We start from the raw sequence: 57671 nt of genomic DNA, 5'->3' as shown, positions 1-57671 counted from the left end.
AAGGCCAACGAGCAGCCCGTGCTTCCGGGCCTGCGGGTGGACGACGGGGTCTGGCCGGAAGGTGAGCCCCTGGAGCTGAGCGGCCCCGGGCCCTTCGTGATGACGTCCGAGGACGTGTCGGACCGCGAGGAGAACTACATCGTCCCGGGCCTGCGCCTGCAGGCCGTGAACCTCAAGGAGGCGTGGGAGATCGCCTGGTACACCACGCTGGGAGAGTTCAACCTGTCGGAGACGGGCGGCGCGGACTTCGGTGGCCAGCAGGGACGCCACCGCGTGGAGTGGGAGCCGGCGGAGGGCGCGGCGGCCCAGGAGGTGACGTTCTGGGCCGTGGTGCGGGACGGCCGCGGCGGCAGCTCATGGGTGGTGCGCCGGGCTCGCTGGACGCCCTGAGCACCGTTCGGTGACGTAGTCCTCGAGCGCCGTCCTGCCGTGCAGCGTGCTGCCCGGCTCCGGGAAGGTGCCGTCGACGGTGGCCTCCGTCATGCGCGCGTAGGACTCCGCGGCCTCGGGCGAAAACCCCAGGCCGCGGAAGGTCTCCACCCACCGCGCACGGGGCACGGACTCCACCTGGACCGGCCGGCCCAGCGCCTGGGCGCAGGCCGTGGCCACATCAGCCGGTGAATAGCGCCGCGGCCCCTCCACCTGGAAGAGGCCCGGGCGGGCCTCCGACACGGTCAACAAGGCCGCGGCGACCACCGCCAGGTCGCGGGGAGCCACCATGGGGAGGCGGAAGTCGGGCGGGAAGAACGTCTGCACCACGCCCTGCCCCGCCGCGGACTGGAGCGCCATGTCCCAGTTGGTGAAGTAGTAGGCGCCGCGGACGATGCTCACCGGCACCTCCTGGCGCGCCAGGGCCTGCTCCATTTCATGAAGCACGCCCAGGTCCCCGATGTGCTCGCCCGCCTGGGCTCCGAACGTGGAGGCCGCGACGATGCGCTCCAGTTCCACGCCTTCGAGCGCCTCGAGGATGGCCCTCAAGCTGGCCCGCTCCTCGCGGTCCGTATCGGACGTGGGCGGCGCGGGCGGGTTGAGCAGGAAGAGGCGCTGGCCCCTCCGGAACACGGCCCGCAGCGCCTTGACGTCCTTCACGTCCACCGGCGCGACCTCCGCCCCCATCATCCTGAGCGGCTGGAGCTTGTCCTCGCTCCGGGCCACGACCGTGACGGATTCCCCCCGTGCCAGGAGGAGCCGGGACAGTTCGGATCCGATGTGGCCGGTGGCGCCAAGGATGACGTGCATGGAGTTCCCCATGCACGGAGGGTGTGGCCGACGGCGGCCTTCATCCACCTGGACCGGCGTGCCTGCATGGCCCCCCGCCAGTCATCCGTCCGCCGCGCTCAGCGCGGCGCCGCGCTGGCGATGAGGTCGTTGATCATCTGCGGCATCTCCGTCGCCGCGCCGACGTCGAACCTGTCGATGCTCATGAAGAACCCGACCCCGCGAACGGGTGAGAACGCCAGGTAGTTGAACACGCCGCTCGTGGCCCCGGCCTTCTGGAGGATGAACGGCCGGTCGCCCCTGGGCATCATCACGACCCAGCCCAGCCCCATCGCATCCATGTGGCCGGACTCGTCGAGGCCGAGGACGGGGTGCAGCCCGTCACGCTGCACATAGGTGGCGTGATTCAACAATCGCGTCTCCGCGTCGGTTCCACCGGCTTCCAGGTGCCATTGGAGCCACCGGAGCAGGTCCCCGGGGGTCGAGTACAAGCCGCTGGCGCCCCGAGGCGTGGAGTCGTGGGTCGGCTGGCCGTTGCCGTTCGCCATGGGCCACGGCTTGCCGTCAGGCTGGTAGCCGCCAAACAGGTTCTGGGTGCGGTCGTCGGTGCACCCGACCTTCCAGGGCGGCGCGTTGTACGAGGTGTGTCCGAGCTGGAGCGGGGCCAGCACCTCCTGGTTCAACAGCTCGTAGAAGGACGCGGCCCCGGACGGGTTGCACTGTTCGACCATCGCCCGGGACAGGGCGTTGAAGCCCACGTTCGAATAAAGCGCCCCCGTTCCCGGCGGGAACAGGACGGACGGCAGCAGCTCCGGCTCCGGCGCTTCCAGCCCGATGTTCGGTGAGACCTCACGGGGCAGGCCGCTCGTGTGCGTGACGAGGTCGATGAGACGGATGGCCGGATTCTGGGAGACCTGCGTCGTGAAGCGGGCCTGCCCCTTCACGACCATCCTGGCGAGCAGGTGTCCCGTGAAGGCCTTGGTGATGGAGCCGAGCGGCACGAGCGTCCGTGCATCCGGCTCCAGGCAATCCCTACCGCCCCAGCCGAGGACCGAGCTCGCGAAGGATCCATCAGGGCCTCGGACGATGGCGCCCATCACCAGCTTGGGGAGCTGGTACTTGAGCTGAAAGACATCGCCCGCGAACGCCGCGCCCTCCACGAGCGACTGGAGCCGGGCATGGGCCGCCGGGAATGGCGGCATCTTGCTCAACTGGTATTGCCAGATGTCTTCATGCAGCCCGTCGGTGAACGGCTTGGCGTAACCGTACGGGTCATCCAGAGGCGCGGGGGCGGCGCCATCTCCCTGGTAGAGCCCGAAGAGGAGCTGGGGACTCTTGCCATCCGTGCGCATGAAACAGGTGAAGTCCCGGCTCGCGCGCGTCAGCCCCAGATAGACCCCGATCTGCCGCGGCTCCGCCTGGGTCAGCTCCAGCCGTGCGACATCCGCGTAGGTCTTCTCGCCGGGGAGGATCCGGGTCCCCGCCGGGATGAGGCACTCGCCCGGGGCGAACCCCTCGTAGCCAGTCACGAAGAGGGTCTGATTCGCGAGGGTCAGGACACGGATGATGGGATTGGCCAAGGGGGTCTCCTCTTTCACTGGGAGAGTACACGAGCCCTCGGGGCAGGCGTTGCCAGTGAAGCAACATCCACGCGGGCTTCGTAGCCTCCCCGGCTACGGGAGATGTGGAGGCCGGGGCGTGATTCCGCGCGGTTGAACGCGGCCATTTCCTTGCAGCGCTTCCGGGCACTCCCACGGAGGTCCACGCATGAGACGCAACGGACTCATTGCTTCGTTCCGCCTTCCCCATCTCCGCCCCGCACTGGGCACACTGGTTCTCGCGGCGTCACTGTGCACGGCGACCGCCGAAGCCGCGGCCCTCCGGGTCATGCCCCTGGGGCTTGGCTCCGGCACCGTCACGGGCACGGGCATCAACTGCACCAACATCGTCGGCAGCGACTGCGATGAAACCTATAGCGCCAGCGCGTCCGTGACCCTCACCGCCACGCCGTCCGCGGGGTCCTCCTTCCAGGGCTGGAACGTCGACCTGGACGCGGACCTGTTGTCCACGCCGGACTGCACGGGGACGACACCCACCTGCACCCTGTCCATGGGCGTGGCGCGTTCCGTGAAGCCTGTCTTCCGGCTCGCGGCGGGCACCGTCAATCCCATCCCCGTCGTCAACACGAGCGCCATCACGCCCGAGGAGATCGAGGCGTATCTCAACAATCCCGCCAACGCGGCCACGAACACCGTGGCCCGCTTCATCAGCGCGCTGCCGGCTGAGTACAGGGCCAGCCCCATCCTGATGGCGCGTTCAGAGAGCCTCCAGACGGGCACCGCGGAGCACCCGCGCCTGCTGCTCTCCAGCCAGACCGCCCGGTCCGTCTTCTCCATCGGGCCCGCGCCGCATGCGTCCTATCCAGGCTCGCATCCGGACGTCATCGAGTACATGCAGTGGGACGAGGCGACGAAGAACTTCCGCTTCCACGAGATCATCCTCACGACCATCCCCCAGATGGGCTCCATCCCTCCGCGCTCGCGCCACATCGAGAAGGATGATGGGAAGTGCGCGGCCTGCCATTCGACGCGGAACGTGCTGAACCTCACGGGCATCCCCGGCACGACGGGCTTCCCGGTGGGCGTCATCAAGACGAAGAACAAGCCCAACTGGGACCCCTACGACAGCTGGGGCGGGATGCTCCCCTTCAACCGGGATCGCCTCTACCAGGGCTCCGTGGACACCGCCGCGTTCCGCAAGCTCTTCAACCCCTGGACGTGGCGAACGCAGCCCGAGGTCCGCCGGCTCATCGAACAGCTCCGGCTGCAACCGCCCGGACGGCTTTCGGCGGGGAGCCCCCACCTCATCACTCGCTTCCGGGGCGGCCCCAACGACGGGACGCCGCGCTTCAGCTTCGACCTGACGCCCCCGGTGACGACGGAGCCCGTTCCGTCGGGGACCGCCACCATCGCGACGGCGTATGCCTTCAACGCGCTGCCCGGCTCGGGCGCGCTCACGTCCGTTACCCGGGGCGGACAGTCCGTCACGCTGTTCCATGACTCGCTCATCTCCGGGGACGAGGGGCGCGGCGTCCAGCTGTTCGACCTGCTGGGCGGCTTCGATGGCAGCCTCAACCAGCGGCGCATCGCGGACGAGCTCGCCAGCCACCGCTGGGCGACCGGCAGCGTGTACGTCGACCCGCGCCCGGTGGCCCTGGCCATCACCAAGGGCTGCCTCACCATCAACAGCTCGCTGAACACGGTGCAGAGCAGCCCCTCGGGTCTGGCGGTGAACCTGCCCTTCTTCACGTCGCGCAACGGCATGGGCATCAACGCCCTGCGCGACGACACCCTGGCGCGCACGCAGAGCATCCCGCGCCGCAAGGCAGACATCGAGAAGCTCAACCTGAGCCGCGCGGGCGACCCATATCTGATGACCGGGACGACGGTGAACGGCATCATTCCGCAGTACGGCGCGGCGACCAGCGCGTCGACGGACGTGTCGCTGGCCCGGCTGCGGCAGGAGGTGTTCCGCCGGCCCATCGACAACCCGGTCGCGGACTCGACGGTCATGGGCGGCATCCTCGTGGACCGGGAGAAGTACTCCCCCAACACGAACCTGGTGGCCCTGTACCGGTACTTCCTGGAGCCGCTCGGCGTGTCGGTGGACAAGTGGTCCCTGGGCGTGCGCGGACGCTCGCGCGCCTATGGCTTCGCCGACGTGTTCGGCACGTACACCGGCGCGCTCCAGACGGAGCTGGAGGCCAACCTGACGGCGGACCCCATCCCCGGCCTGGCGACGCCCTTCTCCTGCGCCAGCCTGATTCCGGTGGTGAACACGACGCTGGCCTCGCTGCCGCCCGTGGGCGACTACCCGACGTACACGGACGTGCAGCGCATCTTCAACAAGGCCTGCATCGAGTGCCATGGCGGCCTGGACTACCCGCCGTACAAGAACTTCGGCACCTACCTGAACCTGGCCGAGGACCAGAGCGCCCCCGGCGTGAATCCGCTCACGGCGTCGTATGACATTGCCGCGCCCATGGCCACCAGCCAGACGGGGCCGTTGTTCGACCGCATCACCCGCACGTCCGAGGACTGCCCGAACGGGATGATGCCGTGTGGCGGACCGCCGCTGAGCCAGACGGACGTCGAGACCCTCCGGCGGTGGATCATCGGCGGCAATCCCTCCCTCTGGGGCGACCCGCACCTGACGACGATGGACGGCGTGCGCTACGACTTCCAGGGCGCCGGTGAGTACGTGCTCCTGCGCGACCCGGGGCTGGAGCTCCAGGCGCGCCACACGCCCGTGCAGACCGAGCAGCCCGTGGGGCCGGATCCGCACACCGGCCTGACGGCCTGCGCGAGCATCACGACGGCGGTGGCGGTGCGCGTCGGCCCGCATCGCGTCAGCTACCAGATGAACGCGGAGAAGCCGGAGCTGCTGGTGCTGCGCGTCGACGGCAAGCCGGTGTCTCTGGACAAGGAGCTGCTGCTCCCCGCCGGAGGACGCATCACGTCCACGGGGACGACCGGCGGCATCCGGATTGAATCCGCGGGCGGCACGCGCATCACCGTCACCACGGATTGGTGGGCGCACTACGGCCTCTGGTACATGAACATCGACGTGCGGCAGGCGCGCGCCAGGGAGGGCCTGCTGGGCCCCATCGCTCCGGGCAACTGGCTGCCCGTGCTGCCGGACGGCTCGCAGCTGGGGGCGCGTCCCTCGGACCTGGGGGACCGCTACGTCGGCCTGTACGAGAAGTTCGGCGAGTCCTGGCGGGTGACGAAGGACACGTCCCTCTTCGACTACGCCTACGGCTACTCCCCCGAGTCGTACACGCTGCGCGAATGGCCCGGGTACAAGCCGGACAGCTGCCGCATCGAGAAGGCGCCGCCCGGCATCCCGGTGGTGGAGCCGCTGAAGGCCATTCCGCTGGAGGAGGCGGAGGCGCTGTGCAAGGGCGTCTCGAAGGAGCGTCTGCGCGACTGCGCGCAGGACGTGGCCGCGACCGGCGATCCGGTCTTCGCCAAGACGTTCGTCACGACGGAGAAGCTGGGCCGCAACCTCGCGCCCGAGACGCTGGAGCTGGTGACGCCGAAGGAGAACGCCATCACCTCGTCGAGCGTGACCTTCGAGTGGAAGGACGCGTACGACAAGGACGGGGACGCCGTCGTCTACCGGCACTGCGTCTGGAGCGTGAACACCCGCTTCACCTACGCGGCCTGCACGAAGGGCGTTCCCGAGCAGTCCAGGACGGTGAAGCTGGAGGGCGGCAGGGACTACTTCTGGAAGGTCCTCGCCGAGGACGGCCGGGGTGGCACCACGGAGAGCCGCACCTGGCGCGTGACGGTGAAGTAGCCACACGTCGCGGCTGAAGAACGAAGGCCCCGGATTGCTTGCGAGCATCCGGGGCCTTGTCGTGTGACGCCGCTGTTTGCCCGGGCAACACAAGGCGCCTCCTGGCAAGGTCCCTTGCCATGCCCAAGAAGCCCAACACCGCCGCGCTGATGAAGAAGGCGGACGCGTTGCTGGATGAGATGCCGCCCCAGTTGGACCAGGCCATCCTGCTCCTGCGCGAAATCGTGGAGGCGGATCCGGAGCACCTGCTGGCGCTGCACTCGCTCAACTGGGCCCTGGACCCGACGCGGCGCTTGGAACCCCACCGCTGGGAGCGCGAGGTGAAAGCCGAGCACTGGCGCGTTCGCGACCGCGTCCTTGAATTGACCCGAGGGACGAAGCCCGGAGGAAAGCTGTCGACCGGGCAGAAGGCGCGCGCGCTGGCGCTGAGCCAGTGGGCCGACGACCTGTTGCGGCGCAAGCCGACGGACGCGCAGATGCAGCAGGCGGAGGCCGCGCTGGTGGAGGCCGAAGGCCTGCGTGACCTCACGGACCACGCCCGCGCTCGGCGGGGGCTGGAAGCGTGGCACGCGCTGCGGCGGGGCCCTCCGGAGCCGGGCTACCGGAAGCTGCTCGCCCTGGTGGAGGCGGCTCCCGTCCCGCGCGCCCACGACGACGAGGGCAACGAGGATCCGTTCGCCTTCCAGGGCCTGGAAGGTGCCTTCTCCGACGAGGGCTTCCACGCATGGCTCCGGAAGCAGAAGCCCGCGGCGCGTCCCCCAGCCAAGAAGGCCAAGGCCCTGGACAACGGACTCCTGCAGGCGGCGGGGCTCGACGCGGCCCCCTTCTTCGGCCCTGGCTTCGAAGGAGAATGGCGCACGGGCCGGGTGCTGGCCCTGATTGCACTGGGGGCTGACCTGGAGGCCCGGGACAAGGCCCAGGGCGGCGTTCTCCACCTGGCCGCTCGGGTGGAGGACGCATCGCTGGTGAAGGAGCTCCTGCGGCTGGGGGCTCCCGCCGACACGACCGATTCAGCGAAGGCCACGCCCCTCCACGCGGCGGCGGAACACGGCTGCACGACCTGCATCACCCTGCTGGCGAAGGGCGGCGTTCCCGTGGACGCGCTCGACAACTCGGGACGCACGGCGCTCTTCAACGCGCGGCGGGCAGACGTGGCGCAAGCGCTCATCGCCGCGGGCGCCAACCCCAACGCGGGCAAGGGCTGGACGCCGCTGCACCAGCACGCGCGCGTCAAGGAGCGGGGGCCCGTCATCGAGGTCCTGCTCCAGGCCGGGGCGGATGTGAATGGCAAGAACTCGGCGGGACAAACACCCGTGAAGGAGGCGCTGGAGCACGGCAACGCGCACCTCGCCCAGCTCATGGGTGCCAGGGCGCCCTCGGGGAAGAAGGGGGCGCTGGACGTGCAGCCGATGCTGGACGCGCTGGCCCGCGAGCGGAAGGCGTTGCTCAAGGCCTGGTACTACGAGGACAAGGACGTGGACTCCGTCGAGCAGGTGCTGAATCGGCTCGCGCTGGAAGGCGCCACGTCGTGGGACGCGCTCGCGGCGGCGGTGCAAGGCATGCCTCCCTGGACGGCCATGGCCCTGGTGGTGCTCGCCCGGGAAGCGCTCCCGGCCGAAGCGAAGGCGCCTTCCCCCTCCAAGCTCCCACGCTTCGTTCGCGGAGACCTGGTGGTGAAGGGGGACGTGCATGTGGACGGTCCCTTGCTGGTGACAGGGAACCTCACGGTGGGGGGCGTGCTGAGCAACGCAGGGCCTGAAGGCCTGCTCGTGGTGGGCGGCTCGCTGCGCGCCAGCGGCGTGACCACGGATGGGGAGTTGGTCGTGGGCCAGGACCTGGAGGCGCAGGTCGTCTGGGGGCACGGCAACGACGCGACGCTCCGGGTCGGCGGCGTGCTGAAGGCCGAGGCGGTCATCGCGGATGACCACGACGTGCAGGCCAAGGTGAAGGCACCGCATCACTTCGCCGCGGGGGACTTCGACGCCACGGACGCATCACTCAAAAAGCTCTTCGTGCCAAAGGCTTTCGACCGGGCGCGACTGGACCGCGAAAGGCTCTTCAGCGTCCTGAGCAAGGGGGGAAGTGCTTTGCGGAGCCCGGACTGACAGGTGAGCCCGCGGACCAACATCCCGCATTCGGGCTGTTCCGCGGGTCAGTACTCCCGCCCACCACCGGGGCCCACCTTGGGCCCGTTCGGAAAAACCATTCAAGGGGGCGGTGGATGAAACAGATGAAAGCGGCGCTGTTGTTCCTGTCGCTGGGCGCGGGAATGGGCTGCACCAGCACCTACGACCCGTACTACTACGACGACGCCTACTACGATCCGTACTACGGGGCGTATGACGCGGCCTGGTCCTATGCATGGGTCGACCCTGTCTACAGCTATTGGTACTACGCCATCGGCAAGGTGCAGGCCATGCAGGTCGACCCGGCCACCGCGGCCACCCAGCTGGCGGCGAATGCCTCCACCGCCTTCACTCCCTCCGGCTGCGCCACCGCGACCGCGACGGGCGCGACGGTGAACTACACGTTCAACAACTGCCAGGCGGCGATCTCGCTCACGCAGATCTCAGGCGACGTGGAGGTGGTGCTCGCCGACAACCAGGGGCAGCTCGCCGCCACGGCCAACTCCACCGACCTCACCATCAACGGGGAGCCGTACAACCTCTCGCTGCAGATCGCCGGCTCCCCGCCGCAAGGCGACCAGCGCAAGGTGACCGTCACCTCCAACAGCTTCTCGCCGAATCGCTTCGATTCGCGAACGTCCACGAGCACGGTCACCTGGGTGGCGGGCAGCGGGTGCATCACCGTGGACAGCACGTCGCAGGCCACGAAGGGCGGCCTCAGCTCCACGGCGACCGTGTCCGGGTACCAGCGCTGCGACCACCAGTGCCCCACCGCGGGGATGGTGCAGGTGGAGACGAGCGAAGGGACGTTCACCGCGACGTTCGACGGCTCCAACACCGTCAAGGTCGTCGCGCCGAACGATGACGTCAAGACGTACAACCTGGACTGTTGAGCACGGGGCGGGGCAGCTGGCCCGCGCATTGCTGAAGGGCAGACCCGAGGGCTCCAATGACGGCGCTCCGGGTCCACGCCCTTCCCGGAGCCGTTGCACCGTGGCCATTCCGACACGGTGCGCGGCTGTGGCGCCACACGCCACCATGTCCCGACCGCACTCCCCCTTCGCCTCCATCCCGAGCCGTCACGGTCTGCTGCCAGCGATCCTGTGCAGCATCCTCGCGGTGGACCTGCTGGCCCTGCGGCTCGACTGGAGCGAGCGCGCCAGCTTCGCCTTCCTGTCGTGGAACCTGTTCCTGGCCTGGGCGCCGTACACCCTGGCCCTCATCGCACGGGGGCTGATGGTGCGAGGCCTGGGCCGTCCGTGGCTCCTGGCCCCGCTGGCGCTCGGCTGGCTCGCGCTGTTTCCGAACGCGCCCTACCTCGTCACCGACTTCATCCACCTGCGTCAGCGGCCCGTGGTTCCGCTCTGGTTCGACGCCGCGCTCCTGGCCCTGTTCGCCGCCACCGGGTGGCTGCTGGGCCTGCTGTCCCTGGACATCTGGAAGCGGTGGCTGGAAGAGCGCTGGGGCCGCACGACGGCATGGGCCTTCGTCGCCTTCACCTCCGGCCTGTGTGGCTATGGCATCTACCTGGGCCGCGTGGAGCGCTGGAACAGCTGGGACGTGCTCTCGGAGCCGGACCGCCTCTTGCGCGCCATGGCCTCACACGTGAGGGATCCCCTGGCGCATCCCGCCCTGCCCTCGCTCACCCTCCTCTTCGCCCTGCTCCTGCCGCTGTCCTACGCCGGCTATGAGGCGCTCGTCGCCCGACTGTGCCGCCAGCGCGATACACTTCCCGGCGCCGGAGTGAGGTGGACATGGCGCCGCCAGGCCCGTCGGGAGGATGCACCGTGACAGTCGAGAGCGACCTCAACGAAGCGCTACGCGCCTCCCGGGTGGAGCTGGATTCGGAGGCGGGCCTCGAGGAGCTGATGGAGCTCGTGGAGCGGGTGGCCGAGGCCAAGGTGATTCGCACGGAGGAGGCCCTGCAATTCCTCACGTTGGATCAGCCGGGGCCGGAGGTGATCCACAGCGGCACCGTGGGTGAGCGCGGGCTGGCGGCCTGGGAGGCACCGCGACGGGATGCGCGGGGCCTCACGTTCTACGCCAACCTGAGGCGGCCAGACGGTGCGGACTTCGTGCGCATGCAGGTGGAGCTGTCCACGCGGTCGTTCTCCATCGAGGTGATCGACGGAGGATGGTTCGAGATCGCCGCGTATCTGGGTTGAGGGGGCCGCCGGCTCAGCGCTTCATCAGCATGGGCAGCCACGCGAGGAAGAGCTTCGTCATGAACCTGACCGACAGGAAGCTCGCATGGTTCGGAACATCGTTGGGGAGCTCCACGCCCGCGGGCTTGTACCGGGTGCAGGTGCGCAGCTCCAACGGGGGCACCTCGCCGGTGAACCGATTCCGGTAGACCGAGAACCAGTGCGGCCCCGGGCCCATGTCCATGAACATCCCCGAGTTGCAGCACGTCGCGACGAGCCGCTTCGTCGCTGAAGCGTCCTTGAGCTTGAAGCCCGACAGGAGCGACTCCCCTCGGGAGACGCGGAGTCTATCCTTCCGGTAGAGGAGGAAGTCCGTGCCGCCCAAGGGACCGCGAGGCGACGGCGCGTTCGGAAGGGCCTCGATGCGGCGTCCCCCCTCCTGGCAGTCGTCGCAGTAGCACTCGACGTGGATGATGGGCGGCCCCCGCCCCTCGAGCTCCACCTGTCCACAGGCACAGGTGGCGATCCGGATGACGTGATTCTTCTCGGGCATCCGCCTCCTCTATGCCGGCGGCGGCGCAATCACGAGCGCTTTCGCCGGGCTACCGGAACCACCCGAGCCCGGCCACCGCGTCACCATCGTGCTCGTAGTACTCGACGACGACGGAGTGCTCACCGGCGCGCATCCAGCGCGCCTGCACGTAGTTGGTGGAAGATTGGTCCTTCCAGCCATTGATGATGCGGCTGCCATCCACGAAGACCCGGATGCCGTCATCCGCCTGGGCCATGAAGAAGTACAGGCCCGTCGCGAAGTAGAACCGCCCCGTCCAGCGCACGGAGAAGTCATCCGGGCCCACGCCCTCCACGGGGCTGCCCGCCCACCAGTAGTTCGAGAGCGGTGCCCCCTCGCAGCGCACAATCCCCGGGACGCCCGCCAGCTCCCGGTTGGCGAAGTACTCCGCCCGGTACTGCCCGGCCGGGCACTCCGCGGGAGCGAAGGGTTCGAAGAAGGCCGTGACGCCCACGTCCTCCGTGCCCACCAGGAGGGTGTGCTCCGCGGCCCCGCCGTTGGACCAGCTGACGAAGCCTTGGTTGCCCTGGGGTGACGGTGCGAAGAGCGCGTGCGAGGAGCCCGCGACCACGGAGCGCACCAGCGGTGACGGGCTGGCCTTCCCGTCGAACACCACCTCCAGCCCGGGAGGCGACGTCTCCAGCGTCACCTGCACCTTCAGGGGCAACAGCGTCACCATCCGGCTGCCCGTCAGCCCCGCGGAGTCCGTCGCGGTCAGCGTCAGTTGGAAGCGCACGTCGTCGCCATGGTCCGGGATGGTGAAGCTCCCGTCAGGCCCCTGGCCTTCTTCATAGGGATGGGAATGGCACGCGCCCGGCGTGCAGTGCACCAGCGTGAGGGTCCACGCCATCCGGTCACCCGGGATGGCACCGTCCTCCGCGTCACTCGCCGAGCCCGCGAACGTCACCACGTCCCCCACCTTGAAGCGGAACGTCTCCGACGGCGCGTGGATGGACACCACCGGCGCCAGGTTCCCCACGGAGATGCGCACGGAGGCCGTGTGGCTGCCGCCGTGTCCGTCGCTGACGGTCAGCCGGGCCACGTGGAGGCCGACCACCTCGTACAGGTGCTCCGGGTTCGCCACGCCCGACACGGAGTTGCCGTCACCGAAATCCCACACGTATTGGAGCGTGTCGCCGTCCATGTCGCGGGAGCCGGCGCTGGAGAAGTACACCCGCAGGGGTGGCCCGCCCTCGCGCGGCGTCGCCGAGGCCACCGCGACTGGCGGCGTGTTGTTGGCCGGGTAGCGGATGCGGCGCAGCTCCCCCGCGAGGATGTCCACGAAGTGAAGCTGGGAGCCCGGCCCGCTGCTCAGGTCGACGACGCCGCCCGCCTCGGTGGCGAAGGGCGCCACGCTGTCCGGCACCAGCTGATCATTGGCATCCACCCGCAGCATCCGGATCCATTGCTGGGTGTAATCCGCGAAGAAGTAGGCGCCCCGCCACTGCGCCGGGAACGCAGGGTCCTGGATGAAGGCGCCGCCCGTGGACGTCTGGCCCTCGGCATGCGTCCAGGAATACAGCGGCGGCCGCACCGCGCCCGGCCCCTTGGCATACAGCGCCTGGCACACGGGCTTGGGCTCATAGCCGCGCTGGCGCCCCGGGCCCTCGTAGCAGGGCCAGCCGAAGTTCGCGCCTGGCGTCGCGACGTTGATCTCCTCGTGGTCGCCCCAGCCGACGTCGCCCACGTAGGGCGTGGCGGTGCCCGGCCGCAGGTTGAAGCGGTAGGGATTGCGCAGCCCCAGCGCCCACACCTTCGAGCGGTTGTCCTGACCATTCCCACTCCAGAACGGATTCGACGGCACACCCGCACCGGTGCGCGAGACGCGCAGGACCTTGCCCGCCAGCGAGTCCGGGTCCTGCGCCCGCAGCGCGTCGTCATCCACCGCGTCAAAGCGAGCCCCGTCCCCCAGCGACACGAAGAGGGTGCCATCCGGCGCGAACCGGACGTTGCCCACGGAGTGCGACGCGCTGTCCGAGGGGATGCAGTCCGAGCCAGGAGGAAGGTCCTTGCAGGAGCCGGCCACCGCGGTGCCCAGCAGCACCGACTCGCTGTCAGGCGAGGCCGAGTCCCCTACCGCCGTGTACCGCGCCAGGCGCCCCGTCTTGGGCCCGTCGTCGTCCGTGGCGTCGTCGTCGTAGGTGTAGAGCAGGTAGACGTAGCCGTTCTGCGCGAAGGCGGGGTCCACCGCGAGCCCCAGCAGGCCCCGGTCATGGTGGTTGTTCACCCGCGCGCTGACGTCGAGGAAGGGCGTGGCCACCAGGGCGCCGTCCTTGACCAGCCGGACCACCCCCGCCTTCTCCGCGACGAGGATGCGCCCATCCGGCAGGTGCGCGAACGTCGTGGGGTAGTGCAGGCCTCCCACCACGAGCTCGGACGAGAAGCCTCCCGGCAGCGCCCGCGCGGCGGGCCCTGGAGCCCTGGCCCCCGCCAGCAACACCCAGCCCAGCCCGAGACAAAGACAGACGGCGAATGGATCCGGCCAGCGGCGCGGCAAGGACATGGGCCCCCTCCAACGGGTGCGAAAAGAGTGGGCGCAAGCTGGTGCCTCCACTCCTTCCAGCCACCCGTCCCGGGGCCATGGACCGCTGTCACCTTACGCGCGCCACCCCAGCGAAGAGGGCCGAGCGCTCGCGGCCCCCCACGTCAGCGACGAGAGGTGCGTCCCCAGCGGAGCGTCAGTCCGGCGTAACCGGTCGGCTGACGGCGGCCGTCCCTTACGTCGAACGGAAGCTCGATGCCGCCCTCCGCCCGCAGTTCGAGCGAAGGATTCAGCCGGTACGCCACGCCCAGCGAACCGCCCGGCGCGACCATCAGGTGCGAGCCGCCGAGCCTGCCCTGGAAGACGGTGAGCGGGCCCGCGAAGGCCCCCATCAGTGAAGCGCCCCCGGTCAGGGTCCACCTGGCATTGAGCCGATAGTCGACCAGCGTCTGGCCTCCCAGCCGGAAGTTGACGGGCTCCGTGCCGTTGTTGGTGATGGGCACGTACCAGACACCCGCGCTCGGGGCGACCGACACGGTCCAGGGTGAGCGCTCCATGAGCCGATGCCGGGTCCCGAGCTCCAGGCCCAGCAAGGAGAGGCGTCCGCCCCAATCCCAGTTCTCGCCAGCGCCCTTGCGGAACGTGAGCTCGGGGTTGGGCAGATACGCCCGCTCCCGGCCACGCTCGAAGGCAATCGTGTTCACGGAGACGCCGACCTCTGTCGTCCCCACCGGCGTCGTCGCCGCGCCCAGGTTCCGCGCGCCGCTCAGACAGCCGGGAGCGCAGAGGAGCAGCGCCCCCATCCACAGGGCCCGCATGAAAGGCCTCGGCGTCATTGCGGCCATGCGAAGCGCACCCAGACCGGTTGGTGGTCGCTCCCGGAGGGACGCTTGTCCACGCCGCGCGCCACCGGAGTGAGCCCCCGGGCGAAGACGGAGTCGAGCGGCAGTCCGCCGATGACGGAGTCCACGGTGTCCCCCACCCCTTCGGAGGCCCACTGGAAGCCCCACTGCGAGAACAGCTTCACGGTCTGCGTCAGGCTCCCCGGGTCGGAGGTGTTGAAGTCGCCGGCGATGACCTGCGACTGCGCCGCGCCGTCGACCGCCTGGATGACGGTCTCCGCCTGATCCAACCGCGCGCCCAGCCCGACGATGGGGGTCGCGCCGTGCACGGAGACCACCTGGAGGGGCGTCCCCCGGATGTCCACCGTCGCGGCCACCCCGATGCGGTGTTGCTGGTGATACGGGTCGTCGTGGGGAAGGTTGATCTTCTGGTCCGCGGTGATGGGCCACCGGCTCAACACCGCGTTGCCGAAGTCATCACCGTCCTTGGCCACGGAGGCGGGGTAGTACACGTAGGACATCCCCAGCTCCCGAGCGATCCGCTCCACGGCGGGAGCGTCCATCTCCTGCATCGCGATGACGTCCGCCTCCGAGAGCGGAGGGCTCGACAGGGACGCAACCGCCTCGGTGACCTGCTCGGCGAAGGCGAGGTTGTACGTCACCACGGTGACCGAGGAGGGGTCCTCCACGGCGACGGGTTGCACGGGCCGGAAGTCTCCGCTGTAGCGCGGCCCCTCCGCGTCGGAATAACCCGCCATGATGGGGCACCCGGTCAGGAAACCGAGCATCAGGAGCGCCCCCAACCAGACGGCCGGGCGTGCTTTTTCGCACCGCAAGGACTGACTCATTCCGGCAACGAACGCCGCGCAACCCCCAAGACTTCCACGGGGGTAAGGCCAATGCCTGCATGCTCGGGAGGGGACACAGTTCACCATTGGCCGGTGCGCACGCCTACCCTCCCCGCGAGCACGGCCTGGAATGCGCGCGCCAACTCTCGCGCGAGACCCGGGCCCCGTGTTCGCGCTGGTCCACAGCCTCTATCTCTTCGCCTCGCGCGGCGGACCGAAACCTTCCGCGCCCGCCGTCCTACCCGCGGTACCCACGAGGCAGCTGAATGAATCAGGAACAGTTCTCCATGCAGGGGCAGCAGATGTTCGCCGAAGCCCTCAAGGCTCGGATCGTCGACGCCGTGCACGAGCGCGTCGTGTCCGGCCTGGAGGAGCGGATCGGCTCGGAGATCCGCGAGCGCGTCGGCGACGCGATTCGCGGTGCGGTGCGTGAGCGCATGATGAACATGCCCCAGGGGGAGGGGGCCGGGATGCATTTCGACGCGGAGCAGATCGCCGAGGGCATCCACAACCGCCTCACCGACGTCATCCATGAGCGCATCGTGAGCGGCGTGCACGAGCGCGCCCGCGAGGTGCTCCGGGAGCGGCTGGGCGAGGCGCTGCGCACCGCCCTGGCCGAGAACTGGATGAGCATGCAGCAGGGGCACGGGCACTTCGACCCGCAGCGCATCGCCGAGCGCGTGCGCGTCAAGCTGGAGGACGCCCTGCGCGACCGGCTGGGCACCGTCGTGCGCGAGCGCGTTCGCGACACCATCCGCGAGCGGCTGGGCGAGGCGCTGCGCTCCGCGATGTCGGAGCGGAGGATGGGCATGGAGGGCTTCGGGATGGACCCGGAGCGCATCGCCGAGGCGCTCCGCACCCGGCTCGCCGACAACGTGTCCGAGCGCATCCACACCGTCGTGCGCGAGCGCATCCGCGAGGCGCTGAAGGAGCGGCTGACGGACATGCTGCGCTCGGCGCTGTCCGAGCGCCGGATGCAGATGGGCCAGATCGACCCGGAGCGCCTCGCGGACACCCTCCGCGACCGCGTGGCGGACACCCTCCGCGAGCGCGTGCAGAGCGGCCTGCGTGAGCGCGTGCGGGACGCGCTGCGCGAGCGGCTGGGCGACGAGCTGCGCGCCCGGGTGGGCGAGCGCGCCCAGGGCGTGATGGGCTTCCAGCCGCAGGGCGTGGGGATGATGGACCCCGAGCGCATCGCCGAGGCGCTCCGCGGGCGCCTGGTCGACGCGCTCCACGAGCGGCTGTCCAGCAACCTCCGCGAGCACCTGCAGGAGGCGCTGCGCGACCGGCTGGGTGACGCCCTCCGCGAGTCGCTGGGCGCCGTGGGCGGGATGGGTCACACGATGCGGGGCGGGTTCGGGGAGCAGCACATGGGCGGCTACCAGGCGCAGGGCCCGGGCCCGGTGGACACGGAGAGCCTCGTGTCCGCCATCCGCGAGCGCGTGGGTGAGGACCTCCGCGAGCGCATGGCGAACATGGTCCGCGACCGCGTCGCCGAGGCGGTGCGCAAGGAGCTGAAGAACGGCCCCGGCGGCAACCAGCCCCTGGCCTCCTGACGGACACCCCGCTCTGGGCTGAAGGCTCCCTCCCCTCCTCCATCGCTTCAGGAGGAGGTGGAGGGAGTTGCTGTCCGCGTACCGCGCCGCCGCCATCACGGACGCGGCTGGCGCTTCTCGAGCTGGGCCATGTAGAGCTTCCGCTCCTCGGAGAAGGCCTTCGCGACGCTGGGCCGCTCCAGCATGCGCGCGAAGTACGCGCTGAGCGCGGGCCACTTCTTCAGGTCGATGGGCGTCGCCACGCTCCAGCCGAGCACCGTCGCCAGGTACGCGTCCGCGACGCTGAAGCGCTCCATGAGGAACTCACGTCCGGTGAGGTGCTTCTCCAGGTAGGCGAGCCGGCCGGTCCCCTTCTCCAGCGCATAACTGCGGGCGCCTTCGGGCGACGACGCGTCGAGGAGCGGGGAGAACGTCGCCTTGTGCAGTTCGGTCCCGATGAAGGACAGCCACTGCTGGAGCCGCACGCGCCCCCGGCTGTCGGCCGGCGCGAGGTCCGCCTGGGGCAGCGCCCCGGCCAGGTATTGCAGGATGGCGGCATTCTCCGTGAGCACGTCCCCTTCGTCGGTGCGGAGCGCGGGGACGAGCCCGAGCGGATGCACCTCCAGGTAGTTGCTCCCATCGAGCGTGCGCTTCGTCTTCGAGTCGACCTCGATGTACGTCGCCTCCGTGCCCGCCTCGTAGAAGCAGATGCGGGTGGCGGCGGAGCAGGACAGGGGAGAGAAGTAGAGCTGCATGGGATGTCCTCCAGGACGTCGAGCGTGGGCCTTCGCGGAAAAGCGAGGGCCACTCTCCGCCTCCGGATGGGATGCGTCCAACGCATCGTTGGCATAGGCTCGATGCATGGAAGACATTGCCCCGCCCTCCCCCCGCCTCGACGTGCGCGACCTGCGCGTGGTGCTGGCCCTGGCCTCCGCCGGAACGACGGCCAGGGCCGCGGCCGCGCTGCACCTCACGCAGCCGGCGGTGAGCCGCGCGCTGCTCGCGGCGGAGGAGCGGCTGGGCACGCGACTCTTCGACCGGACCCCGCGAGGACTCGTGCCCACGCCAGCGGGGCAGGAGCTCGTCGCGGGTGCCACGCGGATCCTCGTGGAACTGGGGGACCTGGAGCATCGCGTGCGAGCGCCGGTGGCCCCGTCCATCCGCCTGCGCCTCGTGTGCGAGTGCTACACCGCCTACCACTGGCTGCCGTCCGCGCTGGTGACGCTGCGCAAGAGCCTGCCGGGCCTCCACCTGTCCCTGGCGGTGGAGCACACCCAGGACCCCGTCCCCGCCCTGGTGGCCGGAGAGCTGGACGTGGCGCTCCTGACGACGTCGACCGTCCCTCGCGCCGGGCTGGAGACCCGGCCGCTCTTCTCGGATGAAATCATCTTCGTGGTGGCCGCGTCGCACCCGTTGGCGTCCCGCCGTGCGCTCACCCGGGAGGACCTCCGCGAGCACACCATTCTCACGGGGCAGACGCCCGCGGCGGAGTCGCAGTGGTTCATGACGCAGGTCTTCGGCCGCGAGCGGCCCCGGCTCCGAGTGGAGCGGCTGCCACTCACGGAGGCCATCCTCGACGTGGCCCGCGCGGGCCTGGGCGTCGCCGTGCTCTCCGAGTGGATCTCCACCCCGCACCTGGGCAAGGGCGACCTGGTCGTGAAGCGGCTCGCGTCCGGGCCCTTGCGGCGGCCGTGGAGGATGGCCTGGAGGAAGGAGACCGGAGACTCCGCGCTCCGCCTCCTCGCCGCGCTCGAGTCCACGGTGCCCCGGGGACTCGCGGTGGGGTAGCGTGCCGTGGCTGTCCATAGCGGTGCCACACCACTCCCAGAGGTGTCTATGATTGACTTCGTGAAGAAGGCGGGAAAGACCTTGCTCGCCGTTGCCACGGGCGCTGTCTTGTCATTCAGCGCCACGCAGGCCCTTGCCACGCCTCCCGATGCTCCGGCGCCGTATGAATGTTCCGCCTGCATCGAGCAGTGCATCGAAATGGGCTTCAGCTCTGGCTGGTGTACCCGCACGGAGTGCTACTGCCATTGAGATTTTCCGGCGGCCCGGCATACGTCGGGCCGCCGTTCTCGAATGGGCGGCGAGTCCTTGGACACCCGGGAACGGGTAAGCGCTGGCTCTCCCTGAAGTCTGGTGGAGTCTGATATTGCGCATGCGCCGGTGCCGCCTCTTCGCAGGCGCCGCGCTCCGAAAGGAACACCCCCAATGAGCATGGTTTCGAGAAGGTTCCGTCGCCTCGCAGTCGCGCTGGTCGGTGCAGGTGCATGGGTTTCCGCGGGTTGTGGCGAGCTCCCCACCCCGCAGGAGAACACCCCGTCCCAGGTCGTCATCCAGGACGCGGCGGTGCTGAACGATTCGACGCGCACGGAGTGGAGCTTCGGCCAGCTGGTGACCGCGATGAGCGGCCCGGTGGCGCCCTCCGACTTCGTGCGCGACAACCTTCCGCGGTGGGCGGGACAGGACGCCACCACGGGGACGCTCGTCGCGCGGCTGCTCGAAACGTGGCCGACGTTGGCGGACGGCTCGCTGGACCTGGCGAAGGCGCCCCTGCGGCTGGAGTCCATCGTCCACCACCCGGAAGCGTTCGACGTGTCGCGGGGCAGCGCTGGCGAGGCCCGCTTCGTCTTCGGTGGCGTGGACGCGAGCGGCAACCCGCTGGGCCTCACCGTCACGCTGAACTACGTCCTGGCGGCGCGGACTCCGGCGGAGGCGCGGGATTGGACGCAGCGCTGGCAGGACCTGGCCTCGCGGGCGCCGGGCTCGGAGGCGTACAAGACGGCGCTCCAGGCCCTCACCGACCGCGTCACGACCTCTCCGGGTCAGGGACGGGTCGCCGCGGCTTCGTCGAACCCGCGCCAGCAGGTGGGCGCCCTGCTGCTGGATGACACCACGCCGCCCTCCGTGGCGATCAGCTCGCCGGCCCCGGCCAGCTTCCTGCGTGGCACGTTCGTGATCACCGCGAACGCCTCCGACGACGTGGGCGTCACGCAGGTGGACTTCTACGACGGCGCGACCCTCATCGGCTCCTCCACCGCCGCGCCCTTCAGCGTGAACTGGAACACCACGGGCGCGACCTCCGGCAACCACACGCTGACGGCGCAGGCCTTCGACGCGGCCGGCAACTCGACGACGTCCAGCGCCGTGACGGTGCTGGTGGACAACTTCGCGCCTGTGATCATCACCGGTGTCCCCCAGTACAACCCCACGAGCCAGTCCTACGTGCGTGGCATCGTCACGGTGGGCTGGTCGGTGACGGACCAGAGCCTCTCCGGCGTGGCGCAGACAGAGTTCATGCAGGAAGGGATCGTCAAGGCCACGGCGCCCGGCTACTCCGGCCTCACCTATAACTTCACCTGGGACACGCGGGTGCTGGGCAACCGCTCCTACTCGTTGGCGCTTCGCGCCACGGACAACGCGGGCAACGTCCAGACGAGCACCCGCAGCCTCATCGTCGACAACCAGCTGCCCACGTCCACCCTCACCTCGCCCGCCAACGGGGCGGTGGTCAGCGGCAATGTCACGCTGACCGCCAACGCGAGCGATACCCAGGCGATGCTCCAGGTCGTCTTCGAGATCGACGGCGTGTCGACGTACTTCGTCGGGAGCAGCCCGTACACCCGGACCTGGAACACCGCGGGCCTGTCGGGCACGCACACGATTGTCGCCATTGCCTACGACCGCGCGGGCAACAGCCGGCGCAGCAACGCGGTGACGGTGACCGTGCCCTGAGCTGAGTGAGACGGGCATCTGCCCTGCGCGGATGCCCGGCCTCCGGGTGAGGCGTCGTCAGTAACCCTGGTCGGCGGGACACCGGCTCAATGACAGGCATCCGGGATTGGCTGCCGGTCAGGGCATGGGGCCAGGAGAGCCCTCCGCCGCCGAGGCATCCAACCGCAGCGTCCGCGTCACCCGCGTGCCCTCGTCCAGGCCCTCTCCAAAGGGCACCGGCATGCTGTCCTCCGGGCGCGCGGGCAGCCCCTGCGTCACCGACGCAGGCACCGCGTAGGTGTGCTCGCCCACCCTCACGGTGGGGCTGCCGCTGGCCGTCAGCTCCAGCTCCAGGTCGAAGCCGTCGGTGGACGGAACCCAGTAGCGAAACAGCACGCCCTGGGCCGCGTTGCGAGTCCGCAACGTGTCGCCCGGGGTCTGCTGGCCCGCGAGCCGCGCTGAAAGCACCGCGTCCCCGGGCAACACCTGCACATCCACGAAGGCCGCGTCCGGGCGGGACGGGGTGATGTGGAGCGACACCTTGCGGCGCCCACCCTCCCCTGCCTCCAGCCGCGACTCGACCGCGGGCCCCCGCACTTCCTCCCCTGGCGTCGGCGCGGGCGCGTTCCAGAAGGGCCCCTTCACCTCCGGCAGCGCGTCCATGGCCTCCCGCTTCGGGTCGCCGCCCAGGTACGCGCGCGTCCAATCATTGAGCACGGGATCCGAGGACACCCAGCGCGCCGTCCTGGCGTCCGCGTCCACCAGATAAAGCAGTCCCGTGGGGCGCGGGTTTCGCGCGTCGAAGCGCTGCCCCACGGCGAGCGACACCAGCAGGCCCAGGCCCAGCAGCGCGGCCCCGCCCGAGGCCCACGGCAGCCCCCGGCCCGCCAACCACAGCCAGCCCGGCGCGAGCAGACAGATGCCAAGCATCAGCAGGTCGGAAGGCACCGCTGCCCGCTCCAGCGGCAGCACCGTGTAGAAAGTGGCCAACACGTTCGGCAGCAACAGCAGGAGCGGCAGCGCCGCCAGCCCCCACAGCGGCACGTGCCATTGAGGGAGTGGTTCCGTCCCCCGACCTCCCAGCCACAAGAGCAGCAGGACCATGCCCGCCAGGGGCCAGAGGAACAGCGCGCTCGCGCCCGGCAACACGATGCTCACCGCGATGCAGATCACCGCCCACGGCACGCATCCGCCCGCCGCCAGCTCCATCACCGGCGCGCGCCGGCGGAGGTACAGCCCGACGCCCATCGCCGCCATCACCCACAGCACCACCGCGAGGATGAAGCGCGAGTTGTCCTGCGTCTCCGACCGGCTGAGGGCGCGGAATCCGGGCTGGAGGGCGCGCAGCAGCGGCCACGCGAGCCGCGCGAGGCTGCTGGCCAGGAAGCCCACGAGCATCAGCACCGCCGACTCCCGCAGCACGGCCCACAGGCGCAGCTGCTTGCGCTGGCGCGCCCGGAAGATGGCGAACACGAACAGACCGCCCCAGACCACCGCCAGCGGAACGGCCCAGGACCGGGGGTAGTGGACGCGCAGTGGCCCCACGTTGAAGTAGATGAGCTCCTCGCCCTCTGGCACGGACGCCTCGCGGGAGATGCGCCGGGTGAGCGCGAGCAGCGTGTCGCCCTGCTGCTGGAGGAGTCCGTTGGAGACGGCATCCACGGTCTCCTTGCGTGAATGGTAGGCCTGCGTGCCCTCCACGTTGGCGAAGTTCAGCCCCTGCCAACCGCCCTGCCGCAACGCAGTGAAGTCCGTGGCGTTCTTCATGCGCTGATACACGGCCGCGAAGAGCGAACCGGCTCCCACGTCCGGGGCCTCCTCGCCAAGCCTGCGCACGAGCCAGCCGCCGCCCGGGGAGACCTCGAACATCAGGAGCGGCCCCGCGTTGCCGCGCGCGTCCACGTTGAGGACCACGCCCGATTCGCGGGCCCAGGGGTGCGAGGCCGCGAAGGCCGTGCTGCCCAGCAGGTGCTGCTCCTCCGCGTCCGTGAAGAGGAACAGCACGTCGCCCGCGAGCGCCGGCCCCTGCTGGAGCGCCCGCGCCACCTCCAGGATGGACGCGACGGCGGCGCCGTTGTCGGACGCGCCCGGCCCCGTGGGCACGGAGTCGTAGTGGGCCACCAGCATCACGGCCGTGCCCTTCGCGCCGTCCTTCGCGCGCAGCCGCCCCACGACGTTCTCCACGTTCGCGGCGGGCCGGGGGATTCCCTGTGTGGGCGCGAAGACGGGCTCGCGTTGGATTTGGACCTCCGCGCCCACGTCGCGCAGACGTGCCTGCAGGTAGTCGCGCACCGCCGCGTGCCTCGGCGTGCCGAGGGCGTGGGGTTCAGCGCCGATGAAGCGCAGGTGTTCCCGGGCGCGTTCGGAGGAGAACCGCTCCCCGGGCGCGGAGGCGGGCACCGGCTCTGGCAGGGGGCTTCCGCGCAGCACCAGGAGGATCACGCCCAGGCCGAGCACCGCGGTCACCCACCGTGCTACCGACGACGCGCGAGAGGAGGCAGTCCGGTCCAGGCCCGCGGTCGGGGCGGTGTCGCTCATGTTTCAATCCTTCAAGGGCGCCCACCCGTTCGGGGGCCGCGGGGGGTTCGCGGAGTCCCCGTCGCAGGGGGTGTCCATCGCGCGGGCACTCTACGTCACCCAGAATCCGGCGGACACGCCGCCGTGACCGGCGGCAGGCACTGCTGCGCCTCCGTGCTCAGCGCCTCCGCAGCCACGAGAACAGCGTGGCGCCGCGCCGCTCCAGGTCCTGGCCCTGAAGCGGATTCTGCGCCACCCATTCGAGGTAGCCCTCCAGGTCGCCCCGGGCCTCCTCCAGGGAGCGGCAACCGGCGACCACGTCCAGCAGGGCCTGTTCCGCTCGCTCGACGTGGCTCTGGGAGGAGTCCGACAGTTCTTGCACGGTCGTGTCCTCGATCCCAAGCGCCGCCACCGGTGCGAGGGACTCCACGCGAGGCTTCGCACCGGGCGTGACGAAATGAACCCGCTCGGTGGGCCCCTGGACCTCGAACTTCACCAGCCCGGTCGGGAGCGACTTCTTCCGGTACACGAAGTATTCGAGTCCGCCCCCCTTCGGAGGCCACTGCGTCGGCAACACGGGAGCAAGCTCCGCGCCCACCATGCCCTGCCCCAGTTCCTCACGCGCCTGATCCGCGAGGGCACCGGCGGGCCTGGGTGAGGCGCACGTGTCGTCCATCGGTTTCATCGGTTGCGCTCCCTTCGCTTGCTCCGGTGCCTTCTGACGCACGTCCTGCTTCTGCGTCCGCTCCGCACACCCGAGGAGCGGCAGCACCCACAAGAGCCGTGCGACGAACGATGCGAGCCTCATACGTTCTTCACGAGCTTCTTGCGCTCGGCCTCGGTCTTCTTGCGGAGATCGTCGGTCGTGAAGCTGGAGGGATACTCCCCCGCGAAGGCCAGGAAGTCCGTGTCCTTGACCGAGGCCTTCCGCGCCTTGTTGTTGAGCGCGGTGAGCAGCTCATCGGCGGTGGGCTTCATCACGGTCTTGTCGAGGTAGGGATCCATCACGTACCCGAGCTTTGGCGAATTCTTGGTGATGGCGTCGCGAAGGTTCCACACCTTGATCTCTTCCCCCTTCTTCACGCGGGTGTTGTTCGCGGCGGTGGCAAGGGTCTGGACCACCGTCGCCACGTCCAGGTTGTAGACCACGAACGCATGGTCGATGTTCGCGTTGCCCGTGAAGACCGCATGGGAGACCTGCGCCCCAGGGGATTTGATGATGTCCGCGAGCACGGAGAATGAAACCTGGGCGTGCTCACCGCAGTGCCCGGCACCATATTGCAGCGCCAGCGCCGCGCTCTTATGGACGTTGAACCCGTAGGTGCTGCCAATCTCCCGGAGGAAGCTGACCGGCGATGACACCCAGGTCGACTGGTGCAGGGTTCCAAAGAGGTCGGAGAGCAGCCGCTGGTGCCGTTCCGTCTTGAGATCCTCTCGTGCCTGGCCCCAGTGGTTCGCGGTCACCACCAGGCCATCGATGTCGTCTCGAAGATCCGTGGCCAGCACCACCGCGCTCTTGCCCTTGTGGCGGCTGACGAGGCCGGCACGGAACTGCTCTCCCCGGGCCATGTCCGTGTAGTTGACCAGGTAGGCCATCACGTTCTGTCGCCAGAGCTTTATCTCCGGCTTGCCAGAGGCCGCATCGGTCCCCAACCGGGCGATCTTGGACCAATCCATGGCGATGAGCTTGCGCATGGCTTCCCTGCGGACGGCGTCGATGCCCGTCAGGAAGTCCAATTCGAAGGTGAGCGTGACCGCTGGCGGCTTGCCCGCGGGCCCTGGCTTCACGTCACTCTTCACCAGACGGCACGGCAGCGCCTTCAACGACTGGGTCGCCGTCTTGTAGCCGATGGTGATCTTCCCGGAGGGCACGGCGTGGGTGAAGGTATCGAGGATGGCCTTTGAATCGCTCGGGTTCGCCAGGTTGTTCGAGGCGGGCCCGGTGAGGGTCATCTGCTCCAACAGCGCGTCGAAGAAGCGCGCGTAGGTGAAGGTCAGGTCGATGGTGCAGTTTGCCTTCGTCCCCGCGGCGACAAGGTCCTCGAGGCCGAGTCCCGAGGTGGGCGCGGTCGTGAAGGTGTTCAGCGTGTCATTGAAGAACCGCTGCCCCTTCGCCGCCTTTCGAGTCAGCGCGACGGTCTTCGCGCTCGTCGCGGCCGTGATGGTGAATTCGGTCACCGACTCGTTGGCGAGCGTGTACGGGAACTTCTTGAGGGTCGTGCTGATGGCGTTGGCGACGTTCTCGCCTTGCCACGTCAGGATGACCGCCGGGGACAGGTTTCCAGGGTAGTTGATGATGCCCATGACGGTCTTCTCTCCCGCTTACACCAGCGGATCCGTGTCGCCAGACGCGGGGACCTCGGGGGGCCAGATTCCTTCGGTTCGGTACGTCAAATCGAACGGCTCCAGGAACGACCAGGGATCCGAAGGGTTGACCGGCTTGACCACGGTCATCTGCGTCTGGAAGGAGTCCGCCAGGACGTCCACCCCCGGCGCCGGAGGCGTGGCGTCCACGAGCTGGACCACCGACACGCGGGCCTGGTCGTTGAACCGCGACCAGGGAGTCGACGAATCCCGAGGAGCGGACTCGAGCGCGGCGAGACGGTCCAGCATCCACTGTGGCTTGTCATGAGGCATCACGTGGCTCCGTCAGGCGGAAGGCGCGGATGCTCGAACCTACACGCATCGGGCAGTGCCGTGCGAGGGCCCGGAAACGAGAGGTTCCGGGCCCTTGGTCGCTTAAATCGTCTTCTTCCCCGGCAGGTCGAAGCGGTCCAGGTTCATCACCTTGGTCCACGCGGCGATGAAGTCCTGCACGAAGTGCGCTTCGCCGTCGCGGGCCGCGTAGACCTCCGCCAGCGCGCGCAGCTGCGAGCTCGAGCCGAAGACGAGGTCGGCGATGGTCGCCGTCCAGCGCAGGTCACCCGTGGCACGGTCGCGGCCTTCGAACACGTTCGGCGTCTTCTCCGAGCGCTTCCACGCGGTGCGCATGTCGAGCAGGTTCACGAAGAAGTCCGGGGTCAGCTTGCCCGGGCGCTTCGTGAACACGCCGTGCTGCGTGTGGCCGTGGTTGGCGTCCAGCGCGCGCAGGCCGCCCACCAGTGCCGTCATCTCCGGCGCGGTGAGCGTGAGCAGGCTGGCACGGTCGATGAGCGCGGCGGTGGTCGTCGCTTCGGCCCCCGCGCGGACGTAGTTGCGGAAGCCGTCCGCCGCGGGCTCAAGCACCAGGAACGACTCGACGTCCGTCTGATCCTGCGAAGCGTCCATGCGGCCCGGCGTGAAGGACACGGCGACCTTGTGGCCGGCGTCGCGCGCGGCGGACTCGACGGCCGCGGTGCCGCCCAGCACGATGAGGTCCGCCAGCGACACGCGCTTGCCGCCGCGCTGCGCGCCGTTGAACTTCTGCTGGATGGCTTCGAGCTTGGAGAGCACCTTCGCGAGTTCGGCGGGCTCGTTGGCCTCCCAGTCTTTCTGCGGCGTCAGGCGGATGCGCGCGCCGTTCGCGCCGCCGCGCATGTCGCTGCCCCGGAACGTCGTCGCCGAGGCCCAGGCCGTCTTGACCAGCTGCTGTACCGACAGGCCGGAGCCGAGCAGCTCGGCCTTGAGCGCGTCGATGTCCGCCGCGTCGACCAGCGGATGGTTGACGGCCGGAATCGGGTCCTGCCAGAGCAGGTCCTCCTTCGGCACCAGCGGGCCCAGGTAGCGCGACCTGGGACCCATGTCGCGATGGGTCAGCTTGAACCAGGCGCGCGCGAAGGCGTCCGCGAACTTCGCCGGATTGGCCATGTAGTCGCGGGAGATGCGCTCGTAGACGGGGTCGAAGCGCAGCGCCAGGTCGGCGGTGGTCATCATGGGCGCGTGGCGCTTGCCGGCCACGTGCGCGTCCGGCACGGTGCCGTCGCCGCTCTTGCCCACGGGCTTCCACTGCTGCGCGCCGGCCGGGCTCTTGGTCAGCTCCCACTCGTAGCCGAACAGCGTCTCGAAGTAGGTCATGTCCCACTTCGTCGGCGTGGGCGTCCACGCGCCCTCCAGGCCGCTGGTGGTGGCGTGCTCGCCGACACCGCTCTCGTAGGTGCTCTTCCAGCCCAGCCCGAGTTCCTCCACGTTCGCGCCCTCGGGTTCCGAGCCAACGTGATGCACCGGGCCGGCGCCGTGACACTTGCCGAAGGTGTGGCCACCGGCGACGAGCGCGACGGTCTCCTCGTCGTTCATCGCCATGCGCGCGAACGTGTCGCGGATGTCGCGAGCGGAGCCGGCCGGATCCGGCTTGCCGTTCGGGCCTTCCGGATTGACGTAGATGAGGCCCATCTGCACGGCCGCCAGCGGGTGCGCGAGCTCACGCTCGCCGCTGTAGCGCTCGTCGCCCAGCCAGGTGGACTCCGGACCCCAGTCGATGGAGTGCGGCTCCCAGATGTCCTCCCGGCCTCCGCCAAAGCCAAACGTCTTGAGGCCCATGGAGTCCAGCGCCACGTTGCCCGTGAGGATCATCAGGTCGGCCCACGACAGCTTGCGGCCGTACTTCTGCTTGATGGGCCACAGCAGGCGGCGCGCCTTGTCCAGGTTGCCATTGTCCGGCCAGCTGTTGAGGGGCGCGAAGCGCTGCTCACCGGAGCGCGCGCCGCCGCGGCCGTCGAAGATGCGGTAGGTGCCCGCGGCGTGCCACGCCATGCGGATGAAGAACGGGCCGTAGTGGCCGTAGTCCGCCGGCCACCAGTCCTGCGAGTCGGTCATCAACGCGTGCAGGTCCTTCATCACCGCGTTGACGTCGAGCGTCTGGAACTCCGCCGCGTAGTTGAAGTCCTCGATCATCGGATCCGACAGCGAGGAGTGCTGGTGCAGCATCGCGAGGTTGAGCTGGTCCGGCCACCACTGCGTGTTCGTCCGTGCGCGACGGGGGCCGTGCGCGACGGGGCACTTCGATTCGTCGTTCATGCGGGTCTCCTGGGCGGGGGGCGCCGTGTATCGAAACCGTAGGTCGGCGTCGCGATCGCCGGATTCCGGCCCTCCGGTTGGGTTTGGCGGCCGTTCGCTACCGAACCCAACTTCCGCGCCCGGCGCCTGTGGCGAACGGTTCGCTCGTGACAGCATGAGGACCTGGAGACCCTGCCCATGACGGTGGACTTGCGAATCGCCTCGTACAACATCCTGGCGGATGCCTACATCAAGCCCGAGTGGTTCCCGCACACGCCCGCGGACCTGCTCCGGCCGCGAAGCCGCCACGCGCTGCTGGCCCGCCGCATCGTGGGGCTGGACGCGGGCATCGTCTGTCTTCAGGAGGTGGAGCCCGACAGCTTCGCCGCGCTCCAGGATGCGCTGAAGCCACACGGCTACCTGGGCGTGATGGCCCAGAAGCAGCAAGACCGCCCCGATGGCTGCGCGGTGTTCCACCGCCTGGGACAGAGCCTGGGGCACCGGGCCCACTACTTCAGTGACCGGTTGGAGGACGGACGCATCTCCGGGCACCTGGCGCTGGTCGTGGACTTCGACGTCAGCGGAGAGCGGCTGCGCGTGGCCTGCACGCACCTGCGCTGGGACCGGCCCGACAGGCCGGTGGAGCTACACCAGGGCATGCAGGAGGCCACCGAGTTGATCGACGAGCTGATCCGCAAGGATCCACAGGCCTTGTGGATCGTGTGCGGTGACTTCAATGCCCGGCCCGGAGAGCCGCTGGTCCAGGCGTTCGAAGCAGCCGGACTGCGGGATGCCTACGCGGGGCGGCATCAGCCGACCTGCAACGCGAACGGCATCCCCAAGTCCATCGACTTCCTCTTCCATTCCAGCGCGCTGCGAGCCCAACCCGACGCGTTGCCAGCGCTGGAGGAGCAAACGCCCATGCCCTCGGAGCAAGAGCCCTCCGACCACCTGCCCATCTCCGCGCGGCTGCTGCGCTGATGTGCCGCGGCAGATGGGCCCCCCGGAACAGGCGCCCATCCGCCGTGGAGCCTCAGTAGGCGCTGAAGCTCGCGAACTCGCCCGGCCGGAACGACCGCAGCGTGCCGAGCCAGATCTGCTGGCCGGTGCAGTCCGCCGTCCGGTAGGCGATCACGTTCTCGAAGTTGCTCCACCCCACCAGGGTGCCGGCGGTGGCCGGGAACGCATGACACTGACCGTCAGGGGCCGGGAAGTTCGCCACGGGCGTCACGAAATTGCCGCTGTAGAACGTCAGGCCCGACTCCCAGTCGGTCGCGGACTCGGCGAACGCGGCACTGGATGAGATGGCGATGCCCGCGACGGTGGCGACGGCAAGAGCAGCACGAAGAGCGGTTCTGCGCATGGCGATATCCTCCCAAGACTGGATTGTCTTTGGATCGGAGAATATCGAGAATGACTTGCAATATCAACGAGACTGCTCACACCCGCAGTAGGTCCTCTGAAGCGCATCAGCAGACATGCTTGATGCGCTACTTCAGGTTGGCGATCTCCTCCGGAGTGAGCTGCCGGTAGCCCGGCAACTTCGTGAGGTCCACGTCAGGCTTGAGGATGACGTGCTCCATCGTCCCGTACGGGTCCTTGAGGATGTCCTCGGGGCGGATGCGGACCTCGACGATGATGCGCTTCGTCGCCTGGTCGCGGCCCTTCTCGAGCCCTGGCGCCTGGTTCGCGTACGTCAGCGCCGCGCTCTTGCTGTCGCTGAGCATCTGCCCGTCCTGGGCCCCCTTGTACTTGCCCTGGAACTTCGTGCCCTCCTCGACGCGGATGCCCCGGTAGAAGACGGCTTCGTTGCCGCCGAACTTCTCGCGGAAGAGCCGCTGGAGCTCCTTGGGATCCGTCACCACCCGGCCGACACCGACCTTCGACTTGCCCGCCACGTCGCGGACCGCGCTGGACATGACGACGTCCGCCGAGTCCCGCCCCACCTGCCGCTCCAGCAGCGACAGCAGCGCCTCGACCTGCTTCGGGTCCTTGGACGCCGCCGCGGACAGCAACGCCTCCGGGGAGCCGAAAGCCTCGCGGAGCACGGAGTCCTTCAGCTTCCCCAGCGTCGCGCGCACCCGGGCGTCGCCTCCGGCGTCCTCCACCGAGCGCAGGCAGGCCGCGCGCAGGGCCGCGCCGTCCACCTCTTCGTTGGCGTACGCGCGCATCACCTTGCGCAGGTCCGTCACGGCGGTGTCGACGCCCTTCGTGCCCTGGGTCGCGGCCTGGGACAGGCCCCGGCGCTCGGCGGCCACGATGCGCCCGGCCAGCGCATCGCTCACTTCGGGCAGCGCCTTCAGCTCCTTCTCCAGCTTCCCCAGGTCCTTCGCCTTGGACATCCGGAAGGCCTTCACGGCGTCCAGGAGGGGGCCCGCCGCGGCCAGGTCGAAGCCCGTCTCCACCACGGCCATCACCACCTCGGCCATGGACGGGTCGTCCTTCAAGAGGCCCGCCCCGTAGGCCGCGTCCTGCGTCATGTAGTCCTGCGCCTTGCGGACCACCTGCGTGGCGCCGATGCCACCCGCCAGGATGATGGGCAGCACTGCCGCGCCCCCGGGGATCAGTCCGACGGCGAGCCCCATCGCCGACAGGCCCAGGTCGATGAGCTTCTCGTTGCGCTGGATCTCCGCGCCCCGGTCGTTGATGACCAGGTCCTGCACGGAGCCGGGCTGGATGCCCTGGAGCTGCTTGGAGGACTTCATCAGCACGTCGAAGCCGTAGATGAGGCTGGGGTCCTGCTCGATGTTGCTCCGCGTCTTCTGGATGTCCTGCCGGCGCGTCGCGAGGTGCTTCTGGATGAGCGCCTGGATGCCCTCCGGACGGGCCTGCACCAGCGTGCGCAGGTCCAGCTTCTCGTCGCGCAGGAGCGGATGGTCCTGGGCGATCCGGTTCGCCTCCTCGCGCGCCTGGGCGCGGAAGGACCGTGCCTCGTTCCTGGCCTCCTCGGCCTGCCGGAGGAGCTGCGGCGGCTGCAGGCGCGGCGAGTCCACTGCGCCCTGCTTCAGGCTGGCCGCCGTATTTTCGGCCTCGACGGCCTTGGCCTCGTACTCGCGCGCCTTCGCCAGGCGCTGGTAGAGGTCCTGGGCCACGGCCGGGTCCTGGTACTTGTTCTGCAATTCGTAGAGCGAGTGGTCGGTCCGGGCCATCAGATCCTTGGCCACCGACACCGTCTCCTTCTCGAAGGAGGTCCGGTAGTCACTCAGCAGGCCCCGAAACTCCTCGATGATGGAGATGCCGTGCCGCCGCAGCTCCGAGGCGAGGTTGGTCCTCATCCCGTCCAGCTTGTTCAGGTGCTGGGTCAGCTCGTTGGAGTCCTCCGCCGACAGGGCCGGAGGGTTGTTCGTCCGGTAGTCGTATGCCTTGAGTTCCTCGTAGAGGGCGGCGGTCCCTTCGAGCCGCTTCGAGTAGCCATCGAGCGCCTCCAACCCCTGAAGCCGCTCCGCGCGGTCGGCCCGGTAGGAGTCGATGGACTTGTCCAACGCGGCCCAGTCCGACGTGGTGCCGGTCGTCTTGCTCAGGTAGTCCGCCAGCTCCAGCGGGGACAGCTTCGACAGCGCCTCCGCGGCACGCAGGGCGGACGCATAGTCCTTGGGCGCCGGTGCGCCCTCCTTGAAGAGGATGTCGCGCACGTGCGGAGGCACGTTCTTGAAGAGCTCCTTCGCGAGCAGGTCTCCCTCGATGTTCTTCAGGTAGGCCTTGTCCTGGGGCGTGCCTCGGTAGATGCCGTTCGTGCGCGACTCGAACTCTTTGTTGGCCTCGCTCTTGAGGCGCTTCTTGTCGCCCGGCGGCAGGCCATTGAGCAGCCCGTCCACGGCCTTCTCGTCCTTCGGACTCAAGGGCTTGAGCGAGGTGTCCGTGACGTTGATCTCGTAGAAGGCCCCGTTGCGAATGGCGTCCGTGATCTCAGGCGTGCCGTTGGTCCAGCCCACCTCCTTGGCGGTCACCATGGCCTCGGCGCGCGTCCGGTCCACGCGGTTGTACTGCATGGCGAACTGGACGAGCAGCTCCCGGGGCGTGAGCTCCTTGCGCTGCTGGGCGGACAGGCCGGTCAGCTTGATGCGGAACGGAATGGAGACACCGCCGGCCTGGGGCGTCTTCTGGACACCGCCGGTGCTGATGGCGCGCATGACCAGGGACGACGACGTCGGGGCCTCGGAGAGCGGAGCAGTGGGCGTGGTCCCCGTGAGGTTGGGGCCCCGGGACGTGGGCGTGGCGGCGAAGCTGTCCCGGCTCGCGTAGGAGAGCGGGGCGCGCTGCAAGGGCGCCGGACTGGCCGGACGGCTGGGAACCGCCGTGGGCCCCGTCCCCGGCGACGTCGGAGCGCGGAAGGTGCTGCCGGCGGTGGTGCCTTGAATCCCCATGGTGTGCCCATCCCCCTCGACGAGCGCGAAATCCGCGCCCACCAGAGGGATGTCACCCCGCTGAATTCTTTTGCATTTCCCCCGGCGAAAAACCGTCGACGCCCTACCCCGCCACGGCCTCCACGATGCTGAGCGCGGCGGGCGTGGGGATGACGCGCGAGAGGCGCAAACCCGCCTGGGCGAAGAGCTTGCGGAAGTCCTCCTCGGTGCGCTCACGGCCCGGGAGCGAGGCCAGCATCATCACGTCGAGCACCTTGCCCCCGTGCGGCGCGCTCCCGGGTGGAATGACCGTGTCCACGACCAGCACCCGGCCGCCCTCGGCCATCGCGCGGCGGCAGTGGCGCAGGATGTCCACGCACACCTCATCACTCCAGTCGTGGAGGATGCGCTTGAGGACATACGCGTCCGCGCCGGAAGGCACCGTCTGGAAGAAGTCCCCTGCCACCAGCTCGCAGCGCTCGGAGAGCCCCTCCGAGGCGATGCGTGCCTCGTCCAGGACGTGCTGGTGGTCGAAGAGCACGCCCCGGACCGACGGCGCGGAGCGAAGCACTTCGATGAGGAAACCGCCGTGGCCGCCTCCCACGTCCACCACCTGCCGGCAGGCGCTGAAGTCATAGCCGCGGGCGATGGGGCCGTTCTCCAGGTCCGACAGGCTGGACATGCCCCGGTGGAAGGTGGCGCCCGCCGCCTCGTTGCTCGCGAGGTGGTCGAAGAAGGGCTTGCCGAAGATGCGCTCGAAGGCGTTCGTCCCGGTCCGCACCGTCTGCGTGAGCGCGCCGGTCGGTGCCCAGAAGATGTCCTGCGTGAGCATCAACACCGCGCTGCGCAGGGAGCCGGGGGCCCGGGTGCGCAGCAGGTCGGAGGCGGGGGTGAGCGCGAAGTTGCCGTCGCCATCCTCGGAGAACACGCCAGCGCTCGCCAGCAGCCGCAGCACCCGGTACAGCGACGCCGCATCCGCGCCCACGTCTTCCGCGAGCCGGGCCGCGCTCTTCGGACCCTGCTCCAGGTGGTCCGCCACACCCAGCTCCGCGGCCGTGGCCAGCGCGCCGGAGACGATGAAACCAAAGCCAAGGTCGACGATGAGCTGCGCCGGATGGACGGTCGGTGAGGTCATCTCCGGGTCCTACTCCCGGTCAAATCCAGACGTCAATCCAGCGGAGGAAAAGGCGGCGCCGGCCCGACGGAAACAGGATTAGGCTCGCGGCATGAAAACCATGACCAGCGAGAATCCGTCTCCCACGCAGCAGCTCTTCGCGGCAATCAATGGCCATTGGATCACCCAGGTCATCGGCACGGTGGCCCGCCTGGGGATCGCGGACCTGCTCGCGGGAGGAGCCCGCGACAGCGATTCGCTGGCGGCGGAGCTGGGCCTCCACCCGGGCGCCTTGTTCCGGCTGATGCGAGGCGGCATCACCGCCGGCCTCTTCACGGCCGCCTCCGAACGGACCTTTGCCCTGACACCGATGGGCGAAGGGCTGCGCGCGGACGTCCCTGGCTCGCTGCGGGCGGTGGCCATCATGCAGAGCGACAAGTCCCACTGGTTGCCCTGGGGGCTCCTCACCGAGGCGGTGCGCACGGGCAGGGCCCCGGTGCAGGCCGCGCTGGGCTGCGACATCTGGGAGCACTTCGCCCGGAATCCCGACGAGGCGGAGCACTTCGCCCAGGCCATGGGAAATCTGTCCGGCCTGGTGGGCAGCGAACTGACGCACCACATCGACTTCGCTCCCTTCGCCCGGGTGGCGGACATTGGCGGCAGCCACGGCGATCTGCTCTCGCAGGTGCTGCGCGCCCAGCCCTCCTGCCAGGGCATCCTCTTCGACCTGCCCAAGGTCGCCGAGGGCGCGAAGGCAGCGCTGGAGTCCCGGGGCCTCACCAGCCGGGTGGACGTGGTGACCGGGAGCTTCTTCGAGCCCGGCATCCCCGCGGCCGACGCCTATCTGCTCAAACACATCCTCCATGACTGGGAGGATGACGCCTCCATCACCATCCTGCGCCGCATCCACGAGGCAGCTCCCTCCGGGGCACGGCTCTTCGTGCTGGAGATGGTGATTCCGGACAACCGGAATCCAGACCCCAGCCACCTGATGGACCTCAACATGCTGGTGCTCGCCGACGGCCGCGAGCGCACCCGGGACGAGTTCCAGGCGCTGTTCACCGCCACCTCCTGGAGGGTGGAGCGCATCCTCCCTACCCGGAGCGGCGCCAGCATCATCGAGACGGTGAAGGCCTGAGCGTTTGAACTAGAGTCGTGGGATGACCTCACGACTCCTGCTCCTCCTCTGCGTCTGTCTTCCCTTCACGGCCCTGGCCCAGGCGCCCAAGCCGGGGCCCTTTGACATCGTCATCGTCGGCGGAGGGAAGACCGAAGAAGAGGCCCAGGCCGCGCTCGACAAGCTGAAGCCCAAGGTGCTCTGGGTCCGCCTGTCGACCACCGGGTTTCCGGGCGTGGAGAAGTCGGACAACTATCCCGGCCTCAACAAGGGGCTGTACATCGCCGTCCTCGGCTTGTGCCCCAAGGGCGGCGACACGGACATCAAGAAGCTGATGAAGGCGGTGAAGGCACACGCGCCGGGTGCGTACTCCAAGACCATCAAGGGCCAGTACGGCAACCCCTGCCCTCCCGATTCGGCCTTCCTGCCGCCTGACGCCGAGGAGAAGCCCCTCCTGGACCGCATCGCGAAGGAGCCAAACTCGGCGGACGCCTTCTACGCCTACGCCGCGCACCTCAAGGAGGAGGGCCGGCTGGGGGAGTCCCAGGTGATGGTCGATGAGGCATTGCGGCTGAACCCGAATCACGCCGAGGCGCGGTCCCTGACGGAAGTGCTGATGGTGCTGATGACGGATTGACGCCGGATTGTCTGTCCACTGAACGCTCGGGCCACGCAGGCAGGGAGCGAATCCCTCTCACCCGGCGCAACGCTATACACTCCCTGGCATGGCCCTCGAGTCCCCTGCCCTGCGTGCAGTCATCCTCGGTTGTGCCCTGCTGTCGTCCTCCTGCTCCGACAAGCCCGGGCCCCCGCCGCCCCCGCCCGAGGAACCCTGGGACGGGAGCTATACGCCCCTGGTCGATCCGTCGGACTGGGTCGACCGGGGCGAGTACGCCCCCTGCGCGTTCACACCGCCCCCGGGGACCGTCGTCGACTGCGACGACCCGTCCCTCTTCGACCTGTCGAAGTGTGACACCGCCTCGCTCGCCACCTTGGAGCCGCATGGCATCTACCAGGTGGACATGCGCCACGCCTCGGGCTTCGCGGACTTCGCCGGCATCCGGGTCCCGGAGAATGGCGGCACCGCGACCATGAACTACCTCCCGATGATGCGGAGCGCTCCGGTCACGCGGCAGCAACTCCAGGGAGGCTTCCGCTTCTCCGCGCAGTACACCTTCCGGGACACCGTCCGGAACCTGGTCTTCGCGGGCTGCGGCGTCACCGCGCCCGGGCTGGTGACGGGCTGCTTCGCCCGCTGCACCGACGGCAAGGTCGCCACCTCCGGCACCTTCGAAGCGGCGCGGATGACCTGGGCGCGGGGCGAGTCCGAATCCTCGGGAGGGTTGCGACTCCTCTCCGAGACCCATGTCCAGACGGTGCGCCCGGTGGATGTGTATGTCCACCGGGGTCACGCCTACGTCGTCTCCATTGACGACCCGCTCACGCAGGCCCCCGGAGGGCTCGCGGTGATTGACGTCCGGGACCCGAGCCATCCCGTCATCACGAAGCGGATCACCCTCCCGGGAGACTCGTACTGGAACGCGGCCTGGGCCAGGGACGACGCGCTCTACATCGCCAGCAAGAGCTCGGGCGTCATCGTCTTCGACATCACCCACCCCGAGGACCCGACCTTCGTGCGCAGCGTGCCCGGCCGCGGCCCCATCGACGTCCACACGATGTTCGTGGATGGCAACCGGCTGTACGCCGTGTCGCCGGGTCCCGCCCCCACCGGCGAGACGCTGGTCTTCGACATCTCCACGCCGCTTCAACCCGTCCTGCTCAATCGCTTCACCGCCGCCGACACGGAGTCCGCGTTCCCCTCGGCGCATGACTCCTTCGCCTACCAGGACCGGCTCTACGTCAACCACTTCAGCGCGGGCTACGTCGTCTTCGACGTGAAGGACCCGATGAGCCCACAGGAGCTGGGCCACTACACGTTCGAGACCGACAACAGCTTCGCGACGAGTCACGCGAGCGCGGTGGGCACCTTCGCGGGGAAGACGGTCGCTTTCGAGGGAGGCGAGTACCAGGGCGCCCACCTGCGCGTGCTGGACGTCACGGACCCCACGAACATCCAGCTCATGGGGCGCTTCAAGCTGCGCCAGCAGACCTCCATCCACAACATGATCCTCAGAGACACGCGGCTCTACATCGCCTGGTACCAGGAGGGGCTGCGCGTGCTGGACGTCTCCGTTCCCCCGCAGCCGCGCGAAGTCGCCTGGTTCAACACGTTCCGTGAGTCCGACATTCACCGGCGTGATGACCTGCTCGAAGGAGCCATTGGCATCCGCGTTCCTGGAGACGGCCACGTGTACGTCGTGGACACATCACGGGGACTGCTCATCTTCAACGAGCCCTGAGGTGGCGCGCTGGGGTGCGAATTGGGGATGATGCCGGCCTCTTCCGGGGGATGGTGTCGATGCGTTCCGTGCTGGTGATGTGGCTGTGGGCTTCGGTGGTTGGGGCGACGGAGCTGTCCAACGAGTTCTCGCTGGATTCGCCCCGGTACGGGCGGTTGCTGGCCAACGTCCGGGCGCCACGCGCCGCGACCGGCGGCGGCGTCACGTTGCTGGTCTGGGGCGACGAGCGGCGCGGGGAGAACAGCGCCTTCAATGGCACCGGCCCGGAAATCTATGCCGCGCGCATCGACGCGGAAGGCAACGTGCTGGACCCGGCCGGCATCCCCCTGTGCACCGCGGCCTATGGACAGGAAGCGCCCGCTGTGACGTGGGATGGCAAGCAGTTCCTCGTCGTGTGGCAGGACTACCGGGACAACCGCAACTACGCCATCTACGGCGCGCGGGTGAGCCCCGACGGCACCGTTACCACTCCGCCTGATGGCTTCCGCATCTCCGCCCCCATCCCAGCAATCGACGGTGAGTGGGAGGAAGCCCCGATGGTGGCCTCGTCCGGAGGGGTGAGCCTGGTGGTGTGGCAGCGCGGGACCCGCAACATCTACGACCACGACATCCTCGGGGCCCGCATCCGCGACGACGGCACCGTGCTGGATCCCACCCCGCGGGTGCTCGTCTCGGCGTCCGGCAATCAGGCGAACCCCACCGTCGCGGGCGGTCCGGATGGGTTCCTCGTGGCCTGGGGGGATGGCCGCCACCAGGTGGGCGAGACCAGCGAGTGGGACCTCTATGCCACGCGGGTGGCGCCCTCCGGCGATGTACTGGACGCCGAGGGCATCCCGGTGAGCGTCGTCGCCTCGAGCTTCCAGGGGAGTCCCCGGGCCCTCTTTGACGGGACGAACTACCAGGTGGTGTGGAGCGATGGCCGGGACCCCTCCAGCTACGGCGACTTCTATGGGGGACGGGTGAGCCTGGCGGGTGCGCCGCTGGACGGCACCGGGGTGCGCATCACTCCCGCCAGCTACGACTACAAGCAGGGCCCGGCCATCGCCTTCGACGGGACGCAGACCTGGGTCACCTGGCGCGCCGCGACTGGCTCCTACGACGAGCGCTTCTACGGGGTGCGCTTCGGCAAGGACGGCGTGGTGAAGGACACCGCGCGCGTACCCCTCTTCACCCACTCGGGGCAGAAGGCGCTGCATGACCTCTTCTTCGACGGCACGCGGCTGCGCGCGGTGTGGACCGAGTACGTCGGCTCGTTCGGCCTCAAGTCCGGACGCTTCGAGACGAACGGCACCGTGGTGGATGGAGAGGGCCGTTATCTGGCCTGGGGCACCAACTTCCAGGACGTGCCGAGCGTGGCCTCCTCGGGAGGTACCGGGCTCGTGGCGTGGAGGGATCAGCTGGGCGAGGAGGCCGCGAGCACCGCCAGCATCCGGCTCCAGCCGCTGAACGCTGACGGGCAGCCCACGGGCGACGTGCGGGTCCTCCCCTCCCCGACCTACGTGGTCAGTCCAGTGGTGAGCGCTGGCGACGGCATGTACCTGGTGGCCTGGGGCGAGGGGGGCTCCGGCTATGACGTCAAGGCCCAGCGGGTGCGGGCGGACGGAACGCTCATCGATGCGCAGCCCCTCACGCTCGCCACGTACACCCTTACCGGCCCCGCCTCCGTCGCCAGCGCCGGGAACACCTTCTTCGTTGTCTGGGAGGCGGCGGGCCGCCGCATCACCGGAGTGATGGTTCGCGAGGACGGCTCGGTGTCGAGCCCCATCCAGCTTCCCAGGCCTGCCTCCACCGCCCAGACGCAGCTCCAGCCCAAGGTGGCCTTCAATGGCACCCACTTCCTGGTCGTGTGGACGAACTACAACGGCGATTACGACATCCATGCCGCCCGGGTGAGCCCCACCGGGAAACTGGTGGATGCGACACCGCGGATCATCTCCGCCGCGGGGTCCACCCAGTACGAGCCGGACGTCGCCGCGCATGGCGACTTCCTGGTCACCTGGTCGGACTACCGCAACGGAGGGGGCTTGCCGCAGATCCGCGCCGCGCGCGTGGCGAACGACGGCACGCTGAAGGACCCGGAGGGAAAGGTCATCGTCGCGGATTATTCGATGAAGCGGTTCTCGCAGCCGATGTTCGACGGCTCCGGCTTCACCGTCCTCTGGCAGCAGGGGTCGGATGCCTTCATGGGTCCCAAGCTGGCGCGTGTGTCGCTGGACGGGAAGGTGTTGACGCCCGCGCCGCTGGACGTGTGGCCCTCCCAGGACAACGCGAACCCGGCGAGCATCTCCCTGCTCGCGCCCCACAAGGCGGTCATCGTCTATCAGCGCTTCGATTCAGGTCCCGGCCTGTACGTGAACCGCGTGCACGGGCGGGTGCTGAGCATCACGACGGAAGAGGACAAGCCGGACGCCGGCAGCGGCGACGCGGGCCTGGACAGCGGCGTGGATGCCGGCACCGACGGTGGTGGCGGCGACACGGATGGTGGCAGCGACGCGGGCACGGACGGGGGTGTGGATGCAGGCACCGACGGCGGCACGCGGCCGGACGCGGGCACGACGGTCGATGCGGGCACGGGCTCTCCAGAGGAGCCCGAGGACTCCGGCTGCGGGTGCTCGTCCACGGGCGCGCCTCTCTGGGGCTTCCTGCCCCTGGCCCTGTTGCTGCGCCGTCGCCGCGCGCGGACGGCGTAGGGAGGCCGCCGGAGCGGCGTGGTTGCGCGATGCGGCCCGGCAGGTGTCTGCTGCCGGGCCCATGTCACGCAACACGCAGTGGAAGGTGGCCGGCTTCGGTGTGTCGGCCCTGGTGCTCGTCGCCGCGCTGGTCCTCGCCAACGGAACGCCAGAGGTTCATGAAACGCTGTCTTCGGCGCGGAGCGACCGGGATGAGTACGTCCAGTTGGCCCTGGCGGCCCTCCGCGCGGCGGACCCCACGGGCGAGCTGAAGTACGACCCGGAGCAATTCCTCATCCAGCGCATCGCCCCGGACGGCGGTCTGGGGATGTCCCTCTTCCTCGCCAACTTCTACCGCGAGTACCAGGACACCCCGCCCGAGCGGCGCGGCGAGGTGCTCGCGCGGTTGGGGCGGGCAGGCGTGCTCCCGGAGGCCGCGGCCACCTACGAACAGGCGCGTCCCCTGCTGAGGCTCGTGGTGCGTGCCCGCGACACCTTCGAGGCATTCTCCCAGCAGGCCGGTGAGTCCGCGCCGGTGTCCTGGCGGCCGGTGGGCGAGGTGCTGGCGGAGGCGATCGTCCAGGACACTCCGGATGCCATGCGCTACGTGCCCACGGAGGAGCTGGCGCGCTGGGGCATCTCCTACGAGCAGGCCCGCGCCGATGCGATGGCCAACCTGCGGCGGATGGAGGCCGTGCCGCTCCGGCACCTGACCCTGGGCGTCTGCGCCATCTTCACGAACGACAGCTACGGTGCCTCACGGCTGCTGCTGGACGACGAGGTGCGTGGCTGCGAGGTGAAGGGAGATCCGGTGGTGGTCGTCCCCAACCGGGACACGGTGCTGATCACCGGCGCCGACGACGCCACGGGCCTGCTCACGTTGGCGGAGGCCGCACTGGAGGGTGTCCAGGCGCCGCGTCCCGTGGACGGGAGCGCGCTGCGCCTCACCGCCGACGGATGGAAGCCCTTCCTCCCCGAACCGAAGAGCCCGGCGCGGAGCATCCTGGAGAACCTGGCGTTCACCAGCAAGGTGCGCGGCTACCAGGACCAGACCGACAGGCTCCGGAAACAACAGGAGCAGGAGCACAGCGATGTCTTCGTCGCCAGCCTCGTGCCGGCCAAGGACGCCCAGGGTCGCTACTTCGGTCAGACCGTCTGGTCCAACGAAGGCGAGTCGCTGCTCCCGCGAGCGGACGTCATCATCTTCATCGACGCGGCGCTGGGCCCGGACGCGCCCCCGGTGGCATCGGTCCGCTGGGACCTCGTGGTGCGCGACGCCGGAACGCTGCTGATGCCGGAGTTGGGCGTGTACCCGGAGCGCTACCGCGTGACGGGCTTTCCTTCCAAGGAACAGCTCCAGCGCTGGAAGGCGGATCCCACGGCCATGGACGTGCCCTGACGCCGATGGCGCTATGCTCGCGCGGCCCCCAATCCGGAGGATGGCCCCTGGCGCTCGTTCCCCTCTACAAGCCGCAAGACCTGGTGAAGAAGGCCTCGAAGCAGGCCGTCTTCCCGTCCCTCACGGTGCCGGCGCCGCCGTCCCAGCAGCGGTCGCTCGTCGGATTGAAGCGCCTGATGCACGAGCGCAACCTGGACCCGCACGGACTGGAGGCCACGGTCTACGACACGCAGGGCTGTGTGCTCAGCGGGGCGCTGCACGAGGCCGTTGAGCTGTCGGAGAACACCAACCCCATCACCGAGCCGGGCACCGGCGTCATGTTCAACGGGGACCACAACCTGCTGGCCCTGGTGGTGGGCGGCCCCGTGGTCGCGCAGTCCTTCGACATCTACTACCTGCACTGGGGCTTCGACAGCACCCACTGCGTGCGGCTGGGCTCGCACGCGAACTACTTCGTCACCGCCGCCCTCCAGGGGTGCTCCATCTTCGTCACCGGAGACCCCGCCTCGCCGACGGTGTACCACCTGAACGCGAACTCGGCGGGAGCGAACGCGCCCAACGACGCGGCGAGGTATCAGGCGAAGGTCCAGGTCATGGAGGCCCGCTTCAACGCAGCCCGGAGGACCCTGGGCGGCAGCCAGCAGTCGTCGGCCTCCGCGTCGATGCATGACTACATGCCCGGCATGCTGAGCACGGCGGGCACCGCCCAGTTGGAATACGAGCGCGGCGTGAGCGGCGCCCCCTGGTACGACGTGGGCACGCATGGCTTCCGGTCGTTCTGGAAGGTGGACCAGGACGAGCTGATGCAGTTCGGCACCGTGTTCGGGGTGCGGGAGTCGGGGCGCTGGTCCTTCTACTTCCAGAAGCGCAGCCGCCATGAGTACCGCTACAAGACCTGGATGTCCGGCCGCGCCCGCCATGCCGAATGGAGCGCGGAGTGCCACCGGTTCTGGCCCGCCTGAGCGGCATCTGCTCAAGTGCCGTCCGCTCACTTCGCTGGGAGGGAACGGATGGACGGCACGTACAAGTCACTGCGCATCGAGAAGGCCGACGGCATCGCCGAGCTGGTGCTCACCGGCCCGGGCAAGGGCAACGCCATGGGCCCCGACTTCTGGCGGGAGATGCCCGAGGCGCTCCGAGCGCTGGACGCCGACGACGACGTGCGCGTGCTGCTGGTGCGCGGTGAGGGGCAGAACTTCACCTACGGCCTGGACCTGATGGGGATGATGGAGTCCCTGGGGCCGCTGCTCACCGGAGAGAGCAACCTGGCGCTGGAGCGCAGCCGGCTGCTCAAGCTGATTGGAGAGATGCAGCAGGCCACGGAAGGAATGGCCCGGTGCAGGAAGCCCGTCATCGCCGCGGTGCACGGCTGGTGCATTGGCGGGGGCATGGACCTCATCGCCGCGTGTGATTTCCGGTACTGCTCGCAGGAGGCGAAGTTCTCCCTGCGCGAGGTGAAGGTCGGCATCGTCGCGGACCTGGGCGCGCTGCAGCGGCTGCCGCGCATCATTGGCGAGGGGAACACGCGAGAGCTGGCCTACACAGGCGGTGACGTGGACGCGGCGCGCGCGCTGCGCATGGGCCTGGTCAACGAGGTCTTCCCCTCCCCCGAGGCCCTGCTCACGGAGGCGCGGGCGACGGCGAGGCGCATCGCGGACAACCCGCCGCTGGTGGTCCAGGGCGCCAAGCAGGTGATGGAGTACTGCGCGGACAAGTCCATCACGGACGGGCTGCGCTACGTGGCGGTGTGGAACTCGGCGTTCCTCCAGTCACTGGATTTGACGGAGGCCTTCTCCGCCTTCGCCGAGCGCCGTCCGCCCAAGTTCCAGGGGCGCTGAGGAAAATGGCATTCCAGGGCCACGAGCGCGAGACACTGCGCACGTGGCTTGCGAAGGAGCAGGTCCAGGCGCCGAAGCCCGCGAAGTTCAACGTGCGGACCTACCAGCGCTCACCACGCCCGCGCACGTGGTGAGCGCGGGCGTGAAGAAGCTCGCGTCCCTTCCGCGCGGGCGGGTGTCGCTGCTCGGCAGGCATGTGAGTGACGCGAAGCTCCCGGCGGAGTTGAAGAAGCTGAAGCTGCCGACGAAGCTGCCCAAGACCCAGGGAAAGCTGAAGGACGCGAAGCGCGGCATCACCGTCAGTGTCGGCCGCGGCGGTGTGATCCGCGAAGTGCATCTCGGCAAGAACGACGACGGTCCGCTAGCGTTCAAGCTGCCCTCGGGCGTGAACGACTTCACGGCGACGAAGCTCCTGGGCAAGCCGACGGGCGAACTCAAGAAGAAGGACGGCGGCAGTGTCTGGGAGAAGATCCTGGATGCCAACCGCGGCATCTTCTTCTCACGCAGTCGGGGGCATTTCGACTGGTGGCCGGAGCGCCGGTTCTTCATCAAGGCGAAGTGAGCCGGCGCCCCTTCTCGCGGAAGGGCACACCGTTCATTAGGCTGCGCGCGCGATCCAGCCTGTTGGTTTCCTCCAACATCTGGGATCCGGGGGTCTCTTCATGCGTCTGCCTTCCCTTCACCTCCTGGGCTTGATGGCCGGGAGCACCTTGCTTTCCGTGGCCTTCCCAGGCCCCGCCAGTGCTTCCACGCCGCAGAGCAATTGCTACAACCTCGACCTGGAGGCCGACTATGTTCCGCCCTTCGTGGCTGAGTCCTTCCAATTCCTGCATCAAATGGATCTCACGCCGCAGCAGACACTGAGCGCCACGCCGCCGCTGGCGCTCACGTCCGCGGAACACATCGTGCTCCCGGTGGCCCAGCGGCTGACCGCCACGTATGTGCATGACACCTCCGGCGCGCGCCCATCCCTTGGATACCTCTACGTGGATGAACTCATGACACGGGGCTACCTCGGAGTGGACGGCAAGCTGCTGGATCTCAATGGCAATGGCATCACGGACCTGCACGAGGATCTCTACAATCTGGCCCCCGCCACGGGCTCACAGGCCCGGCCCTACATCGGCACGACCCGGCGCTGTAACCGGACTTTCAGCTCGGGAGGCTTCACCTACAACCAGCCCGAGCTGGCGCTCAACGAGTCCTGTACCAGCGCATTCACATCAGGCGTCCTCTTGGAGGACGCGACTCCTGGCAACCATGCCAACGTTCGAATCGACGTCGTGGGGAGCAACGCACTCGCGGTCCCGCGCACTGGCTATTCGGACAAGGGGCTCTTCGCGCGGCTGCCCAACCTGCTGGAGCCCGCCCACGCCTCGAACAACTTCCTGGGCCTGGGTCACCCCGTCTTCTTCCCGGCGTCTGGCCAGACGGTGGACCTGGGAACCATCGAAGCAGGGCGGGAGCTGGTCTTCTTCCTGGTCGTCGAGAACGACTCCGTCCACAGCCCCTACGAGAGCCGGGTGTATCCGTGTCTGCGCAAGGCGGCCAACGGACAGTGCACCCTGCACCTGAAGACCTCCACCTCGGTGTTCTTCTCCAGGTCGAAGTGGAACCTGGACCAGGACCCCGTGGGCCAGACGCCTGTCGCGACCCGCAACATCGGGTGCGCGTACTCGGAATACTGCAGCCCTGAGATGCCCCATCCACTCGATGGCGCTTGCTCCATCGCGGCCACGGGCCAGAACCTGTGCGGGTGGCTGGACGCGGAGGCCCTGACCCAGCTCGGGACAGCGCCCTATGGGAACACCTCGCTCCCCATGGAAGCCGCCTCGGTTGCTGTCTCTGGCAACGGCAACATGCCACACGCCATCCTGGGCGCTCCCAGCGGCACACCCCAGAACTGGCTCCTGGCCTTCGAGGACCTCAACGGAGGCGGTGACCGGGACTTCAACGACGCCGTCTTCCAGTTCCGGGGCGACACGACCAACGAGGCGCGGTCGCACGTGCTGTATCCCAGCGTCTTGATGCCAGATCTGTCGTGCACCATTTCCCAGATGCGCTTCCGCAAGGATGACGTGCTGGGCTCCGGCTGTGAGGCCAGTGCCGCCATCACCTACGCGGTGGCCACGGACTGCCGCATCTGCGACTCGTACTCCTGCATCATTAACCACACGCCCTCCTGGCGGCCGGTGACGTTCCCGACGGGAGCGCAGGAGGTCCTCCTCGATGTCTCCAGCACCCCGGGCAACCAGCCCTGCTGGAAGGCCACCGTCATCGGGGCGAGCCCCACCTGCCTGCCCACGATCTCCAACGTGGACGTGGGTTACATCTTCGCTCCCCTGTCCCCCTGATTCCGTCCTGAATGGCGGAGCGGCACCAGAAACGCCGCCCGCCCCGGAGCCAGGGGCGCTGAGGCGCGCGAGGCCTGCCGGGATTCCCCCTGTGTCAGGGAACTTGTCGCCTCGGCTGAGCGGCCGGGATGGCCACACCATGAGGTGGCGCTCGGGGCGGCCCGATCCCCTGGGTTCTGGTCGTGGCTCTGCCTCGCCCTGGAGGATGAAGCTCTTGCCCGCTGGGGGGACTTGATGAGGGTACATCGCGCTGTCGCGCTACTCCTGCTGGTTTGGCTGACAGGCTGTGCCTCAGGGCGCGTGGTGCGCTTGGAAACGGGCCAGGGGCCGCCAGTCGTCTTCAAGCCTCGCAGCGGCGAAGCCGGGCCGGTGGAGGTGGAGCGGCGCGAGTTCAAAGCGGCCGTGGCGAAGCTGGCGCGGGACGTGAGGCTCCCGGCCAATCCCCAGCAGGCCTCGCGGCGCTTGATGGGCGTGGACGCCCGAGGCGGCACGTACCTCTTCGATCCGCGCACCCGGCAGATGACGCCACTGGAGGGGGCTGCACTGGCTTCCGACATGCCGCCAGCGGACGTGGAGCTGACGCGGGCATATCTGCGTTGGTGCGAACGCACCGGGCGCAAGGGGGACTGTCTGCACTTGCTGGCGGAGAGTCCCATCGTCACCGGAGACGGGCGCTATGCGCTGGCCATGGCCATGGCTCAAGGTGTTGTCCTGGACGAGATGCTGGATGCCTTCAAAGGCATGGCCGACCCGCACGCGGCGCTCTCGGCGGCGCTGTGGACCATGACCCTCTATCTGGTCCTCTGGTCTGTGCCCGAACCCGTGAGCAAGGGCCTGGCTGCGGTGATGACGGCGACAGCCATTGTCTACCTCGGGGTGGACACCTTCTGGACGCTGATAGTGGGCTTCAAACGGCTGGTGGAAGAGGCGGACCGGGCCACCACGTTCGACGAGCTACGCGACGCGGGTGAGCGCTACGGCAAGGTGATGGGCCGGAACGCGGCGCGAGCCTTCGCGCTGCTGGCGACGGTGGCCATCGGGAACACGGCTGCGGGCTTCGCCTCGAAGGTGCCGACGCTGCCCGGTTCCGCCCAGGCGGCGGCGATGGCCGGGGGCCGCGCGGGTATCCGCCTTGCCGCCGTGGGCGAAGTCGGAGCGGTGGCGGTGACGGGCGAGGCCGTCACGGTGGCACTCGCCCCCAATGCGGTGGCCATGACGGCACGGGCCATGGGGGGCACGGCTGCCGCCCCGGTGGACGCGGAGGGCCACGACCACCACATCGCCACGAACAAGTGGTGGAAGGCCACGAACAATGAAGGCCCGTGGTCACCCAAGTTCCAGAGGATCTTCGATAAGGCGGGCATGTCGCTGGACGACCCAGCGAACATCGTCCGCGTCAAAGGTCACAAGGGGCCCCACCCACAGGCATACCATCAACGCGTTCTCCGCCGCCTGTATGACGCAACAGAAGGGTGTCGCACAATGCAGCAATGCCGCGAAGCGCTGACAGCCGAACTCGGCCGGTTGGGGGAGCAAATTGCCACTCCGGGCACCCAGCTGAATAAGCTGGTCACCGGCACCTAAGATCACGACAAGGGCTCACATGGTAAGGCGCTACTTCGACCTGAGCGACGACATGACCATTCCAGGCCGGTGGGTGCTCGGCACTCCCACCGACGCTCAAGGCCGGGAGGTGGACGACCCCTGGATGTTCTATCGGGGCCAGCAACTTCCAGACCTGGGACGATTGAAGCTTCCCGTGGATGTACCCGGTAGGGCGCTCGACTTCTCACTAGCGGCGTTCGCGGCCCCGGTGGTCCACGCCCGAGTGGCCTCCGCGCTCATGGAGCTCGCCCCCGAGGAAGTGCAGACCCTGCCCGTGGAGATAGAGGGCCACCATGAGCCGTTCTTCATTCTCGTGTCGACCCAACTCATTCAGTGCATTGACGAGAAGGCCACCGAGGAATTTCAGAAGTGGACGCCGGAGGACGGACGCCCCGAGAAGGTTGGAAAGTACCGAGACGTTTGGGGAATGCGGATTGACGCTTCGCAGGTAGGTGACGCGAAGGTGTTCCGCACCTGGGGCTGGCCCATCGCGTTGATCGTCCGAGAGGAAATCCGCGACGCACTTGAGCGAATGGGCGCCACGGGAACGAAGTTTGAAGCGGTTTAGTGGCAGAGGGAGCTCACCGCTCGCAGCTCAATGCGACCGCGTGCGGGTTGTCGAGGTAGTCCTGCCAGAACTCCTGGCCATACCGGGCAATGCCCTCGGGGGAGCACTCCGGGCGCATCCAAGTGAGCTGATGGAAGCCCGCCTCGCGCAGCGCGCTCTCGTACGTGTCCCGGCTCCAGTGGGAGAAGTGGATGGTGAAGGGCGTCTTCGTGTGCAACCGCGCGGAGATGGCCTCTCCTTCCCGGGGTGACTCCGGGAAGTCCAACATCGTGATGCCGTAGCGCGTGCTGTTCGGCCCCTTCGCGCTGAACCCGGGGTTGAAGGTGTACGTGACGAAGCGGCCCCCGGGCTTCAGGTGGGCGTGGATGTTCCGGCACATGCGCAGCAGGTGTTCGGGCGAGTTCGCGTAGTGCAGGAGATAGACGGCCGTCACGCAATCAAAGACACCCAGCGGCGCCATGTCCGCCACGTCCGACACGTGGTACTCGATTCCCAGGGGTTGGGCTACTTCGTGCTGCCGGGCTGCGCGAATCATCTCCTCCGAGATGTCCACGCCGGCCACCCACTGAGCTCCCCGCGCCTGGAACTGCCGCGTGTACAGCCCGTCACCACAGGCCAGGTCCAGGACGGACTGCCCCTTCACGGAGCCGAGCGCTTGGAAGAACGTGTGGCCTTCGATGTACTCCGAACGCACCGGGAGGACATCCCAGTCCGCCACCTTCACGCCAATGTCATCGTATTGCGCCGACATTCCGCACGACCTTTCCTGGCATCCGCCTTCACACGGAAAGAGCCTACTCCGGGGATCCCGGCGTTAGACTCGCGCCATGGAAAACATGACTGGCGAGAGTCCGTCCCCCACGCAGCAGCTCCACCTGGCGATCACCAGCTACTGGCGCACCCAGGTCATTGGCACCGTGGCCCGCCTGGGAATCGCGGACCTGCTCGAGGGAGGGGCCCGCGACAGTGATTCGCTGGCGACCCAGCTGGGCGTCCACCCCGACGCCTTGTTCCGGCTGATGCGCGCCGGCCTCGCCACGGGCATCTTCGTGGCCTTCGCCGAGCGGACCTTCGCCCTGACGCCGATGGGCGAGGGGCTGTGCTCGAACGTGCCGGGCTCACTGCGGGAGCTGGCCATCATCCAGGCCAGCCCGTCCCATTGGCTGCCCTGGGGGCGCCTCCCCGAGGCGATTCGCACCGGGAGCTCTCCCATCCAGGCCGCGCTGGGCTCCGACATCTGGGCGCACTTCGCCAAGAACCCCGACGAGGCGGAGCACTTCGCCCGGTCCATGGGGGACTGGTCCGAGATGGTCGCCAGCCAGGTGGCCCGGCACGTCGACTTCTCCCCCTTCGCCCGCGTGGCGGACATTGGAGGCAGCCACGGAGACCTCCTGGCGCAGGTGCTGCGCGCCCATCCCTCCTGCCGGGGCATCCTCTTCGAACTGCCCCAGGTCGCCGAAAGCGCGAAACCCGTCCTGGAGTCCCGGGGCATCGCCAACCGGGTGGACGTGGTGACCGGGAACTTCTTCGAGCCCGGTATGCCGGCAGCCGATGCCTACCTGCTCAAGCACATCCTCCACGATTGGGAGGATGACGCCTGCACCACCCTCCTGCGCCGGCTCCATGAGGCGGCCCCCGCAGCGGCCCGGCTCTTCGTGGTGGAGATGGTGATTCCGGACAACCGGACGCCCGACATCACCCACCTGATGGACCTCAACATGCTGGTGGTCGCCAACGGACGCGAGCGCACCTACAACGAGTTCCAGGCACTGCTCAGCGCGACCGGCTGGAAGGTCCAGCGCCTCATCCCCACCCAGAGCGGGACCAGCATCCTCGATGTGGTGAAGGCCTGAGTGATGCCGCGGCCCACGGGTGGATTATTCCAACCCTGTCAATCATTGACCGCCCATGGGCCCCTCCAGACTCCTGACTGTCTTTACCTCCAGTGAAGTCTGCCTTAGGCTCCACATGGGGTAACCCACCCCGGACGGAACCTTCACGTTCCAGACCTCAAACACTTGCATGGAGTCGCGGATGACCAGAACGGCAATCGCATTGCTCTGCTGCGCCTGGGTGTTGGGCTGCGGCGGCGCTTCGAGAGACACGGAGGGTACGCGGGAGATCCTTGAGAACCTCTCGAAGGCTGGGTTTCCGGTCAGCGACACCCGGGTCGTCGATGGAGTCGTCTACGTGGGTGGCGACGCGGCGGTGAGCCTGGATGCGTCGCGAGAGATGCTCGAGACAGGCAACACCCGCCAGGAGCAGTATCGAACCAACAATGTCGTATCCACCCAGATCCAGATCATCAAGATCAGGCCATCGTCGTCCATTCCCGTGAAGATTCGCCAAGGGCTCGTGGAGGCGATCGCGAACTACAATGACCTGTCTTTCGGCATCGACTTCGCGCTCGAATCCAATCCATGCGAGCTTGACCCCAACTGCCCGCCCCACCCTCCCTACGCTTTCATCGACCTGGTGATCAATCCCGTGTCGCCCGGAGGCCCGACTGCAAGCACCGATTTCCCCTCGGGGGGCAAGCCGGGGGCCCGGATCGCCATTGACGCGGGAGTCGCGCAGCTCTCCAGCAACATGATCAAGCACATCATTACGCACGAGATTGGCCACGCCATCGGGCTTCGCCACTCGGACTACTACAACCGGAGCATCAGTTGCGGGACTGGCGGCAACGAGGGCACCGGAGGCACCGTGGGAGCCATCCACATCACCGGGACGCCGACGACCGCCGTGCCACTCGGCTCCCTCATGAACTCCTGCGCGCCCTCCAGCGCGACGGGCGAATTCACGGCGAGCGACATCACGGCGTTGAACGCCCTCTATCCCGCCCCGTGACAACGGTCCGACCCGGGCCGCTCCCCGGGTCGTTCAGCGAATGAGGATGGGCGGCGCCACCGCCGCCGCCCTCCGTCAGACAGACACGGATTACAGCCGGACCTGGAGCTCGTAGCGGCGGTTCTGCGCCTTCTTCGCCTCGGTGTTGTCCGGCTTCACCAGCATGCGCTCGGAGCCAAGGCCTACCGCGGTGATTTCGCCGCGGGGGATGCCTCGCGCGACGAGCTCCTTGACGATGGCCTCCGCGCGCTGCTCGCTGAGCGTCTTGTTCTTCGCGGCGTCACCCGTCGAGTCGGTGTGGCCGGAGACCTCGAACTTGTAGCTTTTGACGCCGGCGGCGACGAGCTGCTTCTTCGCGTCCACGAGGGCGTTGGTGAGCTTCTTGAGCTTCGCGTCGCAGCCGGGGGCCAGCTCGGCGGTGCCCGTCTTGAAGCTGCACTGATTCTTGCGGCCCTCGTCCGTGAGCTTCGTGTTGACGCGCTTCTCCACGGTGGACTTGCCGGCGTCGCCCGCGGCCTTCTTGAGCGAATCCAGCGCGCCTTGCGCGGTGGCTACGCCCGGGACAGCCAGCAGCGATACGGCGATGCAGAGCGCCTTGAGCTTCATCCTTGGGACTCCTTGGGCTCCAGGGGGAAGGGAGCCGGAGCCAGACGCTGCCGAGGGCAGCGCGCCGCGTCCAGTGACACGGCGTGGGCCGTGGGGGCGCCCGCTGCCTACTCGCCCCTCTTTTTCTTTCCCCGCGCGACTTCTGTAGCCAGGGCGTCCAGCTTCGGCGTCCAGAACGCACGGAAGCGGTCCAACCAGGCGTCCACCTCCGCCAGCGGCGCGGCGTCCACGGCGTACAGACGCCGGGCGCCATCCACCCGCACCGTCGCGAAGCCGTTGTCCCGCAGGACCTTCAGGTGCTGCGAGACAGCGGACTGCGTGATGCCGAACTCACGCTGGATCACTTCCACGACCTCGCCCGAAGCGTGCTCGCCTTCCGCGAGCAGCTCCAGGATGCGGCGGCGGACCGGATCGCCGAGGACGTCGAAGGCGTGCATCAGCCCCCTGTATAGAACGCGGCCGTGCGCTCGGCCATCCCGCGTGCCACGTCCGGCGCCTCTCCGCCCGCCACGTGGGCGTCGGCCCAGGCCTGGGCGCTCGCGCGCATGAAGGTCTTCGCCTCGTCGGAAGTCCCCCAGGACGCGGCGGCCTCCGCGGCCACGTCCTTGCCCGTCTCCAGGTACATGCCCAGGCCCAGGAAGCTCAAATCCCAGCCCACGCCCGTGGCGCCAGGACCGAACTGGCTCCAGAACTGCTCCACGTCCGCCGAGTGCACGATGTGCTCGAGCGTCAACCGCGTGCCCTTCCCTTCCGGCGCCAGGCGGATGGTCACCCAGCTCATGCCGCCGTTCATCTCCCAGGTCAGATCGAACGCCGAGGGCTTGTCGCACCGGGTGATGGTCCCGCCCGCGTTCCCCTTGATCTGATAGCGGCCGCCCTTCTGCAGCTGCCCCTCGACGGGCGCGAACCAACGCGGGATGCGCTCGGCGTTGGTGACCGCGTCCCACAGGTCCTCGATGTTCGTGGGGTACACGCGCTGCGCGACGACCACGTGGGCAGGCTTGCCTTCGTAGTCACGTTCAACGCAGGTGCGGAACTGGGCGCCAATCAGGGTGTGAAGCATGTGCGGACCTCCTCCGTTCACGAAAGTCACTACAGTCCGCGCTCATATTAGTCAATTCTAATATGACTCCAGGCCGTCAGTCCTTCTCCAGCAGGACGAACTCGAGGACGTAGGCGCGCAGGCGCTGGCGCGCGTCATCGCTCATCGTCAACGTCGCTTGCGGATGGACGCGCGAGGCGAGCTCGAAGAGCACGAGCATGTCGACCATCCCGGCCTCGACGATGCGCTCCAGGCGCTCCAGGCCCTTGTCAGGAATCGTCGTGTCCGCGTCCGCGTCCTTCTGTTGCTTCGCAACCTCGTAGCCCGTGAGCGCGGCGCTCAGGCACTCGAGTTCCTCGGTGGACGTGAATTGGGTGTCACTGTCGCTGCCCGTCATCTCCTTGCGATGCGAGGGTTCCCCCAGCCACAGCGCCTTGCACGCCGCGAACGCGAGCCACGCGGTGCCGTAGTGACCGTCGTACCTCGCCGCCACGCCGCTCTCCGTGCGCTCGGCCATGCCGCGCGGCACCACCACGTCTGGAGTGATGACGAGCCCGAACCGGGGATTCGTCGCGAGCAGCTTGCGCAGCGTGGGCAGGCGCGGATTGAGCACCAGCGCGGAGGCGAAGGCCTCGCGGGCCTCGGCACGCCGCCCCAGCCGCGCCAACGCGTGTCCCTGGAAGAAGTGCCCGCGGTAGTCGTCGGGGTTGAGCTCGGCTGCCTTGCGGTAGTAGCCGAGCGCCTCCTCTGGTTTGTCGGCGAAGAGCGCCGCGTCGCCTCGGAAGATCCAGGCGTTCGCGCACTTCGGACAGGCCTCGGTGGCGCGCGTGTACAACTTCGCGGCCTCGTCGAAGCGGTTGGCCTCGAAGTGCGGCTCGGCCTCCGCGAGCAGGCGCTCTGACTCGGGGGTCTCGTGTGGCGGCGCGAGGGTGGCCGAGCCCCCTTCCCTCACGACTCGCGCATAGGGCAGCGGCGCGATCCGCTGGGACCAGAGCGTGTCAGCCCATCCGTCCGGCGGGGAGTCCTTCTCGCCCAGCTCGTACTTCACGGGCGAAGCCTCCATGCGTTGGAGGATCTGCTGCAGCGAAAGCAGGCCCTTCTTCTCCGCGGGTGCCACCTGCACGGGCGCGGAGCCGCGAGGGGTGGCTGGTGTCGAGGCACAGCCGAAGGTGAGCGGCAGCAGCAGGAAGAGGAAGGTGCGATGCATGGTCCGCCTTTCTGGGCGTGATCATCGTACGCCTGCTCCTTCGCTCCGCGTCACCCGCCCCACATGCCTTCATCATGGTTCGCGCATGAGCGTCCGTCCCTCGTGTCGGCCGGCTCCACACAGCCGGGAGCGAACGACAGATTTCTGAGGCGCCACCGCCCCCCCGACTTCGAGCAGGAGCTCGTGACCAGGAATTGCGATGGCGCACGTATATGCAGCGCATCTCGAACCCTTGGGGGGCATCATGAAGATTTCGAGCAGACTGTGTCTTTCATTGTCATGGGCATTGGGCCTGCTGTTCTCCGGCTGTGGTCCCACCGCGGAGGCCCCAGCCCCGCGCGCCCCCGAGCCTGGCTTCGCCACCGAGCTGGCGTTTCCCGGCCAGCAGGGAAAGGTCGTCCGCGGCATCGTCGCCCTGCCTGGCGGCGAGAAGGAGCTCTCCTACGAACGCTTCGGCGACACCGCCGTCCTGGAGGGCGACATGCTGGTCCGCGCCCAGGACCATGGGACCCGCAGCGCGAAGGGCGCCATCCAGCTGTGGACCCAGTATCGCTGGCCGGACTCGTTCATTCCGTTTGTCATCGACCCGGACGTCCCCAACCCGCAGCGGGTGCTCGACGCCATCGCGCACTGGCAGGCGCGCACGCCCATGCGCTTTGGCGCCCGCACCGCGCAGACCGACTACGTCCGCTTCACGCGGGGCAGCGGCTGTGCGGCCCATCTCGGGCGCATTGGCGGCGAGCAGCTGGTCGTGCTCGCGGATGGCTGCTCCACGGGCAACACCATCCATGAGATTGGCCACGCCGCGGGGTTGTTCCACCAGCAGAGCCGGTACGACCGGGACTCGGCGCTGACGGTCCACTGGGCCAACATCCAGTCCGGTCACGAGTTCAACTTCCAGACGTACGTGGAGACCGGCGAGCACGGCTTCGACGTGGGACCCTACGACACGGGCTCCATCATGCAGTACGACCCCTATGCCTTCTCCGCCAACGGGCTGCCGACCCTGACGCTGACGAATGGGGCCCTGTTCAGCACCCAGCGCAACGCCCTTTCCGCCACCGACATCGCGGACGTCAACGCGATGTACGCCGAGCGCGTCCGCCTGCGTCCCGCGGCGGCGGGCACCCGCTGTCTGGACGTGCAGAACGGCATCGTGGCCAACGGCAACCCCGTGTGGAGCTACGCGTGCGGCCCGTCCACGGCACAGGTCTGGTACATGATGCCGAACGGCGAGGTCCGCACCGGCCTGGACACGAACTACTGCCTGAGCGTGAACACCGGCGAACCCCTCCAGGGCGCCTCCGTGGTGATTGCCCCGTGCGACGGCAGCACCCGGCAGCGGTGGACGCGTCCCCCGGTCGGGGAAGAGCTGCGCACCGCGCTGGACCCGACCCAGTGCCTGGACCTGCACAACGCCAGCACCGCCAGCGGGGCCCGGGTGAAGATCTGGACCTGCTCGGGCAACAACGCGCAGAAGTGGCAACGCTTCGTCCGGCTGCGCAGCGCCGTGCACTGGAACCGCTGCCTGGACGTGTGGAACGACACCGCGGCCAATGGCACGGGCACCATGTCCTTCGACTGCAACGACGAAGTCGGCCAGCAGTGGTACTTCGCATCCAACGGCGAGGTGCGCAGCGGCGTCAACCCGTCCTTCTGCCTGGACGTGAGGAACGGCGACACCGCCGAGGGCACCCGGGTGCAGATCTATACCTGCAATGACAGTTTCGCCCAGCACTGGCAGTTCTTCCCTGAGCTCGGAATGATGGTCAGCAACATCGCCGTCGACCGGTGCCTGGACGTCTCCAACGCGAGCTCGGAGCCGGGGGCCGCCACGCAGATCTGGGATTGCAACTTCAGCCTGGCTCAGCGCTGGCTGAAACTGTAGCGGCCAGGTATCAGCCCCTCGTGTCGTCCACCAACTGCACGGGGGCCCCGGGCTCGGCGGGGTCTCCGTCCACGTCGTGAAGGTCCAGGGGGCCGGTGGAGAGCACCCAGACATCCAGGGTCGCGTCGTCGTCGGTGTTCCCCACGCACGCCAGGGTGATGGCGCAGGCGGGGCATGTGCCGGAGACGCCGAGCCGGGCCTTCAATGACGGAGGCAGCGCCTCCACGTCGAGGGGGCGCAAGGAGGTGAACCGGAAGGTGTCCACGCCGATGGACACCGCTCCGTCAGGGACCTCGCTTCGCTCCTGGTCGCGAACCTCCATCGGTCCCCGGCCCGCGAAGTACGCGTAGCGGTTGTCCCGCTCGGGCGCGAAGCCCACCTTCGCGAAGACTGGCTCGTAGGTCCGCGTGTCTTGATAGTGGCGCCGCTGGAGCGCGTACCAGGCCTTCAGGTTCGACTTGCACTCCGCTGCCTTGGCGCGCTGGCCGAACCGGACGAAGTTGCGGACCGTGTTGATGGCGACCATGCCCAGGCACGAGCAGGCCAGCAGGCCGAGGACGGTGAAGAACCACTTCCGGCGGGAGCTCATGGCGCGCGCACTTCGCCCCCCAGCGCCATCGCCGAGCCGACGAAGGCCGTGACGCTCCGGTAGCCCGCGGGCGTCGGCTGAAGCGCGGCGGTGCTTCCGGTTCCCAGCTGGGTGATGCCGCGAGGCAGGAAGCACCCCAGGTTCCACGTCCGGCCCCGGAAGATGAAGTCCTCGCTGGAGCACAGCACCGCGGAGAAGAGGTTGCTGGAGAGCGGCCCCACCGCGGTCCCGACCACCGTGGAGAGGCGCTGGAGCGTCGCGATGGGCTGGCCTACCGCGAAGCTCTCCGGCGCGGAGAAGTCTCCGCGGGGCTCCGGGTTGAAATACAGGGTGAAGCGGCCCACCGGATCCAGCGACACCGTGAGGTCGCCGTTGGTCAGGTGCTGGGGCGTGAAGGGCTCGGCGCGGAAGGTGAAGAAGGCCGTGGCCTCCCCCGGTGGCCCGTTGAAGAGCGGCCCCTCCACGCCCCCCAGGTGCGCGAAGTAGCCCACGTCCTGCACCGTGCCATCGAGCGCCTCGTAGAAGCGCCCGATGGCGTACCAGACAACACCCGCGATGGGAGGAAGCGCATTGTTCCCTGTCGCCTGATGCACGGCCTCACTCCTCGCCCGCGAAGGTGGAGACCACCCGCTCGATGACGTCGCGGCCGGCCTCGTCCGTCGCATCGGCGGTGGCCCATATCAGCCAGTCACCGTTGACCGTCACGGCACCGTGCTTCCCTTCGGGCACCTGTTTCCTCAGCCGCGCATCCGCCGTGGTCGCGTCGCCGTAGCTATCGAACAGGTAGACCGACGCTCGGGCCGAGCACGACGTCCAGGTCTGGCCGAAACCCGCGAGGGCTCCGAGTTCCTGGGCAGTGGGGACCGGCTCGGCCGGCAGGACCGCGTCGCTGCCGGTGCCATGGCGCAACAGCGCCTCACCACGCTTGAGGGACGGGGCATCCGGATTCATGGGGCTCCTTGGCGGCAGGCGCTCCTCGCCGGGTTCCTCCGCACGCGGTGACGGACCGCTTGCACACGCGCAGAGCAGCAGTGGGACGAGCAGCGAGAGGCGAGATCGCATGACCCCCTGCGATAGCACCTCCCCGCACCGCACCGCCAGCCGCCCTCCCCGTCACTCATTCAGCCAGCGCGCGGAGGACACCTTGTCGTTGAAGCCCCAGGCCTTGCTGTTCAGGTTGGCTTCGTGGAGCGTGCCGTCGCCCACGAGGTCCCTGTAGCTGCCCTTGTAATTCGAGTCGTCGTAGAGCCGCACCCGGTAGCCCGGCGGAATGCACCAGCGGACCGACGAGGTCTTGTCGTTGAACCTGTCGACGTCGTCGAAGCGCGCCCAGTTCTTCAGGCCCTGGTCCTCGAAGTCGAAGATGACGCCTCGGTCGCTGAAGTTGGAGTCGTCGTAGAAGTCGACGTAGGCGTGCCAGATGTCCGTGCGGCAGCGGGTGTCCGCCCAGATGCCGCGGAACTCCACCATCTTCACCGTCGAACCGGGACCGTCATCCGCGTGCTCGGTGCCGTAGAGGATGAGGCCGCGGTCGGGCCCCACGAAGAGACCCGCGGCGGCGTCCAGGTTGCACTGCCGTGAGCCATCGTTGCTGCAATACAGGTGCTTGGAGGCGACGTGCTCCAGGCGCATGTGGCCGTCCAGGTGCACCCGGTACAGGTGCGCGTAGTCGTCGCTCACCGCGCCCCAGCGCAGGCCCCCCAGCCGTGTGCCCACCAGGTAGAGCTGTGAGTCATTGCAGTCCGTCACGAAGTTGAGGTTCTGGAAGGCGCCCCACTGCCCGTCCGCCAGCTCCGACTTCCGCCACGTGTCGACGCGCACCCACTGGTTGGTCGCGGAGTGGAGGTCGGCCT

50 protein-coding genes (2 of these 50 cut by a window edge) are annotated in these 57671 nt (G+C 68.7%); 26 read left to right on the top strand and 24 right to left on the bottom strand.

Annotated features, from left to right (window positions below; translation table 11 throughout):
• Positions 1-390, top strand: partial view of a hypothetical protein gene (locus D7Y04_RS19980; RefSeq protein ID WP_121760353.1) — the 3' portion only. It extends 534 nt beyond the left edge of the window; 390 of the gene's 924 nt are visible here — the last part of the coding sequence; the start codon falls outside the window, past its left edge; it ends in the stop codon at positions 388-390.
• Here the strand turns inward: D7Y04_RS19980 and D7Y04_RS19975 are convergent.
• On the bottom strand, positions 355-1239 hold the full coding sequence (locus D7Y04_RS19975) for an NAD(P)H-binding protein (protein WP_121760534.1): 885 nt from the start codon (positions 1237-1239) through the stop codon (positions 355-357). The genes D7Y04_RS19980 and D7Y04_RS19975 overlap by 36 nt on opposite strands.
• 98 nt (positions 1240-1337) lie before the next feature.
• Positions 1338-2798 carry a serine hydrolase gene (locus D7Y04_RS19970; RefSeq protein ID WP_121760352.1) on the bottom strand — a complete coding sequence of 487 codons (1461 nt, stop codon included), beginning with the start codon at positions 2796-2798 and terminating at the stop codon, positions 1338-1340.
• A 187-nt stretch (positions 2799-2985) separates the two neighbouring features.
• Here D7Y04_RS19970 and D7Y04_RS19965 point away from each other — a divergent pair, with 187 nt between their 5' ends.
• From D7Y04_RS19965 to D7Y04_RS19945, 5 genes are all read left to right on the top strand, one after another.
• Complete coding sequence (locus D7Y04_RS19965; RefSeq protein WP_147477149.1) at positions 2986-6579, top strand: VWD domain-containing protein; 3594 nt, start codon at positions 2986-2988, stop codon at positions 6577-6579.
• A 119-nt stretch (positions 6580-6698) separates the two neighbouring features.
• On the top strand, positions 6699-8684 hold the full coding sequence (locus D7Y04_RS19960; RefSeq protein ID WP_121760350.1) for an ankyrin repeat domain-containing protein: 1986 nt from the start codon (positions 6699-6701) through the stop codon (positions 8682-8684).
• Between the two features lie 116 nt (positions 8685-8800).
• Positions 8801-9598: a hypothetical protein gene (locus tag D7Y04_RS19955; protein ID WP_147454627.1), complete on the top strand. Its 798-nt coding sequence runs from the start codon at positions 8801-8803 to the stop codon at positions 9596-9598.
• A gap of 145 nt (positions 9599-9743) precedes the next feature.
• Positions 9744-10496: a DUF1361 domain-containing protein gene (locus tag D7Y04_RS19950; protein WP_233601511.1), complete on the top strand. Its 753-nt coding sequence runs from the start codon at positions 9744-9746 to the stop codon at positions 10494-10496.
• Entirely contained in the window at positions 10493-10870 is a 378-nt protein-coding gene (locus D7Y04_RS19945) for a hypothetical protein (protein WP_233601510.1), read from the top strand. The genes D7Y04_RS19950 and D7Y04_RS19945 overlap by 4 nt, the downstream gene beginning before the upstream one ends.
• A gap of 13 nt (positions 10871-10883) precedes the next feature.
• Here the strand turns inward: D7Y04_RS19945 and D7Y04_RS19940 are convergent, their stop codons facing one another.
• From D7Y04_RS19940 to D7Y04_RS19925, 4 genes are all read right to left on the bottom strand, one after another.
• Complete coding sequence (locus tag D7Y04_RS19940) at positions 10884-11402, bottom strand: GFA family protein (protein WP_121760348.1); 519 nt, start codon at positions 11400-11402, stop codon at positions 10884-10886.
• 49 nt (positions 11403-11451) lie between these two features.
• Positions 11452-13923 carry a PQQ-dependent sugar dehydrogenase gene (locus D7Y04_RS19935; protein ID WP_121760347.1) on the bottom strand — a complete coding sequence of 824 codons (2472 nt, stop codon included), beginning with the start codon at positions 13921-13923 and terminating at the stop codon, positions 11452-11454.
• A gap of 143 nt (positions 13924-14066) precedes the next feature.
• Positions 14067-14720 (bottom strand): hypothetical protein, encoded by a 654-nt coding sequence (locus D7Y04_RS19930; protein WP_233601509.1) that lies wholly within the window; start codon positions 14718-14720, stop codon positions 14067-14069.
• Positions 14721-14734: 14 nt separating this feature from the next.
• Complete coding sequence (locus tag D7Y04_RS19925) at positions 14735-15532, bottom strand: endonuclease/exonuclease/phosphatase family protein (protein ID WP_233601508.1); 798 nt, start codon at positions 15530-15532, stop codon at positions 14735-14737.
• Between the two features lie 326 nt (positions 15533-15858).
• Between D7Y04_RS19925 and D7Y04_RS19920 the strand changes: the two genes are divergently transcribed.
• Positions 15859-17148 (top strand): hypothetical protein, encoded by a 1290-nt coding sequence (locus tag D7Y04_RS19920; protein ID WP_120596918.1) that lies wholly within the window; start codon positions 15859-15861, stop codon positions 17146-17148.
• 95 nt (positions 17149-17243) lie between these two features.
• Here D7Y04_RS19920 and D7Y04_RS19915 read toward each other — a convergent pair whose 3' ends face one another.
• Positions 17244-17882: a glutathione binding-like protein gene (locus D7Y04_RS19915; protein WP_121760345.1), complete on the bottom strand. Its 639-nt coding sequence runs from the start codon at positions 17880-17882 to the stop codon at positions 17244-17246.
• A 106-nt stretch (positions 17883-17988) separates the two neighbouring features.
• Here D7Y04_RS19915 and D7Y04_RS19910 point away from each other — a divergent pair, with 106 nt between their 5' ends.
• From D7Y04_RS19910 to D7Y04_RS19905, 3 genes are all read left to right on the top strand, one after another.
• Entirely contained in the window at positions 17989-18915 is a 927-nt protein-coding gene (locus tag D7Y04_RS19910; protein WP_121760344.1) for a LysR family transcriptional regulator, read from the top strand.
• Between the two features lie 48 nt (positions 18916-18963).
• Complete coding sequence (locus D7Y04_RS44065) at positions 18964-19164, top strand: hypothetical protein (protein ID WP_120596915.1); 201 nt, start codon at positions 18964-18966, stop codon at positions 19162-19164.
• Positions 19165-19338: 174 nt separating this feature from the next.
• Entirely contained in the window at positions 19339-20862 is a 1524-nt protein-coding gene (locus D7Y04_RS19905) for an Ig-like domain-containing protein (protein ID WP_121760343.1), read from the top strand.
• Positions 20863-20979: 117 nt separating this feature from the next.
• Here D7Y04_RS19905 and D7Y04_RS19900 read toward each other — a convergent pair whose 3' ends face one another.
• From D7Y04_RS19900 to katG, 5 genes are all read right to left on the bottom strand, one after another.
• The gene (locus tag D7Y04_RS19900; RefSeq protein WP_121760342.1) at positions 20980-23379 is read right to left on the bottom strand and encodes a M20/M25/M40 family metallo-hydrolase; all 2400 of its coding nucleotides are present in this window, start codon (positions 23377-23379) and stop codon (positions 20980-20982) included.
• 157 nt (positions 23380-23536) lie between these two features.
• Positions 23537-24166, bottom strand: a complete 630-nt coding sequence (locus D7Y04_RS19895) for a hypothetical protein (RefSeq protein WP_121760341.1) — start codon at positions 24164-24166, stop codon at positions 23537-23539.
• Positions 24163-25662 (bottom strand): hypothetical protein, encoded by a 1500-nt coding sequence (locus D7Y04_RS19890; protein WP_121760340.1) that lies wholly within the window; start codon positions 25660-25662, stop codon positions 24163-24165. The genes D7Y04_RS19895 and D7Y04_RS19890 overlap by 4 nt, the downstream gene beginning before the upstream one ends.
• Positions 25663-25680: 18 nt before the next feature.
• Complete coding sequence (locus D7Y04_RS19885) at positions 25681-25971, bottom strand: hypothetical protein (protein WP_147477148.1); 291 nt, start codon at positions 25969-25971, stop codon at positions 25681-25683.
• Between the two features lie 126 nt (positions 25972-26097).
• Positions 26098-28290, bottom strand: coding sequence for a catalase/peroxidase HPI (gene katG, locus D7Y04_RS19880; RefSeq protein WP_121760339.1), 2193 nt, complete (start codon positions 28288-28290; stop codon positions 26098-26100).
• Positions 28291-28467: 177 nt separating this feature from the next.
• On the opposite strand from katG, the gene D7Y04_RS19875 reads away from it, so the two are divergent.
• Positions 28468-29250 carry an endonuclease/exonuclease/phosphatase family protein gene (locus D7Y04_RS19875; RefSeq protein WP_121760338.1) on the top strand — a complete coding sequence of 261 codons (783 nt, stop codon included), beginning with the start codon at positions 28468-28470 and terminating at the stop codon, positions 29248-29250.
• 52 nt (positions 29251-29302) lie between these two features.
• Here D7Y04_RS19875 and D7Y04_RS19870 read toward each other — a convergent pair whose 3' ends face one another.
• The 3 genes from D7Y04_RS19870 to D7Y04_RS19860 all read right to left on the bottom strand — a co-directional run bounded on the left by D7Y04_RS19870 (position 29303) and on the right by D7Y04_RS19860 (position 33747).
• Positions 29303-29632: a hypothetical protein gene (locus tag D7Y04_RS19870; RefSeq protein ID WP_120596612.1), complete on the bottom strand. Its 330-nt coding sequence runs from the start codon at positions 29630-29632 to the stop codon at positions 29303-29305.
• Between the two features lie 127 nt (positions 29633-29759).
• Positions 29760-32633: a hypothetical protein gene (locus D7Y04_RS19865; protein WP_147477147.1), complete on the bottom strand. Its 2874-nt coding sequence runs from the start codon at positions 32631-32633 to the stop codon at positions 29760-29762.
• A gap of 103 nt (positions 32634-32736) precedes the next feature.
• Complete coding sequence (locus D7Y04_RS19860) at positions 32737-33747, bottom strand: methyltransferase (RefSeq protein ID WP_121760336.1); 1011 nt, start codon at positions 33745-33747, stop codon at positions 32737-32739.
• Positions 33748-33838: 91 nt separating this feature from the next.
• Between D7Y04_RS19860 and D7Y04_RS19855 the strand changes: the two genes are divergently transcribed.
• The 12 genes from D7Y04_RS19855 to D7Y04_RS19805 all read left to right on the top strand — a co-directional run bounded on the left by D7Y04_RS19855 (position 33839) and on the right by D7Y04_RS19805 (position 47636).
• Positions 33839-34864, top strand: a complete 1026-nt coding sequence (locus D7Y04_RS19855) for a methyltransferase (RefSeq protein ID WP_121760335.1) — start codon at positions 33839-33841, stop codon at positions 34862-34864.
• A 22-nt stretch (positions 34865-34886) separates the two neighbouring features.
• A complete protein-coding gene (locus D7Y04_RS19850) occupies positions 34887-35480 on the top strand; it encodes a hypothetical protein (protein WP_121760334.1) in 594 nt (197 codons plus the stop codon).
• A gap of 88 nt (positions 35481-35568) precedes the next feature.
• Positions 35569-37203 (top strand): LVIVD repeat-containing protein, encoded by a 1635-nt coding sequence (locus D7Y04_RS19845; protein ID WP_121760333.1) that lies wholly within the window; start codon positions 35569-35571, stop codon positions 37201-37203.
• 59 nt (positions 37204-37262) lie between these two features.
• Positions 37263-39893 (top strand): MYXO-CTERM sorting domain-containing protein, encoded by a 2631-nt coding sequence (locus D7Y04_RS19840; RefSeq protein ID WP_147477146.1) that lies wholly within the window; start codon positions 37263-37265, stop codon positions 39891-39893.
• Positions 39894-39954: 61 nt separating this feature from the next.
• On the top strand, positions 39955-41271 hold the full coding sequence (locus tag D7Y04_RS19835; RefSeq protein ID WP_121760331.1) for a hypothetical protein: 1317 nt from the start codon (positions 39955-39957) through the stop codon (positions 41269-41271).
• A gap of 5 nt (positions 41272-41276) precedes the next feature.
• Entirely contained in the window at positions 41277-42233 is a 957-nt protein-coding gene (locus D7Y04_RS19830; RefSeq protein ID WP_121760330.1) for a hypothetical protein, read from the top strand.
• Between the two features lie 48 nt (positions 42234-42281).
• Positions 42282-43109 (top strand): crotonase/enoyl-CoA hydratase family protein, encoded by an 828-nt coding sequence (locus tag D7Y04_RS19825; protein ID WP_121760329.1) that lies wholly within the window; start codon positions 42282-42284, stop codon positions 43107-43109.
• A 5-nt stretch (positions 43110-43114) separates the two neighbouring features.
• Positions 43115-43243 (top strand): hypothetical protein, encoded by a 129-nt coding sequence (locus tag D7Y04_RS46390; RefSeq protein ID WP_255428491.1) that lies wholly within the window; start codon positions 43115-43117, stop codon positions 43241-43243.
• 8 nt (positions 43244-43251) lie between these two features.
• Positions 43252-43671 carry a hypothetical protein gene (locus D7Y04_RS19820; protein ID WP_233601507.1) on the top strand — a complete coding sequence of 140 codons (420 nt, stop codon included), beginning with the start codon at positions 43252-43254 and terminating at the stop codon, positions 43669-43671.
• Positions 43672-43771: 100 nt separating this feature from the next.
• On the top strand, positions 43772-45463 hold the full coding sequence (locus tag D7Y04_RS19815) for a DUF4114 domain-containing protein (RefSeq protein ID WP_121760328.1): 1692 nt from the start codon (positions 43772-43774) through the stop codon (positions 45461-45463).
• A 303-nt stretch (positions 45464-45766) separates the two neighbouring features.
• Positions 45767-47047, top strand: coding sequence for an AHH domain-containing protein (locus D7Y04_RS19810; RefSeq protein ID WP_366928143.1), 1281 nt, complete (start codon positions 45767-45769; stop codon positions 47045-47047).
• A gap of 19 nt (positions 47048-47066) precedes the next feature.
• A complete protein-coding gene (locus D7Y04_RS19805) occupies positions 47067-47636 on the top strand; it encodes an imm11 family protein (RefSeq protein WP_121760326.1) in 570 nt (189 codons plus the stop codon).
• A 13-nt stretch (positions 47637-47649) separates the two neighbouring features.
• Here D7Y04_RS19805 and D7Y04_RS19800 read toward each other — a convergent pair whose 3' ends face one another.
• Positions 47650-48387 carry a class I SAM-dependent methyltransferase gene (locus D7Y04_RS19800; protein WP_121760325.1) on the bottom strand — a complete coding sequence of 246 codons (738 nt, stop codon included), beginning with the start codon at positions 48385-48387 and terminating at the stop codon, positions 47650-47652.
• A 76-nt stretch (positions 48388-48463) separates the two neighbouring features.
• Here D7Y04_RS19800 and D7Y04_RS19795 point away from each other — a divergent pair, with 76 nt between their 5' ends.
• Both D7Y04_RS19795 and D7Y04_RS19790 read left to right on the top strand, forming a co-directional pair.
• The gene (locus tag D7Y04_RS19795) at positions 48464-49489 is read left to right on the top strand and encodes a methyltransferase (RefSeq protein ID WP_121760324.1); all 1026 of its coding nucleotides are present in this window, start codon (positions 48464-48466) and stop codon (positions 49487-49489) included.
• 181 nt (positions 49490-49670) lie between these two features.
• On the top strand, positions 49671-50486 hold the full coding sequence (locus D7Y04_RS19790; RefSeq protein WP_121760323.1) for a M57 family metalloprotease: 816 nt from the start codon (positions 49671-49673) through the stop codon (positions 50484-50486).
• A 90-nt stretch (positions 50487-50576) separates the two neighbouring features.
• Here D7Y04_RS19790 and D7Y04_RS19785 read toward each other — a convergent pair whose 3' ends face one another.
• From D7Y04_RS19785 to D7Y04_RS19770, 4 genes are all read right to left on the bottom strand, one after another.
• Positions 50577-51092: an OmpA family protein gene (locus D7Y04_RS19785; protein WP_120594447.1), complete on the bottom strand. Its 516-nt coding sequence runs from the start codon at positions 51090-51092 to the stop codon at positions 50577-50579.
• 107 nt (positions 51093-51199) lie between these two features.
• Positions 51200-51529, bottom strand: a complete 330-nt coding sequence (locus tag D7Y04_RS19780) for a helix-turn-helix transcriptional regulator (protein ID WP_120565854.1) — start codon at positions 51527-51529, stop codon at positions 51200-51202.
• Positions 51529-52155 (bottom strand): SRPBCC family protein, encoded by a 627-nt coding sequence (locus D7Y04_RS19775; protein ID WP_121760322.1) that lies wholly within the window; start codon positions 52153-52155, stop codon positions 51529-51531. Before D7Y04_RS19775 ends, D7Y04_RS19780 begins: the two co-directional genes overlap by 1 nt.
• Positions 52156-52231: 76 nt before the next feature.
• Entirely contained in the window at positions 52232-53341 is a 1110-nt protein-coding gene (locus D7Y04_RS19770) for a tetratricopeptide repeat protein (RefSeq protein ID WP_121760321.1), read from the bottom strand.
• Between the two features lie 244 nt (positions 53342-53585).
• On the opposite strand from D7Y04_RS19770, the gene D7Y04_RS19765 reads away from it, so the two are divergent.
• Entirely contained in the window at positions 53586-55229 is a 1644-nt protein-coding gene (locus D7Y04_RS19765) for a ricin-type beta-trefoil lectin domain protein (protein ID WP_158627558.1), read from the top strand.
• 10 nt (positions 55230-55239) lie between these two features.
• On the opposite strand, the gene D7Y04_RS19760 is transcribed toward D7Y04_RS19765, so the two are convergent.
• From D7Y04_RS19760 to D7Y04_RS19745, 4 genes are all read right to left on the bottom strand, one after another.
• Positions 55240-55818: a fimbrial protein gene (locus D7Y04_RS19760; RefSeq protein ID WP_121760319.1), complete on the bottom strand. Its 579-nt coding sequence runs from the start codon at positions 55816-55818 to the stop codon at positions 55240-55242.
• A complete protein-coding gene (locus D7Y04_RS19755) occupies positions 55815-56411 on the bottom strand; it encodes a hypothetical protein (RefSeq protein ID WP_121760318.1) in 597 nt (198 codons plus the stop codon). Before D7Y04_RS19755 ends, D7Y04_RS19760 begins: the two co-directional genes overlap by 4 nt.
• Before the next feature lie 4 nt (positions 56412-56415).
• Entirely contained in the window at positions 56416-56769 is a 354-nt protein-coding gene (locus D7Y04_RS19750; protein WP_121760317.1) for a hypothetical protein, read from the bottom strand.
• A 162-nt stretch (positions 56770-56931) separates the two neighbouring features.
• Positions 56932-57671, bottom strand: partial view of a hypothetical protein gene (locus tag D7Y04_RS19745; RefSeq protein ID WP_147477144.1) — the 3' portion only. The gene runs 784 nt beyond the window's last position; only the last 740 of its 1524 coding nucleotides appear in the window; its start codon lies beyond the right edge, outside the window — the gene reads right to left on this strand; it ends in the stop codon at positions 56932-56934.

This window comes from Corallococcus sp. AB038B (assembly GCF_003668955.1).
Lineage (GTDB): Bacteria > Myxococcota > Myxococcia > Myxococcales > Myxococcaceae > Corallococcus > Corallococcus exiguus.
This window is presented reverse-complemented; position numbering and strand designations above follow the sequence as displayed.

Coding starts and splice junctions, on each gene's coding strand:
- D7Y04_RS19890 (WP_121760340.1), bottom strand. CDS start 25,662: ATGGGCATCATCAACTACCCTGGAAACCTGTCCCCGGCGGTCATCCTG.
- D7Y04_RS19960 (WP_121760350.1), top strand. CDS start 6,699: ATGCCCAAGAAGCCCAACACCGCCGCGCTGATGAAGAAGGCGGACGCG.
- D7Y04_RS46390 (WP_255428491.1), top strand. CDS start 43,115: ATGGCATTCCAGGGCCACGAGCGCGAGACACTGCGCACGTGGCTTGCG.
- D7Y04_RS19900 (WP_121760342.1), bottom strand. CDS start 23,379: ATGAGCGACACCGCCCCGACCGCGGGCCTGGACCGGACTGCCTCCTCT.
- D7Y04_RS19935 (WP_121760347.1), bottom strand. CDS start 13,923: ATGTCCTTGCCGCGCCGCTGGCCGGATCCATTCGCCGTCTGTCTTTGT.
- D7Y04_RS19770 (WP_121760321.1), bottom strand. CDS start 53,341: ATGCATCGCACCTTCCTCTTCCTGCTGCTGCCGCTCACCTTCGGCTGT.
- D7Y04_RS19925 (WP_233601508.1), bottom strand. CDS start 15,532: ATGCTCGGTTTCCTGACCGGGTGCCCCATCATGGCGGGTTATTCCGAC.
- D7Y04_RS19975 (WP_121760534.1), bottom strand. CDS start 1,239: ATGCACGTCATCCTTGGCGCCACCGGCCACATCGGATCCGAACTGTCC.
- D7Y04_RS19905 (WP_121760343.1), top strand. CDS start 19,339: ATGAGCATGGTTTCGAGAAGGTTCCGTCGCCTCGCAGTCGCGCTGGTC.
- D7Y04_RS19815 (WP_121760328.1), top strand. CDS start 43,772: ATGCGTCTGCCTTCCCTTCACCTCCTGGGCTTGATGGCCGGGAGCACC.
- D7Y04_RS19805 (WP_121760326.1), top strand. CDS start 47,067: ATGGTAAGGCGCTACTTCGACCTGAGCGACGACATGACCATTCCAGGC.
- D7Y04_RS19875 (WP_121760338.1), top strand. CDS start 28,468: ATGACGGTGGACTTGCGAATCGCCTCGTACAACATCCTGGCGGATGCC.
- D7Y04_RS19895 (WP_121760341.1), bottom strand. CDS start 24,166: ATGAGGCTCGCATCGTTCGTCGCACGGCTCTTGTGGGTGCTGCCGCTC.
- D7Y04_RS19750 (WP_121760317.1), bottom strand. CDS start 56,769: ATGAATCCGGATGCCCCGTCCCTCAAGCGTGGTGAGGCGCTGTTGCGC.
- D7Y04_RS19850 (WP_121760334.1), top strand. CDS start 34,887: ATGACCTCACGACTCCTGCTCCTCCTCTGCGTCTGTCTTCCCTTCACG.
- katG (WP_121760339.1), bottom strand. CDS start 28,290: ATGAACGACGAATCGAAGTGCCCCGTCGCGCACGGCCCCCGTCGCGCA.
- D7Y04_RS19760 (WP_121760319.1), bottom strand. CDS start 55,818: ATGAGCTCCCGCCGGAAGTGGTTCTTCACCGTCCTCGGCCTGCTGGCC.
- D7Y04_RS19950 (WP_233601511.1), top strand. CDS start 9,744: ATGTCCCGACCGCACTCCCCCTTCGCCTCCATCCCGAGCCGTCACGGT.
- D7Y04_RS19885 (WP_147477148.1), bottom strand. CDS start 25,971: ATGCTGGACCGTCTCGCCGCGCTCGAGTCCGCTCCTCGGGATTCGTCG.
- D7Y04_RS19835 (WP_121760331.1), top strand. CDS start 39,955: ATGTCACGCAACACGCAGTGGAAGGTGGCCGGCTTCGGTGTGTCGGCC.
- D7Y04_RS19840 (WP_147477146.1), top strand. CDS start 37,263: ATGCGTTCCGTGCTGGTGATGTGGCTGTGGGCTTCGGTGGTTGGGGCG.
- D7Y04_RS19790 (WP_121760323.1), top strand. CDS start 49,671: ATGACCAGAACGGCAATCGCATTGCTCTGCTGCGCCTGGGTGTTGGGC.
- D7Y04_RS19830 (WP_121760330.1), top strand. CDS start 41,277: ATGGCGCTATGCTCGCGCGGCCCCCAATCCGGAGGATGGCCCCTGGCG.
- D7Y04_RS19825 (WP_121760329.1), top strand. CDS start 42,282: ATGGACGGCACGTACAAGTCACTGCGCATCGAGAAGGCCGACGGCATC.
- D7Y04_RS19845 (WP_121760333.1), top strand. CDS start 35,569: ATGGCCCTCGAGTCCCCTGCCCTGCGTGCAGTCATCCTCGGTTGTGCC.
- D7Y04_RS19795 (WP_121760324.1), top strand. CDS start 48,464: ATGGAAAACATGACTGGCGAGAGTCCGTCCCCCACGCAGCAGCTCCAC.
- D7Y04_RS44065 (WP_120596915.1), top strand. CDS start 18,964: ATGATTGACTTCGTGAAGAAGGCGGGAAAGACCTTGCTCGCCGTTGCC.
- D7Y04_RS19765 (WP_158627558.1), top strand. CDS start 53,586: ATGAAGATTTCGAGCAGACTGTGTCTTTCATTGTCATGGGCATTGGGC.
- D7Y04_RS19860 (WP_121760336.1), bottom strand. CDS start 33,747: ATGACCTCACCGACCGTCCATCCGGCGCAGCTCATCGTCGACCTTGGC.
- D7Y04_RS19940 (WP_121760348.1), bottom strand. CDS start 11,402: ATGCCCGAGAAGAATCACGTCATCCGGATCGCCACCTGTGCCTGTGGA.
- D7Y04_RS19800 (WP_121760325.1), bottom strand. CDS start 48,387: ATGTCGGCGCAATACGATGACATTGGCGTGAAGGTGGCGGACTGGGAT.
- D7Y04_RS19855 (WP_121760335.1), top strand. CDS start 33,839: ATGAAAACCATGACCAGCGAGAATCCGTCTCCCACGCAGCAGCTCTTC.
- D7Y04_RS19915 (WP_121760345.1), bottom strand. CDS start 17,882: ATGCAGCTCTACTTCTCTCCCCTGTCCTGCTCCGCCGCCACCCGCATC.
- D7Y04_RS19870 (WP_120596612.1), bottom strand. CDS start 29,632: ATGCGCAGAACCGCTCTTCGTGCTGCTCTTGCCGTCGCCACCGTCGCG.
- D7Y04_RS19775 (WP_121760322.1), bottom strand. CDS start 52,155: ATGCTTCACACCCTGATTGGCGCCCAGTTCCGCACCTGCGTTGAACGT.
- D7Y04_RS19930 (WP_233601509.1), bottom strand. CDS start 14,720: ATGCGGGCCCTGTGGATGGGGGCGCTGCTCCTCTGCGCTCCCGGCTGT.
- D7Y04_RS19965 (WP_147477149.1), top strand. CDS start 2,986: ATGAGACGCAACGGACTCATTGCTTCGTTCCGCCTTCCCCATCTCCGC.
- D7Y04_RS19865 (WP_147477147.1), bottom strand. CDS start 32,633: ATGGGGATTCAAGGCACCACCGCCGGCAGCACCTTCCGCGCTCCGACG.
- D7Y04_RS19920 (WP_120596918.1), top strand. CDS start 15,859: ATGAATCAGGAACAGTTCTCCATGCAGGGGCAGCAGATGTTCGCCGAA.
- D7Y04_RS19785 (WP_120594447.1), bottom strand. CDS start 51,092: ATGAAGCTCAAGGCGCTCTGCATCGCCGTATCGCTGCTGGCTGTCCCG.
- D7Y04_RS19910 (WP_121760344.1), top strand. CDS start 17,989: ATGGAAGACATTGCCCCGCCCTCCCCCCGCCTCGACGTGCGCGACCTG.
- D7Y04_RS19780 (WP_120565854.1), bottom strand. CDS start 51,529: ATGCACGCCTTCGACGTCCTCGGCGATCCGGTCCGCCGCCGCATCCTG.
- D7Y04_RS19955 (WP_147454627.1), top strand. CDS start 8,801: ATGAAACAGATGAAAGCGGCGCTGTTGTTCCTGTCGCTGGGCGCGGGA.